The organism is Streptomyces sp. NPDC001492 (genome assembly GCF_053597275.1).
Window position 1 is genome coordinate 56,388 of sequence record NZ_JBSFHW010000036.1, and the last position, 55,455, is coordinate 111,842.

Genomic DNA, 55,455 nt, shown 5'->3' on the forward strand with positions numbered 1-55,455 from the left:
AGCTCGTCGTCGGACAGCTCGGGGTGCTGTATGTAGATCTTGTTCAGCGGGGCCGACCAGAGGTCGGACGCATCCGTGAACGGCGTCACGGGAAGCTCACCGGTGAGCGCGTACCCCGGCCCCACCAGCACGTCGCCGTCCAGGCCGTCGCGGCTCGCCGCCAGGTGCAGCGGGCCGACCTCCGCCTCGATCTTGGCCAGGGCCACACCCGCCAGCTGCCGGTCCAGGGTCACCGACGTCAGCAGGCGGTGCTCCCCGGCGTCGTACACCTGCGCGCCCTGGCCGCAGACCGCGAGGCCCTGGTAGCCGAGGTCGTCGAGGATGTGCCGGGTCCAGGGGACCGCGCGGCCGGTGACGACGATGTGAGCGGCGCCCGCCCCGGTGGCCGAGGCGAGCGCGTCACGGGTGCGCCGCGAGACCGAGTCGTCGGAGCGCAGGAGCGTTCCGTCGAGGTCGGTGGCGACGAGTCTGTACGGGAACCGCGGGGCTGCGGACGCGTCGGTCACTTGGCGACCGGCTCCAGGACCTCCCGGCCGCCCAGGAACGGGCGCAGCACCGGCGGCACATACACCGAGCCGTCGGCCTGCTGGTGGTTCTCCAGGATCGCCACGATCGTGCGGGGTACGGCGCACAGCGTGCCGTTGAGCGTCGCGAGCGGCTTGACCTGCTTGCCGTCACGGACGCGGATCGACAGGCGGCGGGACTGGAACTCGGTGCAGTCCGAGGTCGACGTCAGCTCGCGGTACTTGCCCTGCGTCGGGATCCACGCCTCGCAGTCGAACTTGCGGGCCGCCGAGGAGCCCAGATCGGCCGAGGCGACGTCGATGACGCGGAACGGCAGCTCCAGCGAGGTCAGCCACTGCTTCTCCCACTGCAGCAGACGCTGGTGCTCGGCCTCCGAGTCCTCCGGGGCGACGTACGAGAACATCTCGACCTTGTCGAACTGGTGGACGCGGAAGATGCCCCGGGTGTCCTTGCCGTGCGAGCCGGCCTCACGGCGGAAGCAGGGCGAGAAGCCCGCGTACCGCAGGGGCAGCCGGTCGGCGTCGATGATCTCGTCCATGTGGTACGCGGCGAGGGGAACCTCGGAGGTGCCGACCAGGTAGAGGTCGTCCTTGTCGAGGTGGTAGACGTCCTGGGCCGCCTGGCCGAGGAAGCCCGTGCCCGCCATCGACTGGGGACGGACCAGGGCGGGCGTCAGCATCGGCGTGAAGCCGGCCGCGGTGGCCTGGGCGATCGCCGCGTTGACGAGTGCGAGCTCGAGCAGGGCGCCGACACCCGTCAGGAAGTAGAAGCGCGAGCCGGAGACCTTCGCGCCGCGCTCCACGTCGATCGCGCCGAGGAGCGTGCCGAGCTCGAGGTGGTCCTTGGGCTCGAAGCCCTCGGCGCCGAAGTCGCGGATCGTGCCGTGCGTCTCGAGGGTGACGAAGTCCTCCTCGCCGCCGACGGGCACGTCGGGGTGGACGAGGTTGCCGAGCTGGAGGAGCAGCTCCTGCGTCTCGGTGTCGGCGGCGTCGCGCTCGGCGTCGGCGGCCTTGACGTCGGCGGCGAGCTGGCTCGCCTTCTTCAGCAGCTCCGCCTTCTCGTCCGCGGAGGCCTTGGGGATGAGCTTGCCGAGCTGCTTCTGCTCGGCACGGAGCTCGTCGAAGCGGACGCCGGACGACCTGCGCCGCTCGTCGGCAGACAGGAGAGCGTCGACGAGCGCGACGTCCTCTCCACGGGCGCGCTGGGACGCGCGCACACGGTCGGGGTCCTCACGGAGCAGGCGAAGGTCAATCACGCGGTCAAGGCTACCGGTGCCGGGATACGGCCCACGACTCACCATTCCCAACAGTCGCCAATTGCGGCTTACCTTCCGTTATGAGGGAATTGCCCACAGTGTCAACAAAAGGCGTCTCACTCCCTGGACGAGGCAGGCTGCAGGCGCCCGGTTGACCCGATTCCCTTGTGGGGAGCGGGACTTGGGGTTTGGTTGTCCACAGCGATCCACATCCCCCCGAGGAGTTATCCACAGGCTGTGTGAGGGGTCTGTGGATTTCGGAATTGATCACTCCGAAACCGGTGGGTCACGCCGAGGAATCATGCCCCAGACCCCGATTTACCACCACTTTCGAGTGGAAAGGGGTCGCTCCAAAGGATTACCTAAAGGAAACAGGTGGACGAACGGTGACATGCGATCCGATGGACACGAGAGGAGCCCGCAGGCAGATTTGTCGACAGAGTCATGCTTCGGTGTCGACTTGTCCCCAGGTCGAGAAGCCAGCCTGTGGATAACTTCTGTGGACAACGAAAATCTGCAGGTAGGACCGGCCCGACGGACCGGCTAGAAGCGGCCGTCCTGGCAGCGCGCCACCCAGTCCGACGCTGCGAGGAACTCCTCGTCCGACGTCCCCTGGCGCGGTGCGCGCACGTCCTCGACGCCGATGTCGGCGCGCGGGTACGAGCCGAGGAAGCGCACTTCCAGGCAGATCCGCTTGAGCCCCATCAGGGCCTCGGCGACCCGGCGGTCGGAGATGTGGCCCTCGGCGTCGATGCAGAAGCAGTAGTTGCCGATGCCGGCACCGGTGGGCCGGGACTGCAGCAGCATCAGGTTGATGCCGCGGGTGGCGAACTCGCCCAGCAGGTCGCGCAGGCCGCCGGGGTGGTCGTCGCGCTGCCACAGCACGACGGACGTCTTGTCCGCGCCGGTGGGTGCGGCGGGCCGGGCGGGCCGTCCGACCAGCACGAACCGGGTCTGCGCGTTCTCGGCGTCGTGGATCCCGGTCTCCAGGGCCTCCAGGCCGTACCGGGCGGCCGCGAACTCGCCCGCGAAGGCGGCGTCGTACTGGCCCTCCTGGACGAGGCGGGCGGCGTCCGCGTTCGAGGCGGCGGACTCCCAGTGGGCGTCCGGGAGGTTGCTCTTGAGCCAGTTGCGCACCTGCGGCTGGGCGGCCGGGTGGGCGGAGACCGTCTTGATGTCGGAGAGCTTCGTGCCCGGCCTGACCAGCAGCGCGAAGGTGATCGACAGCAGCACCTCGCGGTAGATCATCAGCGGGGCGCCCGCGACGAGTTCGTCGAGGGTGGTCGTGATGCCGCCCTCGACGGAGTTCTCGATCGGCACGAAGGCGGCCTCGGCCTCGCCGACGCGGACCGCGTCGAGCGCGGACTGGACGGACACATACGGGATCAGTTCCCGGGTGGCCGCCTCGGGGAGGGTGCGCAGGGCGACTTCGGTGAAGGTGCCCTCGGGGCCGAGATACGCGTAGCTCGCTGGCATGACCTCACCCTAATGGGCCCTACGCAGACACGGCTCATCCCTCCAGCAGCCGCTGCCCCACATACTCGCCCTGTGCCGCCCCGCCCGGCACGGCGAACAGGCCGCTCGCCTCGTGGCGGATGTACTTCGACAGGGCGTCGCCGCGGTCCAGCTTGCGCTGGATGGTGACGAAGCCGCGCAGGGGGTCGGCCTGCCAGCAGACGAAGAGGAGCCCGGCGTCGGGGACGCCGTTCGCGTCGAACCCGTCGTGGTACGAGAACGGACGGCGCAGGATGGCGGCACCGCCGTTCTGGTCGGGGCGGGAGATGCGGGCGTGGGCGTTGCCGGGGACGACGTAGTTGCCCTGCGCGTCGGTCTTCTCCAGGTCCATCGCGGTCGTCTCGGTGCCCCCGGACAGGGGGGCTCCGTCGGACTTGCGGCGCCCGATGACGTCCTCCTGGGCCTTGAGGGAGAGCTTCTCCCAGTCGTCGAGGAGCATGCGGATGCGGCGTACGACGGCGTAGGAGCCGTTCGCCATCCAGGCGGGGTCGTTGGACCCCGAGGACGGCACGAAGATCCTCTTGTCGAAGTCGGACTCGGTGGGCTTGGGATTGCGGGTGCCGTCCAGCTGGCCCATGAGGTTGCGGGCCGTCATGGGGTGGGCGGTGGCGCCCGGAGTGCGGTTGAAGCCGTTCATCTGCCAGCGGATGCGGGCCGCGCTGCCCGCGTCCTTCTGGATCGCCCGCAGGGCGTGGAAGGCCACCAGGGCGTCGTCGGCACCGATCTGCACCCACAGATCGCCGTCGCTGCGGGCCTTGTCGAGGTGGTCGGAGGAGAAGTCGGGCAGGGGGTCGAGGGAGACCGGGCGCTGCTTCTCCAGGCCGGTGCGGGAGAAGAAGCTGTGCCCGAAGCCGAAGGTGATCGTCAGGGAGGACGGGCCCGCGTCCCGCGCGACATCCGTGTCGTCGCTCGCTGCCGCCTCGCCCGCCATCAGCCGCTCGGCCGTCGCCGACCAGCGGCGCAGCAGCGCGGCAGCCTCCTTGCGGCCCGCGCCTGCCGTCAGGTCGAAGGCGACGAGGTGGCCGCGGGCCTGGAGGCCCTCGGTGATGCCGGGCTGGTGTTTCACGTGAAACATCACCCGATTGGAGCCGATTGAGCTGAGCGGGGTGGCCTCGGAGGGTACGGCGGCGTACCCCACGGCTGCGCCGGTCGCGCCGAGCACGAGCCCGGTGGCGCCGGCGGTGCCGAGCAGCTTCCGTCGCGAAATGCCGTCCCTGGAGCGCGCATTCCCGGAAACGTTCTTCTCCGGAGCCGCTTCGTGAGCTGCGTCGGGAGTGCGGGCCTCCCGGATGGACTTGTCAGCCATGGTGCGATTCAGCCGATCTGCGCGTTCTTGGAGACGGTCACCTGGTCGATGTCGGAGGTGCGCACGGTCACGGCGACCTTCCAGTCGCCGGCCATGGGGATCTGCACCCCGTTCGTCGCCCAGTGTCCGGTGGCGATGTGGTCGGGGCTGACGGGCAGCGGCCCGATCTTCTTGGTCTCCAGGGTGAAGGCGACCTTCACCTCGGGGATGTCGAAGGCGCGCCCGTTGGGCCGCTGTACGTAGACGTGCATGTCGTTGCCGCCCACGCGTGCGGGGTCGAGGTCCACGGACACGATGCCCTTGCCGTCCGTGCCGCCCGTGTCGAACGGCATGGTCAGGGTCAGCGCGCCGGACGACGAGTCCGCCGTCGACGAGGAGGAGGACGCCGAGGTGGCGGCCTTGGCCTCCAGTTCCGTGCGTCCGGGCTCGGTCTGGGTCAGCACGGTGGTGACGGCGAGCAGGACCACGGCGACGCCCGCCTCGGCGAGTACGGAACGCCGTAGGCCGAAGCGGTCGGGGTCGGCGTCGCGCTGCCGCTTCTGCCGTGCGGTGGCGATGGCGGCCTTCTGGCGGGCGAGTTGGGCGGCGCGCTCGGAGTGGGCGGGGGCTTCGGAGTCACCGGAGGTCCGGGCCTCGTCAGCTTCGGACGCGCCGGGCTCCTCGGACTCCTCGGATCCGGTGGCGGACGTGGCGCCGCCGTCGGCCGCGGAGCCGCGGGCGGCCCTCGGTCCTTCGCCGGCCGAGGAGTCGGCGGACGCCGTCGCCGTCCTGGCCGGGCCGGTACCCGACCGGGCGGCGGCCGGCTCCTTCACCTCCAGGACGTCGTTCTCCGAGGGGTCCTGCTCCACCGCTTCCTCGTGCGGCCGCACGACGGCGGTGTCCGCCAGCCGTGCCGTCCACCGTCGGGAGATCCATGCGATCCCGACGAGCAGCGCCACGAGCCCGATCTTGACGAGCAGCAGCCGGCCGTACGCCGTGTCGGTGAACGCCGACCAGGAGCCGAGCTGGCGCCAGGACTGGTAGATGCCGGTCGCGACGAGCGCGAGGACGCTGCCGAAGGCGACCCGGGAGAAGCGGTGCACCGCCGCGGCCTCGATCGGGGTGTCCGACCGGTACAGCGCCACGAGGAGCGCGCACAGGCCGCCGAGCCAGCCGGCCACGGCCAGCAGATGGACGACGTCGACGGGCATCGCGACGCCCGGCTGGAGCCCGGTGGAGGCGTGCTCCGCCATCGCCCAGCTCGCCGCGAGCCCGGCGGCCACCACGGTTCCGCCGATCGCGAGTCCGAACGTCAGGTCCCGCTTCTCCTCGTTGTCGCGCTTGTCATAGGCGCCGAAGAGCACCGCGATGAACAGGGCCGCCGCGGCGAGCAGCAGCAGCCGGGAGATCAGTGCCGCGCCCGACTTGGTCTGCAGCACCTGCCCGAGCAGGCTCAGGTCGAAGACGGCGCCGACCTTGCCGGAGCTGGTGTAGGAGCCGCGCAGGAGCAGCAGCAGGAGCGTGGCCGAGGTGAGGGCGAGCCACCCGGAGACCACGAGCCGCTGCAGTGCCCGGACGCCGGAGCCGCGCCGCCAGCAGGCGAGCACGAAGGCGGCGCCGCCGACCAGAACGATGAAACCGGCATACGACACATACCGTCCGAAGCCGTACAGCCAGCCGACGATCCCGCCGCCCACCGTCCGGTCGGTGACCGAGACGGTGGTCGTGGAGGGGGCGCCGATGGAGAAGGTGAAGGCGCCGGCGACGGGGTGGCTGTCCGCGGACACGACCTGCCAGGACACCGTGTAGGTGCCGTCCGGCAGCCCGCTGTGCAGCGGCACGGCGTACGACGTGCCGCTCACGTTGGACGGTCTGCCGGTGTCGACGCGCTTGCCCTTGGGGTCGAGGACGCGCAGCGAGTCGTCGGAGGTGGCGACCTTCTCGGAGAAGGTGAGCGTGACCTGGCTGGGTGCCTTGTCGACCACCACCCCCTGGGCGGGGTCGCTGCCGGTCAGCGCGGCGTGCGCGGAGGCCGTCCCGGCACCGGCGAGGAGCATGCCGAGGACGGCCAGGAACAGCAGCGCCAGAGTCCGCACGCGGCGGGGGGTGATGGTCCGGGTCACGGTGGTCCCTCCCTCAGTGGCCGGTCGCGGGGTTGTATGTGGCCGACTTGACCGGCATCTCAACCTTGATCGGGCCGGACTTGGCGAAGTGCAGTTCGAGGGTGACCTTCTCGCCCTGCTTCGGCTTGCGCTTCAGGTTCTCGAACATCAGGTGATTGCCGCCGCTCTTGAACACGAGTTGACCGTGTGCGGGGACATCCAGGGACTTAACCTCCTCCATGGACTGCCCGACCGTCTCGTGGACGGTCACGCTGCCCGCGGCGTCGCTGGTGACGGAGGTCAGTTCGTCCTTGGTGCCGCCCTTGTTGGCGATGGTGAGGAAGCCCGCGGCCATGTCGGAGACGGGCTGGGGCATGTAGGAGGAGCTGACGGACAGGTCGGCCTTCGTGTCGCCCGAGCCGCCGCAGCCCGCCAGAGCCAGTGCTCCCGCCAGTACCGCGGCGGGGGCGACGAGGTGCCTCACGGGTTCTCCCCCTTGATGATCTTGGGGAGGTCCTTGGCGTAGTCGTCGACCTGGGCGTCCTCGCCGTAGAGGACGTAGCCGCCGTCGGTCTTCGGCGAGAACGCGATGACCTGGGTGCCGTGCACCGAGACGGTCTTGCCGGTCTTCTTGTCCTTGTGGGTCGGCTCGATGGAGATGCCGAGGGTGCGGGCGCCGGCCTGGATCGTGGCGAAGTCGCCGGTCAGACCCACGAACTGGGGGTCGATGCCCTTGAGCCACTTGCCGAGTTCGGCCGGGGTGTCACGCCGGGGGTCGGTGGTGACGAACACGACCCGCAGCTTGTCCTGTTCGGCCTTGGGCAGCTGCTTCTTGGCGACGGCGATGTTGCTCATCGTCAGCGGGCAGATGTCGGGGCAGTGGGTGTAGCCGAAGTAGATCAGCGTCGGCCGGCCCGCGGTCTCCTTGCGGAGGTCGTACTTGTCGCCCTTGGTGTCGGTGAGGACGAGGTCCGGCTTCTCGAACGGCTTGTCGAGAACGGTCGCGGCCTTCTGCGAGGTGTCCTCGGAGACCACGGCGACGGGCGAGTTGCTGTCGTCGCCGCTGCCGCAGGCGGAGAGGGTCAGGGTGGCGGCGGCGAGCAGCGCGGCCGCGACGAACGTCTTCTTGCGCATAGAAAAATGTCCCAGATGTGAGAGCTCCGGTGTGCACCGGGGGGTTGATGACCCCCCGGTGCACAACACGGAAGAACGGGCCTCAGGCGTCGCTGCGACGACGTCCGGCGAGCACGCCGTACGCCACGCCCAGCGCGCCGACGACGATGCCCACGACAGCGAGCACGCGCGCGGTGGTGTCGGTGCCGTCGGAGGCGACGGAGGTGTCGGCGGCGGTGTTCTCGGCGGTCTTGGACTCGTCGGAGGCGTCTTTGGCGGTCGAGCCGTGCGCGTGGCCGTCCTCGGAGGCGGCGGTCAGGGCGAGTACGGGGGCCGGGTTCTCGGGCTCCTGCGCGCCGTCCTTCTGCACCTCGATCCAGCGCACGACCTCGTTGTCGGAGTACGTCTGGAGGGCCTTGAAGGTCAGTTCCTCGGCGTCCTCGGGCAGGGCGCCGACGGAGACCGGGAACTTCTCGAAGTAGCCGGGTCCGATGCCCTTGCCGTCGGCGGTCCAGGTGATCTTGGAGACGGCCTCGCTGATCTTCTTGCCGTGCACCTCGAGCGGCTTGGCCAGCTTGGACTTGGTGACCTTGATGGTCCAGCCGTCCATCGGCTCCGGCAGGGCGGAGGCGAGCGGGTGGTCGGTCGGGAAGGTCACCTCCAGCTTGGTGGTCGAGGCGTCGTCGCGCTCGTTGGGGACCTTGAAGTCGACGACCGCGTAACCACCCTTGGCGGCGGTGCCTTCGGGCTGCACGCTGACGTGCGCGAACGCGGGCGCGGACAGGACGACGACGGCACAGGCGGCGAGGGCGCCGGTGGCCGCGAGACGGGAAGCCTTCATGAACGGATGCACTCCACTTCGGGTTTCGAGTGAGTTCCGGTGGTCGGAGGAGCGCGTGCGCACGGATGTCGGAACGTGCGGGCACGCGCGTGTGCCGCACGACGGCGGCCCCGACCCCACGGCTGTGGAGTGGCGGTCGCGTCGCGTCAGGCGGCGAGGGCGAGGGCGGCGGCCGGCGGGCCGCGCCTGATCACCGTGTGCTGGAGTGCGGTGGTGCGGGGCTTCGGAGGCGCGAGCAGCGCGGTGCGCGGCGGTCGCGGGCCCGCCTCGGGCGCGGCCGGGAGCCCGGCGCGCAGGGCGCGCACCAGCGCGAGCGCCGCGCGCAGGGACCGTACGAACGCGCCCTCGGCCATGGAGTGGGCCGAGAGTTCCATGAGCCGCAGCAGGGCCAGGTCACCGCGGCGCAGCAGCCAGCCGGCGGCGATCGCGGCGAGGATATGGCCGAGCAGCATCGGCAGGGACGGCAGCAGCGAGGCCGGGGAACCGGCGGCGGACAGGGCGTCCGCCCGATGGTGCATGGAGCTCATGTCCATGCTCATGGCGGTGTCCGGGGAGATCCGGGCGTCGGCGAGGAGCCTGCGGGCGTGGGCGGGGCTGATCGCCGCGGCCGTGGTCCCGCACACGAGCCGCGCCGCCCGCTCCACCAGTGAGGCGTCGGACGTCGGCGTCATGGAGGACATCGACATCGCGCCCGAGGAGACCGTCTGCTGCCCGAGCCCGAACAGCGTGTGCAGCACGGTCTGTCCGGCCGCGAGCAGTGCCGTGATCCCGGTCAGCGAGCGCACCCGTCCGGCGAGTGGTGCCGCGACCAGGACGGCCCCCAGGAACCCGGCGCCCAGCGTCCACAGTGGAACCGTGGCGCAGGAGGCGAGGGTGTGACCGCCCGCGGCCAGCACGACGCAGACCGCGGCGAACACCGCGGCCCGCAGCATCCGGAGATCGTTTCCGGAGCGCACCGTGCGCTGGTGGGGGGCAGTCATGGCGGGCTCATCATCGCACTGGCCCCCTGAGCGCCCTACGGCAGGTCCGCAAGGTTCCGAACCGACCGGAAGGTCACTCTCTGGTACGACCGGCCCGCACATACACCGATTCCGTTGAGGACGCATCGCCCATATGGGCGGCATCACGTCAACTCAGTGCTTACGCACGGGTGCGCGCGGCAATAAGAAACGGTATGTCGAGCCGCGGCCTGGAGGCTGGAGCATGAGCATCTGGTGGTCTCTCCACTTGCGGCGTGAAGCTGCGAGCGTTCCGCTCGCCCGACGCCTGCTGCTCGGCACGATGGAGACGGCGGGCGTCGACCCCGACGTCTGCTACGACCTCTCCGTCGCGCTCACCGAGGCCTGTGCGAACGCCGTCGAGCACGGCGGGGACGCGGTGCACGGCGCCTCCTCGGAGGCGTACCGGGTCACCGCCTACCTCGACGGCGAGAAGTGCCGTATCGAAGTCACCGACTCCGGCCCGGGGTTCGCCTTCCCCGCGACTCCTCGTCCCGCGCGCCCCGACGCCGAGCACGGCCGGGGCCTCGGGCTGATCCGGGAACTGGCCGACCACGTCCACATCGGCCACAAGCCGGGGCGTGCGGGCACGGTGGTGAGCTTCGACAAGATCCTCAAGTGGCGGGACGACTCACCGCTGATGGCGGTGTGAGGGGCGGCCCTCGGCTTCCCCGGCATGCACAGCTGGTTCTCATCGCCGGCGATGGCGGTGGCCCCCCGCGGATCGGCGCCCCCACCGACACGGCAAGTCCCTCGGCCTCTTCCTGAGGTACGGCGATGAGCAGCCGCGAGGACGAGACGCCGGCGCAGGCCGCGGGGACCGAGCCGACCGGGCAGCTGGCCCTCACCCCCAAGCCGGGCCCGCCCGAGCGCGAGCTCGGCGCCCGTGCCCGGTGCCGGGATCACGGTTCCCCGCGCTGGTCGGCCGAGGCGCTGGCGCCCGGCCTCGCGGCGATGGCCGCCGCCCGCCGTATCGGCGAGCTCCCCACAGCCGGGCACGATCGGCCGCTGCACCTCGGTGGGCCTGGCCGGCGGTGGCCACAAGGGCGCCCCGTGGGCCCTCGGATTCCTCGTCGCGGCGGCCGCGCTCGGCCCGAGGTTCCCTCAGGCCCCCTCCAGCACCTTGCCCAGGATGTCCAGCGCCTCCGGATACGCACGCTCCCGAGGTGTCCCGTATCCGACGACGAGTCCCTGCGGCCGCCCCTCGCCGGGCGTGTGCCAGTGGTCTCCCAGGTGGCCGACGGCGAGACCCTCGGCTTCGGCCCGCTTCAGGGCCGCCTCCTCGTCGGCGACCTCCACGAGGGCGTGCAGTCCGGCGGCGATCCCGCGCACGTCGTGCTTTCCGCCGAGCCGGTCCAGGAGCTGGTCCCGGCGTCTGCGGTATCTGAGCCGGCACGCGCGCACGTGCCGGTCGTAGGCGTGGCTGTCGATGAGTTCGGCGAGCGCCAACTGGCCGATGGACTCGGTGTGGTGGTCGCTGTGCAGCTTGGCGTCGGCGACCGCGTCGACCAGGTGCGGCGGCAGCACCATCCAGCCGAGCCGCAGCGCGGGCCCGAGCGTCTTCGAGGCGGTGCCCAGGTAGACCACCCGGCCCGGCGCCATCCCCTGGAGCGCGCCCACGGGCTGCCGGTCGTAGCGGAACTCCCCGTCGTAGTCGTCCTCGACGATCAGCCCGCCACGCGCGCGTGCCCAGTCCGTGAGCGCCCGCCGGCGCTCGGGGTGCAGCGTCACACCGGTCGGGTACTGGTGCGCCGGCGTGACCACCACAGCCTTGAGGTCACCCAACTCCTTGGCGCACACGCCCCGTTCGTCCACCGGCACCGGCACCACCCGCCCCCCGTTGCGCCGCACCACCTCCCGGTGGAACGGCAGACCCGGGTCCTCCATGGCGATCTCGGCACCGTCCAGCACACGTGTGAGCAGCGCCAGCCCCTGCACATAGCCGGAGGTGATCACGATCCGCTCGGGCGGCGCGACGACCCCCCGGGCCCGCCCGAGATACCCCGACAGCGCGGTCCGCAGCTCGATACGGCCGCGCGGATCCCCGTAGTCGTACGCCAGCAGCGGCGCCGTCGCGATGGCCCGCCGCAGCGCCCGCAGCCAGGCCGCCGCCGGGAACGCCCCGACGTCCGGACTGCCGGGCCGCAGATCAAAACGCGGGGTACGCGCGCGTGCGGCCGCTTCCGGTGCATCCGCGTCCAGGGAGGGCAACGAGGCGACCTGCGTACCGGACCCCTGCCGGGCCGTCAGATACCCCTCGGCCACCAGCTGGTCGTAGGCGGCCTTGGCGGTCCCCCGCGAGACACCGAGCTCGGTGGCGAGCCGCCGGGTGGCGGGCAGCCGCGTCCCCGGCGCGAGCCGCCCGTCCCGCACGGCGTCCCGGAGCGCCCGCTCGAGCCCGACCCGCCGCCCGTCGCCGGAATCGGGCTCGAGATGCAGGTCGATTCCGACGCCGGACCAGAAGTCGTCCACGACGACGCTCCCCCCCAGGTTGGTGAATCCAGGCACGTCAATGGCCGGGCACCTCCCTGGTACCCGGCCATCCCTCTCGTATCAGCTCTTGAGCGCGGCCATCCAGGCCTCGACCTCGTCGGACCGGCGCGGCAGCCCGTCCGACAGGTTCCGGTTGCCGTCGGCCGTCACCAGGATGTCGTCCTCGATCCGGACGCCGATCCCCCGGTACTCCTCCGGCACGGTCAGGTCGTCGGCCTGGAAGTACAGACCGGGCTCGACCGTGAGCACCATCCCGGGCTCCAGCGTCCCGTCGACGTACGACTCCACACGCGCGGCAGCGCAGTCGTGCACGTCCATGCCGAGCATGTGCCCGGTGCCGTGCAGCGTCCACCGCCGCTGCAGCCCGAGCTCCAGCACCCGCTCCACGGGCCCCTCCACGAGCCCCCACTCGACGAGCCGCTCGGTGAGCACGCGCTGTGCGGCGTCGTGGAAGTCGCGGTACTTGCCGCCCGGCTGCACCGCCGCGATACCGGCCTCCTGGGCGTCGTACACGGCGTCGTAGATCTTCTTCTGGATCTCGGTGAACCGCCCGCTGATCGGCAGGGTGCGCGTGACGTCGGCCGTGTAGTACGTGTGCGTCTCGACGCCCGCGTCCAGCAGCAGCAGGTCGCCCGAGCGCACCGGCCCGTCGTTGCGCACCCAGTGCAGCGTGCAGGCGTGCGGCCCGGCGGCGGCGATCGTGCCGTAGCCGACGTCGTTGCCCTCGACGCGCGCGCGGAGGAAGAACGTGCCCTCGATGTACCGCTCGGAGGTCGCCTCGGCCTTGTCCAGAACGCGTACGACGTCCTCGAAGCCGCGGACCGTCGAGTCGACCGCCTTCTGCAGCTCGCCGATCTCGAACTCGTCCTTGACCAGCCGCGCCTCGGAGAGGAAGACCCGCAGCTCCTCGTCGCGCTCGGCGGTGACCTTGTCGGTCAGCGCGGCCTCGATCCCGGCGTCGTACCCGCGCACGACCCGCACCGGGCCGGTGGCCTCGCGCAGCGCGTCGGCCAGTTCACGCACGTCGGAGGCGGGGATGCCGTACAGCTTCGCCGCCTCGGTGAGGGAGTGCCGGCGGCCGACCCACAGCTCGCCCTGGCCGGAGAGCCAGAACTCGCCGTTCTCCCGGTCGGAGCGCGGCAGGAGGTAGATCGTCTCCTGGTGACCGTCCGCGGTCGGCTCCAGGACCAGCACGCCGTCCTCGGTCTGGTTGCCGGTGAGGTACGCGTACTCGACGGACGCCCGGAAGGCGTACTCCGTGTCGTTCGAGCGGGTCTTCAGGTTGCCCGCGGGGATCACCAGACGCTCGCCCGGGAAACGCGCCGACAGCGCGGCGCGCCGCGCGGCGGTCTCGGCGGCCTGGGCGATCGGCTCCAGGTCACGCAGCTCCGTGTCGGCCCAGCCGGACTTCATGTTCTCGGCCAGCTCGTCGGACACGCCCGGGTACAGGCCGTTCTTCCGCTGCTTGATCGGCTCTTCGGACTCAGCTTCCGGGGTCGCCGGCGTGAGCTCGTCTGCCACGGTCATCCTCCTCGATACGGCACTGGACCCCCTCCATCGTACGGTCGTACGGAAGGGGGCCCAGGCCCTGAAGACCCTTACCGGCCGCTACTCGAAGCGAGCCGCCAGCAGCACCACGTCCTCATCGCTCTGAGCCGCGTCCCGCCCGTCCGGCAGGACCGTCCGCAGCACGTGGTCGGCGATCGCGTCCGGGTCGTGCCGCAGCGCCCTGGGCACACCGGCCGCCGCCGCGTGCAGCCGGGCGAAGGCGCGGTCGGTGGGGTCGCCGGTGCGGTGCAGCAGACCGTCGGTGTAGAGCAGCACCGTCTCGCCGCGCTCCGCCTGGAACTCCATGCTCGGCGCCTCCCAGCAGGCGAGCATGCCGAGCGGCGCGGACACGGACGTCTCCACGAACTCCGTGCGCCGCTCGCCGACCAGCAGCGGCGGGCAGTGCCCGGCCCCGGCCAGTGTGATCTTGCGCAGGGAGGGCTCGCAGTAGGCGAACAGGGCGGTCGCGGAGCGGGCCGGCTCGGTGAGGCGGAGCAGCAGCTCCAGATCGGACAGGACCGCCACCGGGTCCTCGCCCTCCATCACGGCGTACGCCCGCAGGGACGCCCGCAGCCGCCCCATCGCGGCGACCGCGCTCGGCCCGGAACCGGTCACCGAGCCGACCGCGAGACCCAGCGCGGCATCCGGCAGCGGCAGCGCGTCGAACCAGTCGCCGCCGCCGCGCGGGCCGGTGCGGTGGCGGGCGGCGAGCTGGACGCCGGCCATCCGGGGGAGCCGGGACGGCAGCAGCTCCTCGGCCATCGTCGTCATGCACGCGCGCGTGCGTTCCACCTCCACCAGCCGGGCCAGATGCTCGCCTGCGTAGCGGGCGTAGAGCCCGACGAGATGGCGCTGGCGCTCCAGCGGTTCGGCGGGCTCGTCGTAGAGCCAGACGGTGGCACCGAGACGGCCCGACTTCTCGCCGGCCAGGGGGAGGGCGTAGCAGGCGGCATAGCCGAGGCGGGCGGCCACCTCGCGGTGCCGGGGATCGAGCCCGTCCTCGGCGAAGAGGTCCGGCTGGGCGATCTCGCCGTCCCCGCCCGGCAGTCCCTCGAGGATGCGGCCGTAGGACATGGAACTGCGCGGCACCGTCTCGATGTGCCCGAGGTCGGCGCGGGCGAGGCCGAGGCCGATGGTGGTGTCCGGTCCGAGGCCGTCGACCGGTTCCAGCACGACGAGACCGCGACGGGCGCCGACGAGGGCGGCTCCGGCGCGCAGCAGTTCCGTCAGGGCGTCCGCGAGCGAGTCCGTGCGGTTCAGGCGTTCGGTGAGTTCATGGAGGGTCGTGAGGTCCGAGACCCAGCCGGCCAACCGGTCGGTGAGCAGCGCCCCCGGGGGGTTGGGCGGAGGGACCGGAGAGGTACCCGAGGCTGCGGGCGCGGGCGCGACAGTGTGTGCGGGCGACGGAACCGTTGAATCGATTCCGGCCACTTTCGAAGGGTGAGGGGCGTTCATGTCGTCCGGCTTCCCGACCGGTGCGTATTGCTCAAAAGCATCGCAAACCCCCATGTCATTCTGCGCCGCTAGCAGTGTCTCCACATGTACACGCACTCGTAAGGGGATGTCCAGCATTGTCCTGCCGGGATTCCTGGTGTCCATGGGCACCGAGTGATCCCCTTGCCTAAAAGCAAATTTGGCTTAAAACTGACTCGGGTAACGGGGTATTGCGGTCGACTGGGCTTGCTCGACGGAGCGTCACAGCGGTCGTGATGGGTACGTACTCGGAGAAGGCCAGGGGTGGTGGAGCGCCACCCGGAACCTGGTGACCGACTCCGGGCGTCTTAGCCACCGACGACCGAGCCCCATCCTCCCGTGGCGGAGGCGAAGAGAAATACGCGGGACGGCAAACGCCAGACTTCGCCACCCCCACGCCACGCCCATGCTTCTGATGGACGCAGCATGGACGAGGCCGCCGCGGATGCAGTCAACGTTCGGCCCATAGGGGTTCCCCTTGCCCGGGGCAGGGGTGTGATGCGCCAACAGGTACGCACAGTGAAGTGATCGACACATGGTGTGATGTGGCCCCCACGGTGTTGCCAGCGGTGCAACGGAAAGGAACGAGCGCTCATGCGCGAGATCCTCGGAAGGCGACGCAGGCTCCTGTCCAAGCGCAGCGACGGAAGGCCTGAGTTGATCAGCGCGGCCCTGACCTTCGCGACGGAATGGCAGTGGCCCGTACTCCCGGGTGTGGCGGCGGACCCGCAGGCGCGTTCCCGCTGCGGCTGTCCCGACGCGGAGTGCACGGTGCCCGGCGCACATCCCTTCGACCCCGGCCTCCTCGCGGCCACCACCGACGCCCGCATGGTGCGCTGGTGGTGGAGCAACCGCCCGGCCGCGCCCGTCATCCTGGCCACCGGCGGCAAGGCGCCCTGCGCGGTGAGCATGCCGGCCCTCGCCGCCTCGCACGCCCTCACCGCGCTCGACCGCCTGGGCATGCGCCTCGGCCCGGTCGTCGCCTCGCCGAGCCGCTGGGCGATCCTCGTGAAGCCGTACACCATGGAGCAATTGGGCGAGCTTCTCTACGCCAAGGACTTCGTCCCCGGCTCCCTCCGCTTCCACGGCGAGGGCGGCTATGTGGCCCTGCCTCCGTCCGAGACCGGCGAGGGCGAGATCCGCTGGGAGCGCGCGCCCCTGCCCGGCTCCGCCTCCCCCTGGGTCCCCGATGTCGAGGCCGTGGTGGACGCGGCCGTCGAGGCCCTCACTCGTACGGGTGTGAGCGCCCCCGAGTTGTAGGGGTCTCCGGCGCGCGCGGGACGGCACGCGCGCGCGTGCTCGTTATCTTCCGCACATGCTGCATGATCCTGGGGGACACCCCCCAGACCCCCGAATCCGTCTGCTCGCCATGGCGGGCGTAGTGGTGTGCGCAGTCGTGCTGCCGCTGGCCGTGGCATCCGCGGGACCGGCGGGCGACGAGGGGCACACCGTGGTGCGTGCCCCCGCGCGCGCATCCGTACGTGCCTCCCCGCATCCCCAGGACGCCAAGGCGCCCTCCGGCACGCCCGCCCTCCCCCACGCCCGAACAGCCTCACGCGGGGGCACTCCCACCCCCGTGCTGCTCGATCTCGGCCTGGACACAGCCGTCCGCTGCGGCCCCGAACTCACCTCCCCCGAAGGCGTCGAGGCGCAGACCTGTGTGCTCACGCAGGGCGAGGACACCTGGGCGCGCACCTACTACCGCAATGTGACCGGCAAGGCCCTGGACTCCGCACTGAGTCTCATGGGGCCCGAGGGCCGCACCGTGCAGCTGAGCTGCGCCGTGGGCGCCGAGGACGAGCCGGGAATGTGCGAGACACCGCGGCAGCACACCCGGGGCGCTCTGGACGCCTACACGGCGGTCGCGGAGTTCGCGGGGCGGGCGGGGCGCGGTCCGCTGCTGCTGCGCTCGGGGAGCAACTCCGGGAAAAACACCGGTAGTTGACGGGTCAACCCGTTCCGTAAAGGAATCGCGCGCATGAAAAGACCCGGTTGCTGGCGACGGGGGATGCACCAGCAACCGGGCTACTGGAACGGTAACAAGAGATCCGCGGTTCGCAAATTCGATCCGGGCTTTCCAGTCACGTATTTGCTTGTTCCCAGCGGGACTTGTGAGCGGAGTCACCGATTCCGAAAGCCCGGGTTCGGCTGACCGGTCGGTCAGTCGAACCCGCGCTCTTCGCTCTTCGTCAACTGAGCGTGACCTGCCGGTTGGTGAGGCCGCCGCGCGCCCGGCGCTCGTCGGCCGTCAGCGGTGCGTCCGAGGCGAGGGCCGTCGCGAGGCGCTCGGCGAACTCGGCCGCCGGCTTCTCGACGTCGTCCGCGCCGACCGCGCTCGGCAGGTCCCAGACCGGGACGGTGAGCCCGTGAGCGCGGAAGGAACCCACGAGGCGTGTGCCTTCACCGAGGTTCGACCGGCCCGCCGCGTGCAGCCGCGCGAGGGCGTCCAGAAGCTGCTCCTCCGGGTGCGGCATGACCCAGCGCAGGTGGTTCTTGTCCGGCGTCTCGCACCAGTACGCGGCGTCCACGCCGGTGAGCTTCACGGTCGGAATGGCCGCGGCGTTCGCCCGCTCCAGGGAGGCGGCCACCTCCGGCGTGGCGTTCTCGGAGTCCGGGACCCAGAACTCGAAGCCGCTGTGCACAACTGGCTCGAACGCGCCTTCGGGATCGAGCAGATCCTGCAGCCGCGGACCGTCGGCCGGAGCGCGCCGGCCCTCGACCGGGGTGCCGGGCTCCGCGGTCAGCGCGCGCTGGAGGGTGTCGGCGAGGTCGCGGCTGATGTCGCCGGACGCCGTGTCGTTCTGCAGCCCCAGCAGCACCGAGCCGTCGTCGCGGCGCAGGGCCGGCCAGGCCATCGGCAGCACCGTCGCCAGCGTGAGGGACGGGACGCCCTCGGGCAGGCCGCCCTTCAGGGGCAGATCCACCGTGGCGGCCGGCACCAGCTCACGCAGTGCCACCCAGTCGCACTCGCCCGGGAGTCCCTCGAAGGGACGGTGCACCAGCTCGGTCACCGCGTGCGCGGCGGCCCGTCCGTGACAGGCCTTGTAGCGGCGGCCACTGCCGCACGGGCACGGCTCGCGCGCGCCGACGACCGGGACCTCCCCCTGAGTGATCTGCGGGCGCTTGGCCTTCGTCTGGGGTCGCTTCTTGGCCATCGTGGGTGTCTCCCGGTTACGGCTCGTCTGGTACGGCGGGAGCCTAGCCGTTCACGCCGCGCGCCACGGGGACCTGTGGACAGCCAGGTGTTCAGTCCAGGTCGTCGAACGCGTCCGCGAAGTCCAGGCCCGGCATGGCCGGGATCCTCGACACCGTCGGCGCGGTGACGCGCGTAGCGAAGTCGTCGCGCCGCAGCCGGGCGTCCGGGTCGTGGACGTCCTTGTGCACGACGACCCACACGGTGACCTCGCCGCGGGCGTCGTCCCGTACGCCCCAGTCGTCGGCCAGCGCGGTGATGATGTTCAGCCCGCGGCCGCCGTGCGCGGTGACCGAGGGCGTGGCCGGAGCCGGGCGGGTGGGCCCGCCGCCGTCCGTGACCTCCACCGTGAGCCGGCCGCTCGGGTCCACCCGCCATGCGGCCCGGACGTCTCCGTCCCCGGCCAGGGCATCGCCCAGTGGCCGGCCGTGCTTGCACGCGTTGCTCAAGAGTTCGGAAAGAATGAGTACGGCATCGTCGATCACGGCGTCCGACACGCCGCCCGAGCGCAACTGCTCGCGCATCCGGTGTCGCGCCTCCCCCACGCCCGCAGGGCCATGGGGTACGGCCATGCTCGACGACGTGGGCACCTCCTGTGCCACCACCAACGCCACCCCCGAGACCTCCTTTGCCCCACGCCACGGTGTGGATGCCCCATTGGCCTGTACCGGAAACCGGCCAATCCACGTTCAGTGACGCATTCGCAACGATCGAATACGGAGCGAATGCGCCGGGGCACTCCCTGTAGCCGTGTGGCTGGATTTCGACTGTGGCCGAGTTGGAGGATGGTGCCCCAGTGGCCGGTGGGTCAAGGGTTCTTCACAGGTCTTTACCGGTGACGAACGGTGACGAACCGTGGTGACGAACAGTGAGGAAACGCCTCTCAGCGGCCGAGCTGACGCAGAACCGCACGTGGGCGGTTGGTGATGATGGCGTCGATGCCCAGGTCGACGCAGAGGTCCACGTCCTCGGGCTCGTTCACCGTCCACACGTGCACCTGGTGGCCGGCCGCCTTCAGGCGCTCGATGTACGCGGGGTGGTTGCGCACGATCCGGATCGAGGGGCCCGCGATCCGGACACCCGCCGGCAGCCGTCCGTCGCGCAGTCGCGGCGAGACGAACTGGAGCAGATAGACCGTCGGCAGGGTCGGTGAGGCGGCACGCACGCGATGCAGCGAGCGCGCCGAGAAGCTCATCACGCGCACGGGCGACTCGGCGGCCGAGGCCGGGGCGTCCAGCCCGAACCGTTTCAGCAGCACCAGGAGCCGCTCCTCCACCTGCCCCGCCCACCGCGTCGGGTGCTTGGTCTCGATCGCCAGCTCCACCCGCCGCCCCGCGTCGGCGACCAGCTCCAGCAGCCGCTCCAGGGTCAGGACGGAGGTGTCCTCCCGGTCCTCGGGCCGGAACTCCCAGTCGGGCTCCTCGTCGCGCGTGCGCCACAGCTCCCGCGTCTTGCGCGAACCGAAGTCCAGGGCGGCGAGATCCGCGAGCTCCAGCGCGGAGACCGCGCCCCGGCCGTTGGACGTGCGGTTGACGCGGCGGTCGTGGACGCACACGAGATGGCCGTCCGCCGTCAGGCGTACATCGCATTCGAGGGCGTCCGCACCGTCCTCGATCGCCTTCTTGTATGCGGCCAGGGTGTGCTCCGGGGCCTCTTCGGAGGCTCCGCGGTGGGCGACGACTTGAATCCGGTGCCGGCGTGCGTGGGTCACCGCGTCATGGTGCCACCGCAGCGGGGTAGTCGTGCGATCGGAGGAGCATAGATTGCGCCCCTTTTGCCTGTCATGGCCTATATAAAGAATGGCCCCGGACCCACAGGCACCGCTTATGGTGCCCTGACGGCTCATGGGAAAAGCTGACGGCATACAAAAGAACATGCACAGCTGCATCGCGCCGGACCGTCGACCAACGTGAACGAGCGTGACCGAGTGCGACCGAGAACAACAGCCGTGGACCGAGGAGAGAAGCTGTGAGCACCGAGAACGAGGGCACCGCGGTACCCCCGGCCCCGTCCGCACCCCCCGTGCCGGTGGACGCTCCCACTCCCTCGGCACCCGCCGCCCCCGAGGGGAGCGACCACACGGCCCCGCTTCCGCCCGTACCTCCGAGCGCCCCCGGCGCGCAGGAGCACACGCAGGAGCAGCAGGCACCCGCGGGCCCGGCCCCGGACGCCTCCTGGCCGCCCCCGGTCATGCCCTCCTACTCCGACGGCGGCGCCGGCGGCGCGGGCTCCGGCTGGGGCTCCTCGTACCAGCAGCAGCCCGCACCGAAGTCCGGTCGCGGCGGTCTCGTGGCCGCGATCCTGGTGGCCGCGCTGGTCGCCGGCGGCCTGGGCGGCGGCCTCGGCTACACGCTGGCCAAGAACAACGACGACAACACCGCTTCCACGACGGTCTCCGCCTCCACCAGCGGCGGCGCCGTCAAGCGGGACGCGGGCACGGTCGCGGGCGTGGCCGCCAGGGCGCTGCCGAGCACCGTCACCATCGAGGCCGAGTCCACCAGCGGCGAAGGCGGCACCGGCACGGGCTTCGTCTTCGACACCCAGGGCCACATCGTCACCAACAACCACGTCGTCGCGGACGCGGTCGACGGCGGCAAGCTGACGGCGACCTTCCCGAACGGCAAGAAGTACGACGCCGAGGTCGTCGGCCACGCCCAGGGCTACGACGTGGCGGTCATCAAGCTCAAGAACGCCCCGTCGAACCTCAAGCCCCTGGCCCTGGGCGACTCCGACAAGGTGGCCGTGGGCGACTCGACGATCGCCATCGGCGCCCCCTTCGGCCTGTCCAACACGGTCACGACGGGCATCATCAGCGCGAAGAACCGCCCGGTGGCCTCCAGCGACGGCTCCGGCAGCAGCAGTGCGTCGTACATGAGCGCCCTGCAGACGGACGCCTCGATAAACCCGGGAAACTCCGGCGGCCCACTGCTCGATGCGTCGGGCAACGTCATAGGCATCAACTCCGCGATCCAGTCCACCGGCAGCGGCGGCCTCGGCGGCTCCAGCCAGTCCGGCTCGATCGGCCTGGGCTTCGCCATCCCGATCAACCAGGCCAAGTACGTGGCCCAGCAGCTGATCAAGACCGGCAAGCCGGTCTACGCGAAGATCGGCGCGTCCGTGTCCCTTGAGGACTCCTCGAGCGGCGCGAAGATCACCGAGCAGGGCGCCGGCGGCTCCGCGGCGGTCGAGTCCGGCGGCCCCGCCGACAAGGCCGGCCTCAAGCCCGGTGACGTGATCACCAAGCTGGACGACCACGTCATCGACTCCGGTCCCACCCTGATCGGCGAGATCTGGACGCACAAGCCCGGCGACCAGGTCACGATCACCTATGAACGCGACGGCAAGTCCCACACGGTCCAGCTCACCCTGGGCGCGCGGCAGGGCGACAGCTGACACAGGCGCTGACCGACCCGTTACTCTTGTCCCCGCGCCGCGATCAGTGGGCGGCGCGGGGAGGCGTGCCCGAGCGGCCTAAGGGAACGGTCTTGAAAACCGTCGTGGCAGCGATGTCACCGTGGGTTCAAATCCCACCGCCTCCGCGCAGGTCATAGACGTGCTGGTCAGAAGGGGTGTCTCGTGCTGAGGCACCCCTTTGGCGTGGGTCCTGTCTCACCTTGATCCGGCCCTGTCGCTTTGTTGATCAGCGCGTGTGGACCAGGCGTGGACCAGCCGGTCTGTGGTGCAGATGCTTGACGTCTGCCAGCTGGTCAGGGGATATGCGGCCGTGAACGACATCAGGCGCTTTCGCGCAGTCGATGATCGGCCGTTGGCGCACCATCGACGGATCCCAGGTGCTGGCATGTCAGTGACAACGGTAGGGAAGGTGTGTACGTACTTCCAGTTCTCGGCTTTGTGCCTACGCGGCCGGAACCCGGCGAAGGGGAGTCTTCGTCTCCTCTTCATGTCGATCTGAAGAGAGACGCGTCGGGTACGTCGGCCCATGCCAAACGGGGGAACGATGACGAGTGGTACGCAGCCGGGAACGCTGATCGGTGGCCGGTACAGGCTGGACCATCGGCTAGGCGTCGGCGGGTTCGGCCAGGTCTGGCGGGCTCACGACACAGCTCTGGGCGTGGACGTGGCGGTGAAACAGGTCCATCTGGGCAGCACGCTGCCGGACAAGGAGCGCGCGGAACTACTGGCCCGCGCGGGAAGAGAGGCGCGCAACGCGGCCCGGCTGCGGGATCACCCCCATATTGTCACCGTGCATGACGTGGTCGAGGTAGACGAAGTCCCCTGGATCGTCATGCAGTTGGTGGAGGGGCACTCGCTCGCGGAGGAGCTGAAGGAACGCGGCCCGCTGGGGATCGAGCGGGCCGCTGCGGTCGCCCGGGCACTGCTCGGCGCCCTGGAGGCGGCTCACAGGGCAGGTGTGGTTCACCGGGACGTGAAGCCGGCCAACGTGATGCTCGCCGACACCGGAGAGGTGCTCCTCGCGGACTTCGGGATCGCCGTCGGGCAGACCGATCCACGCCTGACGGCGACCGCTCTCGTCATCGGGTCGCCCGGCTTCATAGCCCCCGAGCGGCTTCACGGCGCGCAGAGCGACGGCCGGGCCGACCTGTTCTCACTGGGCGTGACGCTGTACGCGGCGGTGGAGGGCGCGATGCCGTTCCCAACGGGGAATCCCACCGCCGCCCTGACCGAGCCCCCTCGCCCACCGGTGAACGCCGGTCGGCTGGCCGTTCTCATCACCGGTCTGCTGGAGAAGGACCCCTCCCAACGCCCCACCGTCTCAGAGGCGTTGGGGATGCTCACTAAGCCTCCCGAGCCTCCAGAGCCCCCTGTCAAAGGGCCGTCCAAGGAGCCGGTACCACCCCAGCCCGCGACATTCACCAACAGCCGAGCCGAGCTGAAGAAGGCATATGACGAAGATCCCTTCGGCGGCTCCGCGACCTATGGCGTGGGGTGTACAGGAATCCTCCTCGGCGGCCCCGTCGTCAGTCTCGTCTGGGCCGAACACTCTCCCTCGAATTCGGCAGGGACCTTCGTCGGGCACATGTTCATCGGCTGGGTTGCACTGACAGTGGTGTTCGGTTGCGTCTCATGGCTGGTGGGTTGGTGGCGGGGATGGCGTGATCTTTCGGATGTGGTCACCATCCACGACGACAACATCACCTTCAGCCGCTGGGTGAGGGAGAACCGGAAGCTCAAGAACTTCACGGTCCGATGGGACACGTTGGAAGCCATCACCGTCGAAAGGAACGCGGCTGGCAAGCATGAGGTCGTCGCATGGTTCCACAAGACGAACGAGCCGACGTCCAAGTGGCTGGTCGCAAACGGGGTCAGCACCCGTCAGGGCGGTGGTTTCAAGCTCTACGGACTCGACTCCGCCAGCAGTGTCGATCCCAAGCGGTTCCAAAGCAGGCTGAAGAAGTCTGCCGGGCCGCGATATGGCACCCCACAGAGCTCCCAGCGTTCCTGAACAGGGAGCGATGTGACGCGTTCGGAGACCCGTCAACTTACGAAGATGCGTCGCCTCCACATGCTGATTGCCAGTGAGGGCGACGCGTAAGTAACTCACATCGTGGCGGCGTGATCTGGCCTGGCCGGACTACTCTTCGTCTGCTGCTTCCAGAGCCCGCTCGATCTGTTCGTTCGAGTGCCGCTGGTTGCGGTGAATCGTACGCCGCCATGGCGTCCCAGCTGGCCGCCGCCGAACACTCCTTGGCCGACGAGTACGAGCGGCTGGCCGTAGGACAGCCGTCGCAGGCCGACGAGTACCAGCGTCGCGCACAACAGGCTCGCCTTACCGCGACCAACCTCCGGCCCGCGAAGCCGACCGGTGACCAGGACACCGATTGACCCGGTCAGCCCGCAGTACGCCATATGGTGAACACCAAGCGGCAGAGAAGCCGAGGTCTTCGGCGTCGGCGCCGGTGAGTGTCTAAGTGCGTGACAACGCCGACGAACAGCGGCGGACGAGCGCGGACGTCTGCGGACTATCAGCGCAGGCAGGAGGCACGCTGCCCCCAAGGCACCGCCCCTACCCAAGTTGCTTCGGGACGATGAGGTCGTGAGCTAAAGGCCGTCGCGCTCGATCAGGGAGCCGTCAGGGCCCATGGTGAAGAAGCGCGGCGGACCCATGGTTTCCCTGATCTTTTGCAGCGCCGCTTCCCGTTCCGCGGGGTCATGGCCGAGCGGATCCCGGACCCGGAAGCCGTGCAGTCGGATGCTGTCCGTGTCGATGTCGCCGGGCTCTGGGTGGCCCTCCAGTACGAAGCCGCACAGTGCTCGCAGTGCGTCTTCGCCCAGTTCCAGAGGGTGGAACGGCAGTGGGTACGGCTCTTCGTCCTCGTCCGGCCAGGGCATGACGTCGGGCGGGCGGTTTCCAGCCCAGTAGGGCAGTTCGAAGGGGAGAGGTTCGCCGATGTTCTCGATGATGCCGCTGTTGGGGGACAGGCTCAGGGAGCGGACGAGTCGGCCGTCCTCCCACACGGCGAACGCGAGCCAGTCCACGACGCTGTGCATCGCGTGCAGCACGAGCCGTCGGCCGGCGCTTGCCGCCACGAGGTGTTCCGGGAGCTCGGAGGGAAAGTCGATCATCACCCTCTGGTCGCCGATGACCTCGACGCCGGGCCAGCTCGCCGCGTACGCCGTCCCCTCCGGGGGGTACACGCCGTCCCAGAGAGTCGAGCCCTCGCTCTCCTGTATCTCCCAGCCCGGGTAGAGCCGCCGCATCAAGTCGGCCGTGCGTGCGAGGTCCGCTGTGCCCGCTTCGCGCAGCAGCCCCGGCACGTCGCCGTCTGCGTAGACCAGAAAGCCCGTCTTCGCTCCCAAAGCCCCTCCCCAGGACGTTGCCCTTGTTGGCGAAACGCCACCGTAGCCGCGCCCACTGACAACGGGAGGCCGGGCCGTCTCTGGGCCGTCCGAGGGTCGCCGAGGCCGACCAATGGCGACCGACAGTGACAGCCGAGCCGCAGACGCCCACGTCGGAACCCCAGGTCACAGCCCCCCGACCGAACGGGTTTCCTTCAGGGGGTAGCCGTCAGGCAAGATGGGGCGCTTCTTTCCGCCCGACAGCCGCGCTGTCTGGCATGTCGGGGGGACTTCCGTGATCACCGCTGTTTCGGACGGGCACGAATCGGCCTACCAGCTCCAGACGAGTCTGCTCACGCTGATCTTTGGCATAGCGCTTATCGGTGTCGGGCGGATGCTGCGGCGGACCGGACGGCTACCTGCGTATCTCGACTTCAGACAGAAGGCATCGGGCTCGCTGGTGCCGCAAGAGGGCAGGAGTGCCGGCGTCGGGAGGCTCGGCGCAGCCATGATCGCCACAGGTGGGTTCTTCCTCTTCGGTACGGTCTGCCTCCTGCTCGGCGCGCTGGGAGTGCTCGGTCCCTGATTTCCGTGCCCGTGGGCCATGTGTGGGCCAGCAGCACCCTCACGGGAGTCGAAACCGCCCCTGACCAGGACGCACGTACCGCACGCTTGGCGGTCTTGAAAACCGTCGTGGCAGCGATGTCACCGTGGGTTCAAATCCCACCGCCTCCGCGCAGACCGTAGACGTGCTGGTCAGATGGGGTGTCTCTCGCCGAGGGGCACCCCATCCGCGTGGGCCCTCTCTCGCGACCGAGGGAGTACGCCTGAGGTTGCGCTTGAACACCTTCATGAACGTTCTCCTGATCGGGCGCCCGGCGTCGTGCGCCCGGCTCGTGCGCCCGGCGTCCGACCCGAGAATCAGTGCCGACGAGTTGTCCGGACAGTGGTGACATGGCCCCAGTCGATTACCTGACCTGCGGTCAACGGACGTGCCGTCAGCCGGAGTTCGGGCTTCGGCTGCGGCCCACCGTGGCGAATGGTGGCGAATAGCCGTATCCGCGAAATCCGCCAAGTCGTGCGCGGTAGCGTCCGCCGCAGCGACTCGGTTCCGCCCCTCTGCGTCTCTCCTGCTCAGCCGCGAGCAGGGGGAACCGGGAGAGGCGGGAGGTGAGTTGATGGACCAGTCGAAGGGGCCCGTGTGGTTCCGGCGGCATCAGTGGTGGATCCGGCTGGCGCTGGAAACCCTGGCTGTGACTGGGACGATCGTGGGCTGTGTGGTGCCACTCGTGCGCTGAGGCGTGAACGAGTGGCGGTCCGGTCGGAAGGGGCTCCTGTGTGGGCCCGGCCGATCCATACCCGACCGGGCCCACCGCCCGCGTGGCCGACCCGGCTCCGGAAGCCCCCGGGGCCGGGTCGTTGCCTACACGGGAGTCATCGGAGCCCCCGCGCGACGCCATGTGCAGGGGGCGCCCAGCGCTCATCCGCGCCACGCCAATGTAGCGAGCGGCTTGATCCAGAGGATCGTTCAGGCGAAGGAATCTCCATCCTGTTAGTCACCGTTAACAGGATGAAGTCGCAGGTCAGACGCGGTCAAGCTGGCGAATCCTGGCGAAGTTCGTGATCATGCACGGGTGGTCGGTGCGTCGTGTGAGCGGGATACCGGCCGGGACTACAGCTCGCAGTCCCGTGCCAGCCCCTCCCAGTCCACCCCCCGCAACGAGCCCTCCGCATCGCACTCGCACGGCACCCGGGCACTCGGCTGGAACCAGATGACCGTCAGGGCCGAGCGGTACAGGACCGGGTCGTGGGACGGGTCCAGAGCCGAGGAGCGGAAGGAGCCGACGCAGGCGACGGACGGGAGGACCTCGACGGGGCCGAAGGCGCCCGCGTACTGGTCCGGGTATTCGCGCGGGGGCGCCACGAGGTGGACCGGGTGGGCGGGAGACGTGCGTGCGGCGGCGCCGAGCAGGCCCTCGATCACCATGTCGTTGACCGGCTTGCAGGGGTAGCCCGGCCAGTCCTCGGGCATTCCTCCGTACGTCGACGACAGCCGCAGCTCGGCGAGGTCGACCGGGCGGCCGGAGGAGAGGACCACGCGGGCCAGCGACATGGTCCGCGCTCTGGGGCGGTGGTGCATGGACGTCCTCTGCTCATGTGCTCCATGGTTCGTCCGGCCTCACGGCCGGTGCCCGGTCATCCGGGCTGCCGACGCGATCGTCGCCCGTGCCTCGCGTTCCGACAGGCCGGTGTTGAGTGCCGCGTCCAGTAAGGGGGCGACCAGGGCCGGACCGATGCCGTTCTCGTAGGCGCGGCAGGCGGCCCAGAACAGGCGGGTGTTGCGCTGTCCCTCGTGCGCGGCGAGGACGAACTGGACGAGGCCCTGGCCGTGGTCGCCCGCCGACGGGTGCGTCGAGGGGTGGACCGGGCGCGGTGGTGGAAGCAGGAGCCGCAGGAGGGCCGGCGGGCAGCTGGCGGGCGCGAGCTGGGCCGTTCCGGGTGCCGCCGTGTAGACGCCGTGGTCGGTGCGGGAGCCGGGGCCGACGAGGTAGCCGCCGGCGCCGCGGATGTCGATGCCGGGGGCGAGGCGGCCGGCGGAGTTGGGGACGGCGGCGTCGGGCGGGCCGCTCAGCCAGAGATGGCGGCCGCCGCTGGGAGTGAGGACGACGACCGTCTCGGGGATGGTGAAGAGGTGGCGCAGGGCGAGTTCGCGCAGGGCCGCCGAGGAGTCCGTACCGGATTTGGTGTCGAGGTCGACGCCGATCAGGTGGTGGGGCGGAAGGCCGCAGGCGATGCCGTAGCCGGTCGCCCAGGGGGCCGCGGCGAACAGTTCGCGGATGCGTGCCGGGTCGGTCGAGGCGTCGTACACCCCGTGTCCGAGGCGGCCGCACTCGCCGTGGCAGGCCTGGGGGGCGGGGTCGTCGCGGTGGGGGGAGCGCAGGGCCGGGAGTTTCGTCCGGGACAGGGGGATGACGGCCAGTCCGCGCTCGGCGGCTGACAGGGCGTGTGCGAGGGCCAGCGTCGTGGCCTGCCGGTCGGTGGTGGCCATGCCTCTATGTTCGTACACACGTTCGAAAAAGGGAAGAGGGGCAGGGCTCGACGCGCCGGGGCGCGGAGGTTGGCCGGAATAGTGCCGGGCCGCCGCACCCCTTGCGGCGCTTGGGATGGAAGTGTCCTGACTGTCCCGACCTGGGTGTTGGAAGTCGCGATAGGGGTTTATCGATATGTCGTAGCACTTGAGGAGGAATCGTGCGTTCCGGTGTGGTTCGCCGGGGTTCGATGGGCAACTCTGATCTTGCGACGTCGTGCACAGCACCGAGGCGGTCGGCCAACTGCCTTGGTATCAGCCGTACTTCACGTTGGTGTTCTGGAGGAACAACATGGCAAGCATCCGTACCGCCCGCGTCATCGCCGCCGTCTCCGCCCTTCCGCTGGCAGCCGCACTCTTCGCCGGCGTCGCGGCGGCGGACAACGGCGCCATCGCGGACAACGGATCGAACGCGGGTGTCGTCAGTGCCGTCGGCAGCGGTGTGGGACTCGACAACAACGGCAACTCCTCGACCACACAGCAGAACGCGGTCGGCTCCGGTGCCTCGAACCAGAGCAACACCGCCCAGGTCAAGGGCTCCGCGTTCACGGCCGTCAACCAGGGGAACAAGAACGTGGCCATCAACTTCACCGAGCTGTGGTGAGCCGGTTCGCCTGACTCGCAAGGTCAGGTGTGCTCAGGGGTGCAAGGGCGTCTGCGCGGCGGTACTTCGGTGCCGCCGCGCAGGCGTTTTCGCGTCCGGGGCGCCGACCTTGACAGTGCACTGCATCTGACGGACAGTCAGAAACTCTGGCGGGGAACGACGGAACCCGCTCGGCGGCCACGGTGTACCAGAAGTGTCGGTGAGTTGGGCGAGGCAGGAGACGGCGAGGGGGCGACGTTGAGCGAGGACGAGCTCGGGGCACGGCTCAAGGCCTACGAGGGGCGGCCCGCCGCCGTGTCCGGCAGAGGCAGGGATCCCGTCAACGCGCCCATGATCCGGCACTGGTGCGAGGCGATGGGCGACACCAGTCCGGCCTATGCGGGCCCCGACGCCATAGCTCCTCCCACCATGCTCCAGGCATGGACCATGGGCGGTCTCTCCGGCCACGAGGGACGCACGGGGGACTACGACGAGCTGCTCGATCTGCTCGACGAGGCGGGCTGCACCTCGGTCGTCGCCACCGACTGCGAGCAGGAGTACCTGCGTCCCCTGCGCCCAGGGGACGAGATCACCTTCGACACGGTGATCGAGTCGGTGTCCGAGCGGAAGACGACGAAGCTGGGCACGGGGTACTTCGTCACCACGCGGACGGACGTCCGGGCGGGCCCCGCCCTCGTGGGCACGCACCGCTTCCGCATCCTCAAGTACGCCCCCGCACGCCGGAGGAAGCCCGAGCAGCCGGCCCGGCGCCCGCGCCCCGTCGTCAACCGTGACAACGCCGGCTTCTGGGAAGGAGTCGAGCGCCACCGGCTGCTCATCCAGCGCTGCACCGACTGCGCGACCCTCCGCTTCCCCTGGCTGCCGGGCTGCAACAAGTGCGGCGGACCGGACTGGGACACGGTCGAGGCGAGCGGCGAGGGCACGGTGTACTCGTACGTCGTCATGCACCACCCACCCTTCCCGGCCTTCTCCCCGCCCTACGCGGTCGCCCTCATAGAACTCGCCGAGGGCGTACGGATGATCAGCGACGTGGTGGGAGTGCCCTACGACAAGGTGCGCATCGGAATGCCGGTGCGGCTCGCATTCCAGGTGTACGACGAGGAGTTGGTGCTGCCGGTGTTCCGCGCCCGGGAGGAGAAGGCCGTATGAGGGCCGGTGAGAAGCTGCCGCCGCTGGAGATCCCGGTCACCCGCACCCTGATCGTGGCCGGCGCCATCGCCTCCCGCGACTACCAGGACGTGCACCACGACGCCGAGCTGGCCCGGCAGAAGGGCTCCCCGGACATCTTCATGAACATCCTGACGACGAACGGCCTGGTCGGCCGCTACATCACCGACCACTTCGGCCCGACGGCGGTCCTGCGCACCGTGGCCATACGGCTGGGAGCGCCCAACTATCCCGGGGACACGATGGTGTTGACGGGGACGGTGGAGAAGGTCGTCGAGCAGGCGGACGGCGACACGGCGACGGTCCGGGTGGTGGGGGCGAACGGCATCGGCAGCCATGTCACGGGCACGGTGACGGTCACCGTCCCCGCCGCGGGCCCGGGGGGTGCCGGATGAGCGTCCGCACCCGGGACGGCCTCGGCGGCCGGGCCGCGATCGCCGGTATCGGGGCCACGGAGTTCTCCAAGGACTCGGGGCGCAGCGAGCTGCGGCTGGCCGCGGAGGCGGTGCGGGCCGCGCTGGACGACGCGGGTCTGACCCCGGGGGACGTGGACGGACTGGTCACGTTCACGATGGACACCAGCCCGGAGATCACCGTGGCCCAAGCCTGCGGGATCGGTGAACTGTCCTTCTTCTCCCGTGTCCACTACGGCGGTGGCGCGGCCTGCGCGACCGTCCAGCAGGCGGCGCTCGCGGTGGCGACGGGCGTTGCGGAGGTCGTGGTCTGCTACCGCGCGTTCAACGAGAGGTCGGGCCGCCGCTTCGGCTCCGGGGTGCAGCACCGGGAGCCGTCGGCGGAGGGCGCGGCACTCGGCTGGTCGCTGCCGTTCGGGCTGCTGACCCCGGCCTCCTGGGTGGCGATGACCGCGCAGCGGTATCTGCACACCCACGGGCTGACCCCGGAGGCTTTCGGGCAGGTCGCGGTGGTCGACCGCAAGTACGCGGCGACGAACCCGGCGGCGTACTTCCACGGCCGTCCGATCACCCTCGCCGATCACGCGGCCTCGCGCTGGATCGTCGAGCCGCTCAGACTCCTGGACTGCTGCCAGGAGACCGACGGCGGCCAGGCGATCGTCGTCACCTCGCTGGAGCGGGCCCGCGATCTGCCCCGTCCGCCGGCCGTCATAGCGGCGGCCGCCCAGGGCGCCGGCCGCGCGCAGGAGCAGATGACGAGCTTCTACCGCGACGACCTGACGGGCCTGCCGGAGATGGGTGTGGTCGCCCGGCAGCTGTGGCGTACCTCCGGGCTGACACCGGCCGACATGGATGTGGCGATCCTGTACGACCACTTCACGCCGTTCGTGCTGATGCAGCTGGAGGAGTTCGGGTTCTGCGGGAAAGGGGAGGCGGCTGACTTCGTGGCCGGGGAGTCGTTGCCGATCAATACGCACGGAGGGCAGCTGGGGGAGGCCTACCTGCATGGGATGAACGGGGTGGCGGAGGGGGTGCGCCAGCTGCGCGGGACCGCCGTGAACCGCATACCGGGGGCGGGACGGGTCCTGGTCACCGCAGGAACCGGGGTGCCCACATCCGGCCTGGTCCTGACCGCGGACGGCTGAGCGGCCGGGTCCGGGAGCGCGGGAGGCGGGGCGACCCCCAGGGGTCATCCCGCAGTACCCCGGGGCCGCTCGTCCACCTACAGGAGGTGCAGCTGCCTCCACCCCTACAACCTGAGGCGGACTCGGCTTCGGGACCTGCGGCCGATGAGCCGGAGGCACCCTCGCTCATAGCGTGGAGCCATGACCACACCCGTCTGCACCAGCGCTTCGACCGCTGCCGAACCGGCGGCGCTGACCCTCCCGTATCCGTCGTTCGCGTCGTACGTGAGGGCCCGGCAGCCGGTGCTGCTGCGTACCGCCCGGTCGCTGACCGCGAACCCGAGCGACGCGGAGGACCTGCTGCAGACCGCGCTCACCAAGACGTATGTCGCCTGGGAGCGGATCGAGGACCACCGTGCGCTCGACGGCTATGTGCGCCGGGCGCTGGTCAACACGCGGACCTCGCAGTGGCGCAAGCGCAGGGTCGACGAGTTCGTGTGCGAGGAGCTGCCCGAGCCGGAGCCCCTGCCCGGCGGGGACGACCCGGCCGAGCAGCAGGCGCTGCACGACGCGATGTGGCGGGCGATCATGAAGCTGCCCGCCCGGCAGCGGGCGATGGTCGTCCTCAGGTATTACGAGGACCTGAGCGAGGTCCAGACGGCCGAGGTGCTCGGCGTGTCGGTGGGTACGGTGAAATCGGCGGTGTCGCGTGCGCTGGGCAAGCTGCGCGAGGATCCCGAGCTGGGGCTTGTGCGGTAGTGCGGCTCCCTGGTGCGCACGACTCCCTCGCGGGTCGGGAGCACTGTCAGCGCGGTCATGACCATGCCCCGGGAGCCGCGTCTGCGCAGCGCAACGTGCGCACTCAGGTCGTGGGGCGGGTCAGTCGGTCGAGGGTTGCCTGGTCAGTGGAGGCTCCGTCGGGCCCGGGGAGGGTGGGGTGAAGAGCACGGCTCGGGCCACCTTCGGGGCGTACAGCGACGTGAGCGGGGTGGTCAGGCAGAGGGCGGCGCGGAAGGCCTTCCCAATGGTCGGGTCGCTGGGGTAGCGGGCTGCCAGGCGGCGCATGTACCAGGCCGTCAGGCGTTCCTCCGGGCGGGGCTTGAGGGCGTTTCCGGTGGCACCCGGCATGGCCTTGTCCGCTCCGGCCGAGATGGCCCAGGCCTGGCGGGATGCCGCGAGGAGCGCCTGCTGCACGCGGCGCGTTGTGGAGGTTCGCCGGGCGGTCAGCGCGTCCCGCAGGGCTGTCGCGCTCATGGCCGCCACGGACATGCCCTGGCCGTAGATCGGGTTGAACGTGCAGAGCGCGTCGCCGATCGCCAGGAAGCCGGCCGGACGTCGGCCGGGAAGGTCGTAACGCCGTCGTACGTTCGCGGTCTGCCGGAAGCCGAAGACCGGTGACAGGGGTTCGGCGGCGCTCAGCCAGCGGATCAGGGGCGGGTGCGGCAGCCTCTTCGCGTACGCCTCGAACTCCTCCTCGTCCGTGGGCGGTTCGTCACCGCGCAGACCCGAGAAGGTGACCAGGTACGTGCCGTCCTCCAGCGGCAGTACGCCACCGCCGTACACCTGGGTGGGGTCGGGGACGACGTAGTAGCCGAGCGCGTGGGAGCCCAGGCTTTCGTCGGTGTCGCGGTAGACCCGCGTGGCGTAGGCGAGGCCCGTGTCGTTGGTTTCCTCCGGCGGGGCGTCCGCCCCGATCTCCTCCAGCCATCGGGGGGCCCTGGTGCCGCGGCCGGACGCGTCCACGACCAGGTCGGCCTCCAGCGGCCGCCCGCTGTCGCGGGCGCCTTCGCCGCGCTCGCGCAGCAGCACACCCCGCACCCGCCCGGCATCGCCCAGCAGGCCGACCACGTCCGTCCGCTCGACCGCGGTGATCCGGGGGTTGGCCAACACCCGCCGACGTACCAGCTGTTCGAGCTGGGCGCGGGAGCCGGTGTAGATGTACGTCTGAGCGGGCAGCCGCCGCAACCAGGATCCGCCCTGCCACTGGACCATGTCCTCCGGCAGGCCCATGGCAGGGGATCCCGCCGTCCGTAACTCGTCCATGAAGCCCGGCAGAAGTGCCTCCAGGGCTCGCTGTCCGCCTTCCAGCAGGACGTGGGGATGACGGCCCTGCGGAACGCCGGGCCGCGGTCCGGGGCCGGCCGGGAATCCGTCGCGTTCCACGACCGTCACCCGGTCGGCGTGTGCGGCGAGGACATGGGCGGCCAGCAGGCCGGCGAGGCTGCCTCCGACGACGACCGCGTGCCTGCGTCCGGGATCCCGTGGCTGCACCGGAACCCCCGTCCCGTCCCCACTCTTCGCGGCCTGCTGGTGGTTCATCGATGTCGCTCCTCGTCGTCAGCGATCCCGAGCCGGGGGTGAAGCCGAATGAAAACGATCAGTACCACAGTCCGCCGGAGCGGACGACGTGAATGTCCCATGCCTCACTCGAGGACGGCCCGAGCCCAGGTCCACCGGGACGCGCCAAGGTCGATCGATCCGATCAGCGGCGTCAAGCAGGAGGCAGGATGCACGCACAGGCTCCCCAGGGGACCGGACTCGTCTCTCGGTCGGCCGGGCTGGCCGAGCTGGCCCGTCGCAGAGCCCCGGACGCGCACGAACAGCGCCGACTGACCCCCGACGTGGTGGCGCGGATGCTGGAGACCGGGTTCGCCCGGCACTTCGTGCCGGCCGCGCAGGGCGGTACCGAGGGCACGTTCGAGGAGTTCAGCGACGCGATCATCACCGTGGCCGAGGGCTGCGCGGCCACCGCCTGGTGTGCCTCGGTCGCGTCGAGTCTGGCCCGGATGGCCGCCTTCCTCCCGCCGGAGGCGCATGCGGAGATCTGGGGCGACGGACCCGACGCCTTCGTGGTCGGCTCCCTGTCCCCGCTCGGTCGGGCCAGGCCCGTGCCGGGCGGCTGGCGGGTGACCGGCTCCTGGGCGTACATCAGCGGCGTCGACCACTCCGACTGGGCCGTGGTGTGCGCCGTCGTACCGAGGGACGGCGACACACAGGAAGGGCCCCCGCCGGCACGGCTGTTCGCGCTGCCGCGCTCCGAGTACGCGGTCAAGGACACCTGGACCGGATCCGGCATGCGCGGTACCGGCAGCAACACGCTGATCGTCGACGAGGTGTTCGTGCCCGAGGTGCGCAGCGTGGAACGGCAGCGGCTCTTCGACGGGCAGCCGCTCGCCTCGTCGGCCGACTGTCACACCGTGCCGATCCAGGCCGTCAACGGGCTGTCCTGCGCGCCGGCCGCCGTCGGCGCCGCCCGGGCCGCGCTCGGGCTGTGGACCGGCGCCACCGCTGAGCGGCTGGCGCGCGGCGGTGGCCGCCCAGGGGTACCCGGCCCTGCCCGGAGCACCTACGAGGCGGTCCTGACGCGCAGCGCCGGCGAGATCGACGCCGCCGTACTGCTGCTGAACAGGACCGCCCGGACCGCGGACCAGGGCGCGCGGGTCACCCCCGAGGAACTGGCCCGCAACATGCGCGACTACGCGATGTCGACCGAGTTGGTGCTGAACGCGGTCAACCGGATGTTCTCCACCGCCGGGACCTCCGCGCACAGCACCGACAGCCTGCTGCAGCAGGTCTGGTGCGACGTCAACTCCATGGCCACGCACATCGCCCTGGCCTTCGATCCGGCTGCGACGCTGTTCTCGTCGTATGCCTTCGCCCGCTGACCGGCGCCACTTCGGCCCCGTGTCGCCCGGACCGCGTCGGCCCGTACGCACGCGTACGGGCCGACGCCGTGCGTGGACTCCGAGAAGGGCCGGTCCAGGCCGAGCGGGAGGACGAGAACCGGCCATCCTCCCGGGCGGCATGGGGGGCGGATTCAGGGGCCGGGATCGCTTCCCAGCGTGCGGCAGGCGGCTTGCGCAGGGCTCGAGGATGGCTGGATGCAGTGGTTCGAGCTGCTCTCCAGGCCCTTTCGAGCCACGGGGCCAAGACTGCGGCGCAGCACGTGGGAAAGGCCCGTACCCGAGTCGAGGAGTGAACGGCATGCTGGACGCGGATACTTTCCGCAAGGTCTTCGGCACGTTTCCGACCCCTGTCGCGATCGTCACCGCGCTCGACGAGGACGGCGGTCCGCGCGGCTTCACCTGTAACGCGTTCTCCGCGGTGTCCGCGGCGCCGCCGCTGCTCCTCGTGTGTGTGGGCAAGGGGTCCAGGACGCTGCCCGCCATGCTGTCCACCGGGGTGTTCGCGGTGAACTTCGTCGCCCACCGGGGCCGGGACACGGCCCGGCTCTTCGCCGGGAAGGCCGCGCGCAAGTTCGACGAGGTCGCCTGGCGCGGCGGGCTGTCGGGGGTTCCGGTGCTCTCCGAGGCCGCGGTGGCCTACGCCGGCTGCACGCTCGTGCAGTCCGTGGAGGCGGGCGACCATCTGCTGATGATCGGGCGGGTCGAGGAGAGCGAGGTCTTTCCCCGCCCGGCGGTCCTCTACCAGCAGGGCGAGTTCGGGATGTGGGAGCCGGGCCCCCGCCTGGCCGTCCAGCGGCACTGAACGGTGCCCCCAAGCAGCCGTGCCCGCGCGGCAGCACACGCTCAAGGCGGACTCGAGCCGTCCGGGACATCGTGATCGCGTCAATACGGTGGACCCCACACGGAGGCCGATCATGAGCGCGGTTGTCAGCAGCGATCTCTACTTCCAAGTGCAGCACTTCTACGCCCGGCAGATGCAGGCGCTGGACAACGGGCGGCTGGAGGAGCACGCGAACACGTTCACCAAGGACGGCAGCTTCGCGCTCGTCCCGGGCAAGGAGGCAGCGGTCGGTCCGGACGCCATCCTCGAGGAACTGCGCTCGTTCGTAAAGCAGTTCGAGAACAACCCCACGCAACTGCGCCACCACTTCAACCAGATCCTGCTCGACCCGCAGGACGACGGCAGTGTCGTCTCCACCGTCTACGCCCTGATCGTGCAGGTACGGCCCGACCAGCAGCCGGAGATCATGGTGAGCGTCGTCCTCCACGACGTCATCGATGTGACGGGTGACCGGTTCCTGCTGCGCTCCCGCTCCGTCAGCTACGACCAGATGGCCTGATCCGGCTGTCCGCACGGCGTCCTGGGCCCGGGGCGACGCCTTGGCCCAGGACGCCCGCGCCACCGCTATGCGGCGTGCGCGTACGGAGTGGAGGAGGGGACTTCCAGGTCGTCCTCGTTGGCCAGGATGGCCTGGTGCAGGCGCTGCAACCGGGGTGACGGCTCGACGCCGAGTTCCTCGATGAGAGCCTGGCGCAGCGCCTGGAAGGCCTCGAGGGCGCGCCAGGGATGGCCGGCCCGGTAGAGGGCGGTCATCAGCTGGGCGGCCAGGGTCTCGTGCAGGGGCTGCCGGCTGACCAGCATGCGCAGCTCGCCGATGATCTCGGCGTGTCGGCCGAGCCTGAGGTCGGCGTCGAGGCGCATCTCCAGCGCCCAGGCGCGCTCCTCCTGCATGCCGATGACCTCGGTGGAGAGGACTTCCCCGACCGGGACGTCGGCGAGGGCCGGGCCGCGCCACAGATCCAGGGACCGGGCCAGCAGCCCGGTGGCCGTCGCCGGGTCGTTCTCGGCGAGGGCTCGGCCGCCCAGGCGGACCAGCCGCTGGAACTCCAGGAGATCGAAGGAGAACTCCGCCGGATCGAGGTCCAGCCGGTAGCCGCCATAACAAGTGGTCAGGACCTCCTTGGCGGTGCGGCCGGTTTCCTCCACTCCCGTTTCGGTCAGTTTCCGACGCAGTTGCAGGATGTAGGTCTGGAGCGTGGTGGAGGCGCTGCGCGGAATTGCGTCACCCCACACCTCGGCCATCAGTGTTTCCACTTGTACGACGCGTCCTGCCCGGATCGCGAGCAGAGACAGGATCTGTCGGGGTTTTCCAGCGGTCGGCACAATGGACATGTTGTGGATGCGTGCTTCGAGCGGTCCGAGAACTCCCAATTCCATTGGTCGAGCATCGCAGCATGATTGCGTGTGCAACCAGTGATGCCGGCATGAGTGGGCGTGAAGATCTCATACGCCCTGCGTCGGAGCATGCAGAGGTGCAGGCGGGGGCGTGCCCGGCCGCCTGATCCAGCCACATACCGACCGGGTTCCCCGTTTCCCTTCGGCGTCCGGCGACCAGCTGGTAACGTCCTTATCAGGTCCACGGCCGCACAAAGGGGTTCGGCGACGCGAGGGAAACGCGGTTACGAACAACCAGGGGGAAACCGTTGACTTTCATGGGGATGATCGGCCCGTTAACGGGCCGTTACGATTTCGTCAGAAATTCAACGGGTGGGGTGCCTCTCTCACCGGTCCGCATTGATCCGACGGTCCGGCTGGCTCTCGCGCGGCCCAGGTGGACCGGCGTTGTGATCACCGCCCTGCCGCAGACCGTGCTGACGGTACTCGCCGTCGCCCTGGGCCTGACGCCGGACGGCGACCGGCAAAGGGTGATGACCGCCGTGGCGATGGCATGGCTGTGCTGCGTGCCGGTGGTGGTCGTACGGCGGCTGGGCCACTGCCTGATGGTGATCGCCCTGATGACCGCCGCCCTCGGCTTCGTCCTGGACCCCGGTGGACTCGCCTATGTCGCCTTCTGCGCGGGTACCGCGGCCGTGGCCGCGCACTGCCTGCACCGGCTGAGGGCAACCCTCGACGCCTGCCGCTCCCATGTGCACGGCGAACGCCGGCGCGCCGCCCAGCAGCACCGCCGACTGCAGCGCGATCTGCACGACCTGCTCGGCTACAGCCTCTCCGCGATCGTCGTACAGGCCGAACTGGTCCGGCACCGTCTCGCCGGAGAGCACACCGAGGGACAGGCCGAGGCCGTGGAGCTGATCTCGCTCTCCCGCCGGGCCCTCGCCGAGGCGCGCTCCCTGGCGGCCGGCCCGCAGCAGCTCTCGCTCGCCCGTGAACTCGCCTCCGTCCAGCGGGTCCTGAGAACCGCGGGTCTGGACATCGATGTCGACGTCGACACTCCGGCGGCGTACGACCGGGATGTGGAGGCCGCGCTGGCCGCCGTGCTGCGTGAAGGGACCACCAACATCCTGCGCCACAGCCACGCCCGTGCGTGCCGGATCACCATGGGCGGGCGCGGGAACCGGACGGTCCTGGTGCTGTCCAACGACGGCTTCGAACCGTCCGGCGGTGAGGAGTCGGGCACCGGTCTCGAAAGCCTGTCCGAGCGGGTCGAGGCGGTCGGGGGCACGCTGACGTGGTCGCACGACAAGGGCTGGTTCAGGCTGCGCGCGGTGTGCCCGGCGGCATCCGGCAGGGTGGCTCTGCCGGCTACAGCCAGCCGGCCTGATCCGCAATCCGCACGGCGTCCAGCCGATTGCGCGCGTTCAGCCGCGTCACCGCGGAGGTGAGGTAGTTGCGCACGGTACCCACCGAGAGGTTCATGCGCTGAGCGATCTCGACGGGCTCGGCGCCACTCGCCGCATGTCTCAGGACGTCCGTCTCGCGCGCCGTCAGCGGGCTGACATCGCTTTCCCATGACGCCAGCGCCAGCTCCGAGGCGATCACCCGGCCGCCCTGGGCTATCTTCCGTATGGCGTTCGCCAGTTCACGCGGCGGCTGGTCCTTCAGCAGGAAGCCGCTGACCTGGGCGGCCAGGGCGCGTTGGAGTATGCCGGGGCGCCCGAGCGCGGTCAGCACCAGGGTGCGGCACTCGGGAAGCCGTCTGCGCAGTGCCGCCGCGGCGGACAGACCGTCGAGACCCGGCAGGTCGACGTCGATGACTGCCACATCGGGCCGGCACTCCAGCGCCTTGGGCACGATGGCGTCCCCGCGGTCGACCTCCGCGACGACCGTCAGGTCGGGCTCCGCCTCCAGCAGGACGACCAGAGCCCCCCGCACCATGTGCATGTCCTCGGCCAGCATGACTCGAATCACTGAGCCTTCCCCCGCTTCCCGTTCCCCGAATACGGTCGGCTATGAGGCGATCATACATAGTCAATTCAAGTTACACGTTTGGCTGAAATGCACTGTTCCGGCACTCGGTTGGCCGAATCTCCATTATCCGACGGAGCATTTTTGCTAAGTGATTGAATTTCGATCTAATGGAGGCGCTCAGGGAGCGGGGACCCAGCGAACGGGGAGCCGCCGCGGACCCCGGATGAGCAGGCCCGAGCGCCAGGCCAGGGTCTCGGGGGGTGCGTCCAGGGACAGGGTGGGGCATCGGGCCAGGAGTTCGGTGACGGCCGTGGCGGTCTGGAGCCGGGCCAGGGGGGCGCCCAGGCAGTAGTGGATGCCATGGCCGAAGGCGAGGTGACCGCCCGTCGCGCGGCGGATGTCGAAGCGGTCCGGCTCGGGGAAGCGCGCGGGGTCGCGATCGGCGTCGATCAGCGCGATCAGTACCAGTTCGCCCCCTCCGGGGATCGACACGCCGGCGATCTCGACGGGCTCGGTGGTGAAGCGGTACGTGGTGGTCTCGACCGGGCTGTCATAGCGGAGCATCTCCTCGACGGCGTTGTCGACGAGGGTGAAGTCGGCGCGGAGCGCGGCGAGTTGGTCCGGGTGCCGGAGCAGCGCGAGGACACCCGAGGCGATGAGGTTGATGGTGGTCTCGAAACCGGTGACCAGCAGCAGCCAGGCCATGCCGATGAGTTCGTCAGGGGAGAGACGGTCGCCGTCCTCCTCGGTGGTGCGGATCAGGGCGCTCATCAGATCGTCGTGGGGCCGAGCGCGTTTCTCGTCCACCATGCCGACCAGGTACTGCGTCATCGCGGCCGTGGCGGACGTCCTGATGCGCCGGTCCGGGCTGCTCAGCGCCTGTTCGGCCCACGCCCGGAAGGCTGCGCGGTCGAGGAAGGGCACACCGAGGAGTTCACAGATGATGCCCATGGCCAGGGGGAAGGACAGGGCTTCGACCAGGTCCGCCCGACCGTCGGGCCGGGCGAGCATGGTGTCGAGGAGCTCGCCGGTCAGGGCCCGCACCCTCGGGGCGAGGGACTCGATACGGCGCGGCGTGAACTCCCTGGCCACCAGCTTGCGCAGCCGGGTGTGGTCCGGCGGGTCGGAGCTGAGCAGGTTCTCGCCCGCGGAGAGCCGGGCCAGGGGCAGGTCGGGTGACGCGTGCTTCCAGGACTTGGACAGCGTGGGGTTGGTCAGGGCGGACCGGCACGCCTCGTGGCCGACCACCAGCCAGGCCTCGGCGCCCTCCGGCACCCGTACGCGGTGCACCGGCCCCCGGACGCGGAGTCCGGCGTACACCGGATGCGGGTCTCTGAAGAATTCCTCGCCGAGCGTCGCGAAGTCTGCCGCGATGTCCGTTTCCATGGTGGCCGGCTTCCTTTTGTCAATGGATGGTTGATGAAAGTGCTTACTGAGCCGGTGTGGCCGATTTCTCTCATACGTCCCGGCGCAGCTGGGGAGCGGTGTCGCCGAAGGCCGCGATTCCTGGAGCGACCCGACCACGGCTGACGCCGGTGGTCTTCCCTGATTCGTTCATGTATCGCTCCGAAGCAGTGGTCCTCAGGCCGTGCCGATCGCGATGACGTTGCCCTCGCTGATGTATCCGTCCGGCTCGCGCAACGGGTGGGCCGGGTGGTCGGGGTCCAGGAACGGGGCCCAGTCCCCGGGGATGTCCAGGCTCGTCGCCTGCCGGGCGAAGCGCGCGCACGCGTTGCCGTAGAAGCGCAGGGCGGCCGGGGACAGCGGCGCGTGGTGCTCCATGAGGATCGTGCGCTGCCGCACCGACGTCAGTCCGGCCGCGCGCATCCAGCGGTACAGGTCGCGTCCTCTCAGCAACTGCCGGGCGTACCCGTAGGACTCGGCGGAGGCACGGAAGAAGTCGGTGATCAGGAACGGTTCCGCCGGGCGCACGGTGCTCAGCGTGCCGTCCACGTCCTTGACGGCGACCAGGCCCCCGGGTCTGGTGACCCGGCGCAGTTCGGCGAGCGCCCGCGCCAGCTGCCCGTCGTCCAGGTACTGCGTGGTGTTCGCGCACCAGACGGCGTCGAACGTGCCGTCCGCGTAGGGCAGGTCGAGGACGCTGCCCTGCCGTACGTCAAGAGGTGTACGGGCGGGGTGCTCCCGCATCCGATCGGCGGCGCGCTCCGCGCTCTCCGCGGCCAGGTCGAGGGCCGAGATGCCGCCCTGCGGGCCGACCAGTTCCGCGATCCGGGGCAGGAAGGCCCCGCTGCCGCAGCCCGCGTCCAGCACCTGCCAGCCGGGCTGGATGCCCAGGTCGTCCAGCGCGTCCTCGTAGTACGCGGCACAGGCCTCGAAGTGCGGGTCCACGATCTCCTCGTGGGTGAAGGCGAGTCCGGTGGAGGTCGTGTATCCCCAGCCCGTGTGTGCCGTCCTCAGCATGCGGATGCCCCCTCCGCCGGTACCCCGGCATTCGCGGCCCTCTCCGCTCGCGTGAGCAGGTCCGTGAAGATCTCCACGGTCGCCTCCGGCGCCTCCAGCGGGGCGAGGTGGCCCACACCGGGAAGGGTGACGAGCCGGCCCCGGGGCAGTGCGGCCGATGTCTCGCGGGCCTCGGCGAGGGTGACGAGTTCGTCCTCCTCACCGATGACGACGACGGCGGGTACGTCGGTGGCGTGCAGCACGGCCGTGGCGTCCGCCCGTGCCGCGATGGCCCGTTGCGCCCAGGCGATGGAGTGCGGCCGGGCCGCCCGGGCCAGATCCGTGACCTCCGCCAGAAGCCGGCGTTGCCCGGTCCGCGTGGTGGCGCCCAGCAGGGACGGCGTGGTGTCGGCCACCACCCGGTCGCGCAGGGAGTCGTCCAGGATCAGGTCGGCGAACCGCAGACGCGCTCCGGCCGCCTGCGGCGTGTCCGCCGTGGCCCGGGCGGCCAGCAGGGCCAGGGCGCGGACCCGCCCCGGGTGGCGGCGCAGGAAGGAGAGCGCCACATAGCCGCCCATCGAGCAGCCGGCGAGGGCGACGGAGTCGATGCCCCGCCGGTCGAGTTCCCGGGCCAGGTCGTCGGCCACGAGATCGAGCGAGGGCGGCTCGTCGGGCAGCGGCATGGTGCCGAAGCCCCGCTGGTCCAGGGCGATGACTTGGTGGTCGCGGGCGCGCAGGCGCCGGGCCGTCTCGTCCCACATGGACGCGTCGAGGGGCAGGGCGTGCAGGAGGACGAGCGGGAGAGGGCCGGTGTCCGTACGTCCTGCGGCCTGCGCGCCGGGCCGGACGGCGCTCACCGCCGCGCCGCCTGTTCCGCGGCGGCGACGAACTCCCCGACGTGTTCCGGCAGTTCGCCGCCCCGCAGCCAGGCCAGGGCCACCGGGGAGGGCGGCAGGTCGGATACCGGGACGACCCTGATGTCGGACGGCAGGACCGCGTCCAGGGACTGGAACGACACATGCATCGCGTCGGTGGTCCGAAGCTGCTCCACCAGGGCGGTGAGAGTCGTCATCGAGTGCACACGGCGGATGGTGCGGCCCTGCGGGGTGCGTGGTGGCACCACCAGGTCCCAGACGTTGGCCGGGAAGTCGCCGGGGCACCGGAAGCCGTCGTAGTCGGCGACCTCCTCGACCGAGACCGTGTCACGGCCGGCCAGCGGGTGGCGGGCACCGACGAGAACGGCCCGCCCGTCGAAGGCGACGGGTTCGCTGACGACGATGTCCGGCTCGAACGGGTCGTACTTGACGATCATGATGTCGAGGTGTCCGGCGCGCAGCGGCGCGAACGGCTCGGTGACCTCGTAGGGGACGTACTCCACCGACGAGCGGGGGTGGCCGGCGGCGGCCACGACGCGGGACGCGAGGTGGGCCGAGCCATGGACGCCCAGACGGATGGTGCGCGGTGCGGTGTCGGTACGGGGGGTGGGCAACTCAGACCTCCGTGGTCAGGCCGGCGTACGCCTGGAGCTGGTCCGGGCGGTGGACATCGTTGTCGACGCGGAGCATGGCGAACTGCGCGCCCAGGCCCGTCAGCCGGGGCACGAACCGCAGCGTCAGGCGGTCCCCTGGGCGGATCAGCCCGTCCATGACGGCTTCGGCGAGCAGGTGGTTGATGTGCACGAGTGCGCCGGCGACGGTCACTTTGGCGGTGGCGATGTACAGGTCGCGGTGGGCCACGGGGCCGCAGCGCGCGGTGCCGGGCACCGTGACGGCGGCGGGGGGCCGCGCGGTCAGCTCGTCCGGAGCCTCGAAGGCCTTGAGCAGCCGGCGCAGGGGGGCCGTCGCCGCGCCGGGTGCCGGCCCGGCCCAGGCCGTCGATCCGTCGTCGGCGACGTGGTCGAAGGTGAACCGCTCCCGGAGGTTGGCCGGGCGGCCCGCCAGGTAGACGGTGCGGGTGAAGGAGCGCCGCCAGGCATCCCGTTCCGCGGGTGTCAGGGCGAGGGCGAAGGCGCAGGTCTCGCGCACCCACCGGGGCAGGTCGAGGCGGCCGACCACGACCACGGCCAGCGTCTCGCTCTCGGCGGCGCGCGCGGTGTGGAATCCGGCCCTGAGGGCCCCCAGGGCCTGGGCGCTGGACAGGTCGACACGGTCCGCGAGCTCCGGGCGGGCGGTCCGTATGCGGTCCACGGCCACCTTGAGCAGAGCGGCCGAGGACAGGGGATGGGGCGGGGGCGGCGCGAGGGCGGCGCCGGCCGTGGAGTCGAGGGAACTGGTCACAGGTACACCGCCGACAGGAGTCCGGGATCGGGAGCGGGGCGTCTGCTGCCCAGGAGGGAGCAGGTGAGCCGGTAGGGATCGACATAGGTGTGGCCCCGCCGGTGCCGTTCGAGCGTGTCGGGCAGATCGCCCGCACCGGTCGCGGCGGCTTTGGAGCGGTTCAGGAGCCGGGCGGCCACGGTCAGGCAGTTCCGCAGCAGATCGTGGCGGAACGACTCGTGCTGGCCGGGGCCGAGGGTCGCGATGAAGTAGAGGCGCATGCCGAGCCGTACGGCCTCCGCGTCCTCGCACGTCTCGGCCGCGGCTCGCAGCAGCACGGAGGCCGTGTGGCCACGCCAGCCGCCGTGCCGGGCGGAGGCGATCCTGCCGTCGATGGGCACCCGGCCGATCGGCACGCGGCGCACCGCCGGCCCGAACCTGGTCAGGACGCGGTGCAGCAACTGGTAGTCCGCGTCGAGTTCACGGTCGTAGAGCAGGACGACCTCGTCGTACCAGGGGGCGAGCGGCAGCAGCTCGCGCAGGGCGCAGGCGAGGTAGTTGGGGCGGCCGTCCGCCGTGACGATCCTGCGCAGGGGCATGCCGTAGCGGGTGAGGTCCAGATAGACCGGGCCGCCACCGTTCCGCTGGTCGAGGACGAGCCCCGCGGCGGAGAGCCGTTCGGTCATCTCCTCCAGGCCGAGGCCGGGCGGCTGGTGCTCCCTGAGGCCGGGATCGTGCATGCCCAGACGCTCGTAGTGCCCGGCCCACAGACCCAGCATCCGCTCGCTCGCGGGATGCACCCAGCCGCCGTGCTCGACCGCGTCCCGGTAGGGCCGCAGGGCCTCGGCGCTCTGGGGCTGCTCGGCCGACCGGTAGCGGACGTAGAGGTCGCCGATGTCCTCTTCGGAGAGCTGGGTGCAGTCGGTGTCGCCGTGGGTGCGGTCGAGGTACTCCCAGAAGCCGACCGTCTGCTCGGTGACGTGGTAGGTGGTGTGGCTGTAGCGGTAGGTGACCTCGGCGAGCGGCGCGGTGGCCCGGAACATCACGTCCGTCCACAGCAGGCCCTTGAGATGGCTGGGGGTCAGCGGCTTGGTCGGGGTGACCGTGACCGGGGCCAGCAGGACGTTCTTGCGCGGCGGCATCGTCATCCTCCTTCCTGGGCGGCGATGGCGTGCCGGAGTTCGGCGTGGGTCGGGGGCCGGGGGCCGGACGGCGCGGGCGGCGCGGGGGCCTCGGCCACGGCCCGTACGCGGGCCAGGAAATCCTCGTCGGCGAAGATCTCCGCGGGGGTGTTCAGGCTCGTCTGGACGCGGACGACACCCCGCCATACGACGGGATCGGTGGCGGCGGCCGTCAGCGCGGCCGCCCACAGGCGCCGGGGCACGGGCGGCGCCGGGTGGCCGGTCCTGGCGGGCGCGGGCGCGCCGGTCGCGGACCGCCAGCGTTCGATGCGCGACCAGGAGTCGTGCACGGCCTGGTCGTACCAGGGGCGCAGCAGCTCTTCGGCCAGGTCGGCGGCCGCCCGGCTCAACTCCCCCTCTGCCACCGGATGTTCGCTCATCACGTCGGCGAGCAGGAAGGCGTGGGCGAGCGCCAGGGACATGCCGCGGCCGAACATCGGGTCGGTGACGCACGCGGCGTCCCCCGTGTGCAGGAGCCCCGTGACCGGGCGCCGTCGGCCGGTCGCGGTGGACCGCAGGATGTTCGGGGGCATGCCGATGACCCGTACCGGGCCGAGCGGTTCCACGACGTCCTCGTCGACCCAGGCGGCCAGGTGGGGGGAGAGCCGGCAGGCGGCGGTGAAGGCGCCGGGTGTGCGCAGGGCCGTCGTCGCGTGGTCGCCGGGCAGGGTGCCCAGGGTGATGGCGAAGACCTCGTTGTCCGCCGGGTGCAGCACGGCGGAGTAGTGGTCCCAGATGCCGCCGGCCGCGTTGCCCCGGTTGAGTGGCCCCGGCCGGGGGCCGCCGGGGTCGCGCAGTCGGTAGAAGCGGCCGAAGGCGCGCAACTGGCTGGGCCCGGTCAGGTCGTCCGGCACCTCGACGCCCGCCGCGGTCAGCCAGGACCGGGACGCGGACCTGCGCCCGGACGCGTCCACGACCACGTCGGCGGGGATCCGCTCACCGTCGGCCGTCACGACCCCCCTCACCCGGTGTCCCGAAGGCCCGGACGCCTCCAGCAGCAGTCCGGCAACGGTGGTGCGGTGGCTGACGGTCACCTCGGGCAGCGCCTCGGCGGCCCGGTGCAGTACGAGGTCGAGGAGGGGACGGCGGCAGACCAGCGTGACCAGGTCGTCGTCGCCGGGGGCGGCCGGCCCCGCCGGGGCCGCGGTGGTGAGATCCAGCAGCCGGGCCCCTTCCGCCAGGAGCGTGTCGAGGACCTCCGGTGCGTGGTGACGGAGCATCCGCACACCGAGCGCGTTGAGGATGTGGTCGTGCAGTGCCTGCGGAACCGTGGGCCGCTGCCAGAATTCCGCGCTCTTCGCGGCCGGCCCGTCCGGCGGCGGTTCACCGCGTTCCAGCACCCGCACCCGGTGTCCGCGCCCGCCGAGTGCCAGGGCCAGGGCCAGGCCGGCGGGGCCGCCGCCCGCGATCACGGTGGTCGCCATGGTCAGCGACGCCTGCCGTGGACGAAGAACACCCGCCGTACGTTCCTCACCTCGCGCGGCGGCACCGGGTCGGGCCACCGTCCGTAGTCGGCGTCCGGCTCACCGGGCTGGACGGCGCGGACGTCGAACCCGTACCGCTCGAACAGGGCCTCCGGCTCGTCGGTGCCGAACACCCAGGGGCAGCCCCAGCCGGCGAACACGTCCAGCAGTCCGCGCATGTGGGGCAGGGTCAGCGCGGCCCGGTTGACGATGTCGGCGGCGATGCGGCTGCCGGGCGCGGAGATCGCGGCGACCCGCTCCAGCACGCGGTGCGCGTCGGCCTCGGGGATGTAGTACAGCAACCCTTCCAGCAGCCAGGTCGAGGGGACGGCCGGGTCGTAGCCGGCCGCGAGGAGACGGTTCTCCCAGTCGTCGTCGGTGAGGTCGACGGCGACCGTGCGGTGGTCCACCCGGGGCCGGGCGCCGCGCAGCCGCTCGGCCTTGAAGGCGAGCACCGCCTCCCGGTCGACCTCGAAGTAGCGGATGCGCTCGGGCCAGCCGAGGCGGTAGGCACGCGAGTCCATGCCGGCCGGGGCCAGCACGATCTGGGTCGTCTCCGGGTCCTGGGCGGCCTGTTGCAGCAGGTCGTCGAAGAACCGGGTGCGGATGGCGTTGTAGTCGGGGGTGCTGGGCAGGGACCGCGGCCGGTCGGGCGGGAAGGTCGCGGCCCGGATCTCGGCCAGCAGTCCCGGACCGGTGTCCGCGGCCAGCCGGTCGGCGTACGGGTCCTCGTACAGCCGGTCCTCGCGACGGGACTCGGCGGCGCGCAGGGCCGCGGTGAGCAGGGCGGTGCGTTCGACGGGATCGAGCACGGGCATGGGGGCTCCTCGTCGGGGGGAGGGGAGGGGGCGGACGTCCGGCGTGTGGGGGTACGTTCGGCAGGCCGGACAGAGGTCAGTTGCCCGGTGTGCCGGTCAGGCGCCGCCAGAGGGCGTCGTCCTGCCGGAAGAGGCGGTCCTTGACCTGGGTCGGGCGGATGCCGGTGCCGACCGTCTCGTGCCAGTCACGGGCGAACGCCTCACCGTTCAGCAGGCACAGCGTGGGCGCCCCGAGCCGGCCGGCCGCCCGGGCCCGGGCGTACCCGTCGGACTCCGCCGCCAGGGAACGGTCCAGCGCGAGGGCGCAACGGCCGGTCTCGTCCTCGGACCAGGCGGTGAGGGGAGCGAGGGCGAACACGTAGTGGCTGGTGCCGTCCGCGGCCGGTTCGACCCGGCACGCGGCGTTGCGCAGGGCGAGTCCGCCGGAGTCCACGGCGGCGCGCAGGGCCCGGACGACCTGGGCGTCGCGCAGCCGTTCCCCGGCCGCGTCGGACCTGCCGCCCCGGCCCGCGTACTCCACCCGCGGCACTCCTGACGCGTGGTCCACGACCCGGACGACGTCGCCGACGGCGTACCGGTACAGCCCGCCGACATGGCTGAAGACGACGTGGTAGTCACGGCCCGCCTCCAGTTCGTGCGGCAGCAGGGTGGCGGAGTCGGGCACGAGATCCTCGTCGGCCGGCACGAACTCGTACACGGAGGCCGAGGCGACGAGACTGCCCGCCGTGGCGTGCCGGTCCAGCGCCACGCCCACCGGCCCCTCCGAGGCGGCCACCGGCGCGGGCAGCGCGGTGACGTTGACGCCGAACTCCTCGCGCAGCGCGGGCAGATACAGCGAGGCCACACCGGTCGTCCAGCAGAACAGGGCACGGATGCGCGGCCACACATGAGCGGGGCGCACGGTCCCGAAGTACTCGGCCAGCCGCTCCAGTTCGGCTGCGCGGCCGGGGTCCGGCGCTCCGTGGGGCAGACCGCCGAGCGTGCCGTCGCGCACCTCCTTCACGATCCGCGGCCACCACAGGTTCAGCTGGTGGGGGACGGCGGCGATCATGGCGGGGTTGATGCCGATCAGGCAGCGCACATCGCTCTGCACGGCCAGCCGGAGCCGCAGATACATCCGCTCCAGGTGGTCGCCGGGCTCGGTGGGTACGGGAAGCGTCGCCCAGGGTGCGCCCGTGCCGGGTTCGGCGGAGAGGGGTTCGCCGAAGCGGGCTCCGAAGTCGACCTGGCTGGCGCCCACGTGCGGGCGGCCGTCGGCGGTGGTGGGCGGGGCGGACACCGGGTCGTGCTTGAGGTTGAGGACCGCGTCGGGCCGCTCCAGCAGTTCGGGGAAGTGCTCGGTCAGCGGGGCCCAGGCCGCGAAGTAGAACGGCATGAAGGTGGTGCTCATGAAGCGCCGGGTGACGGGCACCTTCTTGTGCGTTCCGGTGCTGCCGCTGCTGGTGAAGTAGACCTCGGGGGCGTCGGCCGACAGCAGGTTGCGCTCTCCGGCGGCCGTCCGCTCGATCAGGGGGGCGTGAGCGGCGTAGTCCTGGACGGGGACGGCCCGGCGGAACTCGTCGATGGTACGGATGCGGCCGAAGCCGTGCCGCCGGCCGAACTCGGTGCCGGCGTTGAAGTCCAGCAGGTCGGCCAGCACGCGCTGCTGGGTGCCCCGCAGGTCGGCGTGCTCGGCGGCCAGCCGCTCGCGCGCGGCGAGAACGCGCGCCCGGTAGCGGCCGGGATGGCCCGCGGTGTGCCAGACGGAGGGAACGGAAAGGGCGGGGGCGGTCATGCGGTGAGCACCTTCCGTACGGCGTCGGCGGCGCGGTCGGCGTCGGGCTGCTCCGGCAGCACGGTCATCGGGAGGTCCCGGACCTCCTCCAGCAGCAGCTTCCGCAGGTTCTTCTGGTAGGTCTCGAAGCCCGCCCAATCGGCGCTGTCGCCGTCGTACTCCAGGGCGTTGAGCTGCGTCCCGTCTCCGCGGCGGCGCCAGGCGGACGCGGGCGAGACATCGAGGAAGAGCACCCGCTCCGGCTGCGGGAAGGAGCGCCACCAGGAGTAGATCCGGCTGTCCCGGACGCCGGCCAGCCGGCACTTCGCCAGGATCTTGTAGTAGTACGAGTCCACGAGAACCGGCACCCCGGGCTCCCCCGCGTGCAGCTGGTCCCTGAGGTGGATCACCGCCGTCTGCAGCACGCCGGCAAGGAAGTCGACCGAGTAGGCGGCGCCGAGGCCCGGCAGCAGATGGTCCTCGAGGTCGCGTCGCAGCCGGGTGATCAGTTCGTGCTCGGGGGCGACGAACGCGCTGTCGACCGACACCAGCCGCCACTCGGGCAGCAGGTGGGAAAGGCGGCCCATGACCGAGGACTTGCCGGCTCCGTCGGCTCCCAGCAGCACGGAGAACGGACGCTCGCCCGTCATGTCCGTACGCTCTTCGCGTGCTGGGCCAGCCGCGCCCGCAGCTCGGCGTCGTCCCCGACCGCCACCGGATGCCCCACGAGGTGCAGCATCGGCAGGTCGGACAGGTGGTCGCCGTAGGCGTAGCAGTCCTGCGGGTCGACCTCGGGCCGCGAGGCCAGGAACCCCTGGACCGCGGCGCGTTTGCCCTCGCCGATGACGGGGGTCTCGACCTCGCCGGTGTAGCGGCCTTCGGCGATCAGCGGGCGGGTGCACAGGATCGCGTCGGCCCCCACCTCGCGCGCCAGGGGTTCCAGCACCGGTGGGAACGAACCGGAGACCAGGACGAGGCTCGCGCCGGCTGTCCGGTGGCCGGCCAGGGCCTGCCGGGTGGAGTCGATGTAGAAACCCCGGGTGGACACGCTGCGTTCGGCGAACCAGTCGTCCGCCAGATCGCTGATCGTCTTCACGGACTCGTCCGTGTAGTGGCTGTAGTAGAAGCGGTTGATGTCCTCGCGGGGTACTCCGTCGGCGGCCTTGCGGCGGGTCACGGCCATGATCCGCTCGTACTTCTCCTCGCCGGCCGTGCCGTGCCGGCGCACCAGCTGGTAGTGGAGGAAGTCGAACATGCTCTTGACGGTGATCAGTGTCTCGTCCACATCGCTGAAGACCAGGTAGGGACGATCCGTTGCTGGCATGTACTGGGCTCCTTGTCATGACGGTCGGCGGCCCGCCGCACGGACGGGCCGCCGCTTCAGGCGCGCCTCTCCACCCCGGCCATCAGGTACGGACCGCCGGCCTCACCGGGTCCGCGTCCGCCGCCAGGGCCAAGGTGTCCTGGAGGGACCGCTGGGCCGCCCGGGTCTCCTTGGTGTGGGAGACCTGGGTGTCGAAGGCGGTGAACCGGACCTCCATGCCCGCCGTCTCCGACCCGCCCTGGACCACGGAGAGTTCACAGTGGAACGTGGTGCGGGTGCGGTGCGGGGAGCGGTGGGAGAGGACGGCGCACCGGACCACCGCGGGCAGCGGGAAGAGGAAGTTGCGGTAGCGGGTGGCGAAGGTGTCGATGACGAAGTAGCTGGCGCCGACCGCTTCGGTCGGCAGGTAGTACTGCTCGGCCACCGCGATGAACATCTGCCGCCCGGCCTCCATGGCCAGCATGCCCTGCATGTGCTGTCCCGTGACGTGGTCGGACATCACCTCGTTGTGGGCGTCCACCAGCAGGACCGACTCGAACCGGTCGGCGCCGGTCCGACTCGGCTCGGAGATCAGCACGTTCTCCGGCCGGTGCTTGTGCGCGATCTCCCGCCCGGCCCGGGTGTGCAGCGCCAGGTCGTCGATGACGACCCGGTCCGCGAGCCCGCGCCGGGCCAGGGTGTCGCGGACGAACCGGACGTCGAACAGGGAGACGCCCTGTCCGAGCGTCACCCGGGTCTCGCCGACGCCTTCCTGGAACATCCCGTCCTTGATCCGCCGCGCGAACTGGGAGACCGTCAGCACGCTCTCGTGGCGGGCGAATTCGGCGAAGACGTCACCGACCAGGAACAGTGTGTCCGGCGGGGCGTCGGTGATCGGGGGCATCTCGTGCACTTCAGCGGACATGGCTGTGGCCTCTCACTCGGCCAGACGCCGGCTGAGTTCGGGAAACTTCGGGTCGCTGCCCAGGGCTCCGCCCTCCGCCCAGCGGTTGCGCGGCACCTCCTGGACATAGACGGTGATCTTGTCCAGGGGGGCTCCCGTGACGCGCCGGACGGTCCGGGTCAGCTCCTCCATGAGTTCCTGGGCCTGGGCGTCGTCCTGACCGTCCCAGGTGGTGACGGAGATGATGGGCATGAGGCCTCTCTTGTGCTCTCGGGTGTGCCGTGTCGGTCGGGAGGTCAGGGGTGCGGGGCCGCGGTGGTCCGCAGGTTCTGGAAGGACGGGCCGCGCAGCTTGAGATGGGCGTGGATGTCGCCGCCGAGCCCGAACTCCCCGATGGCGCCGCCGTAGCTGCGCTGGTAGCTCATCCACAGCACGACCACGTTGACGATCCGGTTGGCGCCGGGCAGGTCCGGGTCCGGGAAGGGGTTCGGCATCGTGGCGTGATAGCGGCCGGAGCCGTCCGCGTCCGTGACGAACACGTTCGGCACACCGAGCGGGCCCGGCCGGGTCGGCCCTTCCGGATCCAGGTCGCGGGCGCGCAGCGACATCACGGTGTACACGCTGTCGGGCACCAGACGGGAGAACTCGAAGTCGAAGGTGCCGCGATGGCCGTCCGGGGTGACCGAGACCCGAAGGGTCCCGCTCGCCCGCATCCACGCGCCGAAGGTCACCGGCTCGGTGACCTTGGGGCCGTCCTCCGGGCGCAGGTCCGGGATGGGCACCTCGTGGAAGGCGTGGCTGGGCCGCTTGACCTGATCCGCGTCGGGCAACTGCTCCGGCGCGAACACCATGGGGTAGTTGTTGCACGGCAGCGGCAGCGGCAACGTGTACAGCACGATGTCCCGGTCCGCCCCGTCCGGGTCGGTGTCCAGCTCACGCAGCACCGTGTAGGGGGCGAGGCGGCCGAACGGGGGAACCGGGCTGTCCGGGGAGACCACGGCCGCGCCCCACTCGGGCACGGTCCCGCCCTCCGGTGCGGTCCGGTTGATCATGCCCACCACCACGAAGTTGCCGTCACCGTCCATGACCTCGCTCGGCGGGTACAGCGGGCCCTGGGTGGTGAGGCTGAGCCGGTGGGTCTCCGGGCCGGACTCAGACATCGGCACGCCGGTAGACGCGGGTGTACAGACCGCTCTCGCCGCCCACGATGTAGCGGTCGCCGGCCTGCTGGACGATGTCCTGGTACTCCGGCGAGGTGAAGACCTTCTGGTACTCCTCCGGCTCGACCTCGAAGCCGGACACGAACATCACGCCCGGCTCGGTGCTCAGCAGCGAGTGGTACGCCAGGAACGTCGTGACCTGGTCCGCGCGCCGGACGACGTCGAAGATGGTGTTCTCCCGCCACTCCCGGTAGGCCGTGTACTCCCGGGGCTTGACCTCGATGTGACGCAGCTGCACGTACGGGGTCCGCGGCAGCGGGTCCGTGGTGTCCTTGGGTGCCTCGACGAACTCCAGCAGCTGGCGGCGGAAGTCCGTGACGAGATCCTGCGACACGCTCTCCGCCAGCTTCTGCCAGACGGCGTTCAGGGCACCGAGCTGCGCGAGGTCCTCAAGGGGCGTGATCTCGAGGACGTTGTCGCCTTCCGCGCTGCGGTACAGCGCGCGGCCGGACACCGGCTCCTTGCTGTTGAGTTCGCTCCATTCGGCCAGAACCTTGTCCACCTTGCCGGGGGCCACGGCGACTTCGTTGAGAACAAGCAGGTTGGCAGACATGGGAATTCCTCTCGATGAAAGGCGTATGAAAGGCGTGTGAGACGTGGAGCGCGTCAGGCTACGGCGACACCCTTGGACACGAGCACCGCGGCCGCCTCGGCGACGGTCTGCTCGGGAACGAGTTCGCCCATCTCGATCTCGATGCCGAAAGACTTCTGCAGGCGCAGGGCCAGCTCTTCCAGCAGCAGCGAGTCGATCTCCATTGCCTCGAAAGTGGTGTCCGGCGTGATATCTGCCGTCGGCACGGCGAGTTCGCCCAGAACGGTGACGATGCGACTGACGATCGAATTACCCATTTCTTCCTCCGCGAAATCTCTGGGAACGCCCGGTGCATCGCACTTCACTGTGCGGATGGGCAGTTCTGCCAGGAGTGGGGAATTCAGTGTCGGAATTCCCTCGCGTCCCACGGCATCCATACTGGGAGTGCGGCGTGGGCGGAGGAAGTGTCTCCTCATGATGGTGGTACGAACACCACCTGTGCGAGCGCCGGCGTCCCGAGCCGGCGTTCGGTGTCAGACCAGCTCAGTCTCGGGCCGCGGCCGGGCCATGTACAGAGTCAGGAGAGATTCGGGGCACTCCGGCACCCGCATCACCACTCGGTCGAAGACCATCACCCCGGCCTCGGGGTGCACGATCTTCCGCACGACCTGCCGGGCGTCGTCGACCTCGTGGGAGTCCCACAGGCCGGCGAACTCCGGGCTGCTCTCGCAGAGCCGCTCGGCGATCCGGCCGAACTCCGGGTCCTCCGGGAAACGCGCGGACTGTGCCCGGAAGTGCGCGACGAGACAGCGGCCCACCTCATCGGTGTCCGGATACTTCGCGCGGGTGGCCGAATCGGTGAAGAACTTCTCCAGGCAGTTGTCACCGCTCGCACTGACCCGGAACAGGGAACGGGCCGACCTGCTGGCCAGTTCGATGCGCCCGTACCGGTCGGTGATGTAGGCCGGATTGAACGACCACCCCTCGACGAGCGCGCGCATCCTTTCGTGTACGTCGTCCCAGCGGTGGCCCGCCCTGCGCTGCGGCGGATTGTGGCCGGCCAGTCGGTAGAAGTACCGGCGCTCGCACTCCTCGAGGCGCAGGGCGTTGCTGACGGCGCTCACGATTCCTTCGGAAACGTTGATGTCCCGTCCCTGCTCGAGCCAGGTGTACCAGGACACCCCGACCCCGGCGAGGGCCGCCACCTCCTCGCGGCGTAATCCGGGGGTGCGCCGTCGCTCCACGTTAACGAGCCCGACTTCTTCTGGTGATATTCGCTCCCGGCAGGCCCGCAGAAAATGGCGGAGTTTCGACCTTCGGGTAAGTCCGGATACTGGGGGAAGTGCAGTTGCCTGCATGTGGGGGCCTCTTTCCCTTTGGTTCCGATCGAGCTTCGGCGGCAGTTTATTGAGTGGCCGAAATGGCCGGGCAACTAAAACCTTCAATTAACATGAAATTCACCACCCCTCATCCGGACCACTGGTGGTGGCACCACCCGGTTCGACACACACTGCCTGCCACGGGACTTCGGCGGCAGACTTGCGTCATGGTCCACACAACGGGGAACCTCCCGGCGGTCACGACCGCCGGTACGACCACGGCGCGGCTGCGCCTGTTCTGCTTCCACCACGCGGGCGGCAGCGCCTGGTCGTTCGCGGGCTGGGGGCAGTGGCTCGGCCGCGGTGTGGAGGTGGTGCCGGTGTCCATGCCGCCGCGCTCCACGGCCCCGTCCGGCGCCCCCGGCGCCGTCAGCACGATGGACGCGCTGATCGATGAGGTGACACGGCAGCTCACTCCCTCTCTCGACGAGCCCTACGCCTTCTACGGCCACAGCATGGGCTCACTGGTCGCCTACGGTGTGGCCCAGCGGCAGGTCGCCGCGGGACGGCGTCCGCCCGTCTGCTTCGTGGCCGGGGCCCACCGCGCGCCGCATCTCCCGGCGCCGGCGAACGTACGGCTCCCGGATAGTGCGGCCCTCGAGCTGTTGTTGGGCCTGGGTGGAGCCGGACGCCTGCTGCGGGAGAACCCCGGGCGGATGCGGGTCGTCATGGACCGGCTCCGGGAGGACCTCCAGGTGAACGGCACCTACCGCTATCCGGCGGCGGGGCACCCCCCGCTGCCCTGCCCGGTCCGGGTCCTGCACGGCAGCCGTGACCCGCTGGTTTCCGCGGCGGATGCCGCGGCCTGGCGCAGGCACACCGGCGCGCACTTCTCGCTGCGCACGCTGCCCGGGGGGCACTTCTTCAACCGGGAGCACAAGGAGTTGTTCTTCGAGGAGTTGGAGAGCGCGCTCG

55 protein-coding genes and 1 tRNA gene (2 of these 56 running past the window's edge) are annotated in these 55,455 nt (G+C 70.7%); 18 read left to right on the forward strand and 38 right to left on the reverse strand.

Annotated elements, in window-relative coordinates:
- The 9 genes from ACWC1K_RS35730 to ACWC1K_RS35770 all read right to left on the reverse strand — a co-directional run.
- Positions 1-506: the 5' portion of an HAD family hydrolase gene (locus tag ACWC1K_RS35730; protein WP_450837079.1), read on the reverse strand. The gene continues 313 nt to the left of window position 1, outside the view; only the first 506 of its 819 coding nucleotides appear in the window; it begins with the start codon at positions 504-506; its stop codon lies off the left edge, out of view.
- Positions 503-1,780: a serine--tRNA ligase gene (gene serS / locus ACWC1K_RS35735; protein ID WP_450837080.1), complete on the reverse strand. Its 1,278-nt coding sequence runs from the start codon at positions 1,778-1,780 to the stop codon at positions 503-505. Before serS ends, ACWC1K_RS35730 begins: the two co-directional genes overlap by 4 nt.
- Before the next feature lie 543 nt (positions 1,781-2,323).
- The gene (gene pheA / locus ACWC1K_RS35740) at positions 2,324-3,256 is read right to left on the reverse strand and encodes a prephenate dehydratase (RefSeq protein ID WP_450837081.1); all 933 of its coding nucleotides are present in this window, start codon (positions 3,254-3,256) and stop codon (positions 2,324-2,326) included.
- Positions 3,257-3,290: 34 nt separating this feature from the next.
- Positions 3,291-4,601, reverse strand: a complete 1,311-nt coding sequence (gene efeB, locus ACWC1K_RS35745; protein ID WP_450837082.1) for an iron uptake transporter deferrochelatase/peroxidase subunit — start codon at positions 4,599-4,601, stop codon at positions 3,291-3,293.
- 8 nt (positions 4,602-4,609) lie between these two features.
- Positions 4,610-6,703 carry a copper resistance protein CopC gene (locus ACWC1K_RS35750; RefSeq protein ID WP_450837083.1) on the reverse strand — a complete coding sequence of 698 codons (2,094 nt, stop codon included), beginning with the start codon at positions 6,701-6,703 and terminating at the stop codon, positions 4,610-4,612.
- 13 nt (positions 6,704-6,716) lie between these two features.
- Positions 6,717-7,166 carry a copper chaperone PCu(A)C gene (locus ACWC1K_RS35755; RefSeq protein ID WP_351472906.1) on the reverse strand — a complete coding sequence of 150 codons (450 nt, stop codon included), beginning with the start codon at positions 7,164-7,166 and terminating at the stop codon, positions 6,717-6,719.
- Positions 7,163-7,816 (reverse strand): SCO family protein, encoded by a 654-nt coding sequence (locus ACWC1K_RS35760; protein ID WP_450837084.1) that lies wholly within the window; start codon positions 7,814-7,816, stop codon positions 7,163-7,165. Before ACWC1K_RS35760 ends, ACWC1K_RS35755 begins: the two co-directional genes overlap by 4 nt.
- 82 nt (positions 7,817-7,898) lie before the next feature.
- A complete protein-coding gene (locus ACWC1K_RS35765) occupies positions 7,899-8,636 on the reverse strand; it encodes a YcnI family copper-binding membrane protein (RefSeq protein WP_450837085.1) in 738 nt (245 codons plus the stop codon).
- A 146-nt stretch (positions 8,637-8,782) separates the two neighbouring features.
- Positions 8,783-9,616, reverse strand: a complete 834-nt coding sequence (locus ACWC1K_RS35770) for a hypothetical protein (protein ID WP_450837086.1) — start codon at positions 9,614-9,616, stop codon at positions 8,783-8,785.
- A 223-nt stretch (positions 9,617-9,839) separates the two neighbouring features.
- Between ACWC1K_RS35770 and ACWC1K_RS35775 the strand changes: the two genes are divergently transcribed.
- Entirely contained in the window at positions 9,840-10,286 is a 447-nt protein-coding gene (locus tag ACWC1K_RS35775) for an ATP-binding protein (protein ID WP_450837087.1), read from the forward strand.
- Between the two features lie 452 nt (positions 10,287-10,738).
- Here the strand turns inward: ACWC1K_RS35775 and pdxR are convergent, their stop codons facing one another.
- From pdxR to ACWC1K_RS35790, 3 genes are all read right to left on the reverse strand, one after another.
- Complete coding sequence (gene pdxR / locus ACWC1K_RS35780) at positions 10,739-12,106, reverse strand: MocR-like pyridoxine biosynthesis transcription factor PdxR (protein ID WP_450837130.1); 1,368 nt, start codon at positions 12,104-12,106, stop codon at positions 10,739-10,741.
- Between the two features lie 81 nt (positions 12,107-12,187).
- A complete protein-coding gene (locus ACWC1K_RS35785) occupies positions 12,188-13,654 on the reverse strand; it encodes an aminopeptidase P family protein (protein WP_450837088.1) in 1,467 nt (488 codons plus the stop codon).
- Positions 13,655-13,735: 81 nt separating this feature from the next.
- Entirely contained in the window at positions 13,736-15,247 is a 1,512-nt protein-coding gene (locus tag ACWC1K_RS35790) for a PP2C family protein-serine/threonine phosphatase (RefSeq protein ID WP_450837131.1), read from the reverse strand.
- A 495-nt stretch (positions 15,248-15,742) separates the two neighbouring features.
- On the opposite strand from ACWC1K_RS35790, the gene ACWC1K_RS35795 reads away from it, so the two are divergent.
- Positions 15,743-16,408: a bifunctional DNA primase/polymerase gene (locus ACWC1K_RS35795; RefSeq protein WP_351477720.1), complete on the forward strand. Its 666-nt coding sequence runs from the start codon at positions 15,743-15,745 to the stop codon at positions 16,406-16,408.
- A 55-nt stretch (positions 16,409-16,463) separates the two neighbouring features.
- Positions 16,464-17,093, forward strand: coding sequence for a hypothetical protein (locus ACWC1K_RS35800; protein WP_450837089.1), 630 nt, complete (start codon positions 16,464-16,466; stop codon positions 17,091-17,093).
- Positions 17,094-17,337: 244 nt separating this feature from the next.
- Here the strand turns inward: ACWC1K_RS35800 and ACWC1K_RS35805 are convergent, their stop codons facing one another.
- The 3 genes from ACWC1K_RS35805 to ACWC1K_RS35815 form a co-directional block, all read right to left on the reverse strand.
- On the reverse strand, positions 17,338-18,303 hold the full coding sequence (locus ACWC1K_RS35805) for a DUF5926 family protein (protein ID WP_450837090.1): 966 nt from the start codon (positions 18,301-18,303) through the stop codon (positions 17,338-17,340).
- Positions 18,304-18,394: 91 nt separating this feature from the next.
- The gene (locus ACWC1K_RS35810; protein WP_450837091.1) at positions 18,395-18,955 is read right to left on the reverse strand and encodes an ATP-binding protein; all 561 of its coding nucleotides are present in this window, start codon (positions 18,953-18,955) and stop codon (positions 18,395-18,397) included.
- Between the two features lie 269 nt (positions 18,956-19,224).
- Entirely contained in the window at positions 19,225-20,052 is an 828-nt protein-coding gene (locus tag ACWC1K_RS35815) for a glycerophosphodiester phosphodiesterase (protein WP_030938712.1), read from the reverse strand.
- A 257-nt stretch (positions 20,053-20,309) separates the two neighbouring features.
- On the opposite strand from ACWC1K_RS35815, the gene ACWC1K_RS35820 reads away from it, so the two are divergent.
- From ACWC1K_RS35820 to ACWC1K_RS35835, 4 genes are all read left to right on the forward strand, one after another.
- Positions 20,310-21,734 carry a S1C family serine protease gene (locus ACWC1K_RS35820; RefSeq protein WP_450837092.1) on the forward strand — a complete coding sequence of 475 codons (1,425 nt, stop codon included), beginning with the start codon at positions 20,310-20,312 and terminating at the stop codon, positions 21,732-21,734.
- A 59-nt stretch (positions 21,735-21,793) separates the two neighbouring features.
- Positions 21,794-21,880 (forward strand) — tRNA-Ser (locus ACWC1K_RS35825).
- Positions 21,881-22,299: 419 nt separating this feature from the next.
- Positions 22,300-23,766: a serine/threonine-protein kinase gene (locus ACWC1K_RS35830; RefSeq protein WP_450837093.1), complete on the forward strand. Its 1,467-nt coding sequence runs from the start codon at positions 22,300-22,302 to the stop codon at positions 23,764-23,766.
- 209 nt (positions 23,767-23,975) lie between these two features.
- Complete coding sequence (locus ACWC1K_RS35835; protein ID WP_450837094.1) at positions 23,976-24,146, forward strand: hypothetical protein; 171 nt, start codon at positions 23,976-23,978, stop codon at positions 24,144-24,146.
- Between the two features lie 216 nt (positions 24,147-24,362).
- On the opposite strand, the gene ACWC1K_RS35840 is transcribed toward ACWC1K_RS35835, so the two are convergent.
- Positions 24,363-25,121 carry a DUF6928 family protein gene (locus ACWC1K_RS35840; RefSeq protein ID WP_450837095.1) on the reverse strand — a complete coding sequence of 253 codons (759 nt, stop codon included), beginning with the start codon at positions 25,119-25,121 and terminating at the stop codon, positions 24,363-24,365.
- 274 nt (positions 25,122-25,395) lie between these two features.
- Between ACWC1K_RS35840 and ACWC1K_RS35845 the strand changes: the two genes are divergently transcribed.
- Positions 25,396-25,686, forward strand: coding sequence for a hypothetical protein (locus ACWC1K_RS35845; protein WP_450837096.1), 291 nt, complete (start codon positions 25,396-25,398; stop codon positions 25,684-25,686).
- A gap of 1,086 nt (positions 25,687-26,772) precedes the next feature.
- On the opposite strand, the gene ACWC1K_RS35850 is transcribed toward ACWC1K_RS35845, so the two are convergent.
- On the reverse strand, positions 26,773-27,240 hold the full coding sequence (locus tag ACWC1K_RS35850; protein WP_450837097.1) for a hypothetical protein: 468 nt from the start codon (positions 27,238-27,240) through the stop codon (positions 26,773-26,775).
- A 39-nt stretch (positions 27,241-27,279) separates the two neighbouring features.
- Entirely contained in the window at positions 27,280-28,149 is an 870-nt protein-coding gene (locus ACWC1K_RS35855) for a bifunctional DNA primase/polymerase (RefSeq protein WP_450837098.1), read from the reverse strand.
- A 331-nt stretch (positions 28,150-28,480) separates the two neighbouring features.
- On the opposite strand from ACWC1K_RS35855, the gene ACWC1K_RS35860 reads away from it, so the two are divergent.
- The 5 genes from ACWC1K_RS35860 to ACWC1K_RS35880 all read left to right on the forward strand — a co-directional run bounded on the left by ACWC1K_RS35860 (position 28,481) and on the right by ACWC1K_RS35880 (position 32,255).
- Complete coding sequence (locus ACWC1K_RS35860; RefSeq protein ID WP_450837099.1) at positions 28,481-28,792, forward strand: hypothetical protein; 312 nt, start codon at positions 28,481-28,483, stop codon at positions 28,790-28,792.
- Between the two features lie 237 nt (positions 28,793-29,029).
- Positions 29,030-29,941: a bifunctional MaoC family dehydratase N-terminal/OB-fold nucleic acid binding domain-containing protein gene (locus tag ACWC1K_RS35865; RefSeq protein WP_450837100.1), complete on the forward strand. Its 912-nt coding sequence runs from the start codon at positions 29,030-29,032 to the stop codon at positions 29,939-29,941.
- On the forward strand, positions 29,938-30,354 hold the full coding sequence (locus ACWC1K_RS35870) for a MaoC family dehydratase (RefSeq protein ID WP_450837101.1): 417 nt from the start codon (positions 29,938-29,940) through the stop codon (positions 30,352-30,354). Before ACWC1K_RS35865 ends, ACWC1K_RS35870 begins: the two co-directional genes overlap by 4 nt.
- Complete coding sequence (locus tag ACWC1K_RS35875) at positions 30,351-31,517, forward strand: lipid-transfer protein (RefSeq protein ID WP_450837102.1); 1,167 nt, start codon at positions 30,351-30,353, stop codon at positions 31,515-31,517. The genes ACWC1K_RS35870 and ACWC1K_RS35875 overlap by 4 nt, the downstream gene beginning before the upstream one ends.
- Before the next feature lie 180 nt (positions 31,518-31,697).
- Positions 31,698-32,255: a SigE family RNA polymerase sigma factor gene (locus tag ACWC1K_RS35880; protein ID WP_450837103.1), complete on the forward strand. Its 558-nt coding sequence runs from the start codon at positions 31,698-31,700 to the stop codon at positions 32,253-32,255.
- Positions 32,256-32,375: 120 nt separating this feature from the next.
- Here the strand turns inward: ACWC1K_RS35880 and ACWC1K_RS35885 are convergent, their stop codons facing one another.
- On the reverse strand, positions 32,376-33,815 hold the full coding sequence (locus tag ACWC1K_RS35885) for an NAD(P)/FAD-dependent oxidoreductase (RefSeq protein WP_450837104.1): 1,440 nt from the start codon (positions 33,813-33,815) through the stop codon (positions 32,376-32,378).
- 188 nt (positions 33,816-34,003) lie between these two features.
- On the opposite strand from ACWC1K_RS35885, the gene ACWC1K_RS35890 reads away from it, so the two are divergent.
- The 3 genes from ACWC1K_RS35890 (at position 34,004) to ACWC1K_RS35900 (ending at position 36,522) form a co-directional block, all read left to right on the forward strand.
- Positions 34,004-35,161 carry a hydrolase gene (locus ACWC1K_RS35890; protein ID WP_450837105.1) on the forward strand — a complete coding sequence of 386 codons (1,158 nt, stop codon included), beginning with the start codon at positions 34,004-34,006 and terminating at the stop codon, positions 35,159-35,161.
- A 319-nt stretch (positions 35,162-35,480) separates the two neighbouring features.
- Positions 35,481-35,984 carry a flavin reductase family protein gene (locus tag ACWC1K_RS35895; protein ID WP_450837106.1) on the forward strand — a complete coding sequence of 168 codons (504 nt, stop codon included), beginning with the start codon at positions 35,481-35,483 and terminating at the stop codon, positions 35,982-35,984.
- A 112-nt stretch (positions 35,985-36,096) separates the two neighbouring features.
- Positions 36,097-36,522: a nuclear transport factor 2 family protein gene (locus tag ACWC1K_RS35900; protein ID WP_450837107.1), complete on the forward strand. Its 426-nt coding sequence runs from the start codon at positions 36,097-36,099 to the stop codon at positions 36,520-36,522.
- 65 nt (positions 36,523-36,587) lie between these two features.
- Here the strand turns inward: ACWC1K_RS35900 and ACWC1K_RS35905 are convergent, their stop codons facing one another.
- A complete protein-coding gene (locus ACWC1K_RS35905) occupies positions 36,588-37,400 on the reverse strand; it encodes an AfsR/SARP family transcriptional regulator (RefSeq protein ID WP_450837108.1) in 813 nt (270 codons plus the stop codon).
- 407 nt (positions 37,401-37,807) lie between these two features.
- On the opposite strand from ACWC1K_RS35905, the gene ACWC1K_RS35910 reads away from it, so the two are divergent.
- Entirely contained in the window at positions 37,808-38,806 is a 999-nt protein-coding gene (locus ACWC1K_RS35910; protein ID WP_450837109.1) for a sensor histidine kinase, read from the forward strand.
- Here ACWC1K_RS35910 and ACWC1K_RS35915 read toward each other — a convergent pair.
- The 18 genes from ACWC1K_RS35915 to ACWC1K_RS36000 all read right to left on the reverse strand — a co-directional run bounded on the left by ACWC1K_RS35915 (position 38,727) and on the right by ACWC1K_RS36000 (position 54,519).
- The gene (locus ACWC1K_RS35915) at positions 38,727-39,332 is read right to left on the reverse strand and encodes a response regulator transcription factor (RefSeq protein ID WP_450837110.1); all 606 of its coding nucleotides are present in this window, start codon (positions 39,330-39,332) and stop codon (positions 38,727-38,729) included. The two genes, ACWC1K_RS35910 and ACWC1K_RS35915, sit on opposite strands and share 80 nt — an antisense overlap.
- 177 nt (positions 39,333-39,509) lie before the next feature.
- Positions 39,510-40,718 (reverse strand): cytochrome P450 family protein, encoded by a 1,209-nt coding sequence (locus ACWC1K_RS35920; protein ID WP_450837111.1) that lies wholly within the window; start codon positions 40,716-40,718, stop codon positions 39,510-39,512.
- Between the two features lie 195 nt (positions 40,719-40,913).
- A complete protein-coding gene (locus ACWC1K_RS35925) occupies positions 40,914-41,753 on the reverse strand; it encodes a class I SAM-dependent methyltransferase (protein ID WP_450837112.1) in 840 nt (279 codons plus the stop codon).
- On the reverse strand, positions 41,747-42,589 hold the full coding sequence (locus ACWC1K_RS35930) for an alpha/beta fold hydrolase (protein ID WP_450837113.1): 843 nt from the start codon (positions 42,587-42,589) through the stop codon (positions 41,747-41,749). Before ACWC1K_RS35930 ends, ACWC1K_RS35925 begins: the two co-directional genes overlap by 7 nt.
- The gene (locus ACWC1K_RS35935) at positions 42,586-43,221 is read right to left on the reverse strand and encodes a substrate-binding domain-containing protein (RefSeq protein ID WP_450837114.1); all 636 of its coding nucleotides are present in this window, start codon (positions 43,219-43,221) and stop codon (positions 42,586-42,588) included. Before ACWC1K_RS35935 ends, ACWC1K_RS35930 begins: the two co-directional genes overlap by 4 nt.
- Before the next feature lies 1 nt (position 43,222).
- Positions 43,223-44,008 (reverse strand): DUF6182 family protein, encoded by a 786-nt coding sequence (locus ACWC1K_RS35940; protein WP_450837115.1) that lies wholly within the window; start codon positions 44,006-44,008, stop codon positions 43,223-43,225.
- Positions 44,005-45,135 carry a hypothetical protein gene (locus ACWC1K_RS35945; RefSeq protein ID WP_450837116.1) on the reverse strand — a complete coding sequence of 377 codons (1,131 nt, stop codon included), beginning with the start codon at positions 45,133-45,135 and terminating at the stop codon, positions 44,005-44,007. The genes ACWC1K_RS35940 and ACWC1K_RS35945 overlap by 4 nt, the downstream gene beginning before the upstream one ends.
- Positions 45,132-46,592 carry an FAD-dependent monooxygenase gene (locus ACWC1K_RS35950; protein WP_450837117.1) on the reverse strand — a complete coding sequence of 487 codons (1,461 nt, stop codon included), beginning with the start codon at positions 46,590-46,592 and terminating at the stop codon, positions 45,132-45,134. The genes ACWC1K_RS35945 and ACWC1K_RS35950 overlap by 4 nt, the downstream gene beginning before the upstream one ends.
- 2 nt (positions 46,593-46,594) lie before the next feature.
- Positions 46,595-47,449: a class I SAM-dependent methyltransferase gene (locus tag ACWC1K_RS35955; RefSeq protein ID WP_450837118.1), complete on the reverse strand. Its 855-nt coding sequence runs from the start codon at positions 47,447-47,449 to the stop codon at positions 46,595-46,597.
- Between the two features lie 76 nt (positions 47,450-47,525).
- A complete protein-coding gene (locus ACWC1K_RS35960) occupies positions 47,526-49,223 on the reverse strand; it encodes a GH3 auxin-responsive promoter family protein (protein WP_450837119.1) in 1,698 nt (565 codons plus the stop codon).
- The gene (locus ACWC1K_RS35965) at positions 49,220-49,852 is read right to left on the reverse strand and encodes a hypothetical protein (RefSeq protein ID WP_450837120.1); all 633 of its coding nucleotides are present in this window, start codon (positions 49,850-49,852) and stop codon (positions 49,220-49,222) included. The genes ACWC1K_RS35960 and ACWC1K_RS35965 overlap by 4 nt, the downstream gene beginning before the upstream one ends.
- Positions 49,849-50,526, reverse strand: coding sequence for an HAD family hydrolase (locus ACWC1K_RS35970; protein WP_450837121.1), 678 nt, complete (start codon positions 50,524-50,526; stop codon positions 49,849-49,851). The genes ACWC1K_RS35965 and ACWC1K_RS35970 overlap by 4 nt, the downstream gene beginning before the upstream one ends.
- An 82-nt stretch (positions 50,527-50,608) precedes the next feature.
- Positions 50,609-51,430, reverse strand: a complete 822-nt coding sequence (locus ACWC1K_RS35975) for an AfsA-related hotdog domain-containing protein (protein WP_450837122.1) — start codon at positions 51,428-51,430, stop codon at positions 50,609-50,611.
- A 12-nt stretch (positions 51,431-51,442) separates the two neighbouring features.
- Positions 51,443-51,661 (reverse strand): tautomerase family protein, encoded by a 219-nt coding sequence (locus ACWC1K_RS35980; RefSeq protein ID WP_351477632.1) that lies wholly within the window; start codon positions 51,659-51,661, stop codon positions 51,443-51,445.
- A 44-nt stretch (positions 51,662-51,705) separates the two neighbouring features.
- The gene (locus ACWC1K_RS35985; protein WP_450837123.1) at positions 51,706-52,569 is read right to left on the reverse strand and encodes a hypothetical protein; all 864 of its coding nucleotides are present in this window, start codon (positions 52,567-52,569) and stop codon (positions 51,706-51,708) included.
- Entirely contained in the window at positions 52,562-53,182 is a 621-nt protein-coding gene (locus tag ACWC1K_RS35990; RefSeq protein WP_351477626.1) for a hypothetical protein, read from the reverse strand. The genes ACWC1K_RS35985 and ACWC1K_RS35990 overlap by 8 nt, the downstream gene beginning before the upstream one ends.
- Before the next feature lie 53 nt (positions 53,183-53,235).
- Positions 53,236-53,589 carry an acyl carrier protein gene (locus ACWC1K_RS35995; protein WP_450837124.1) on the reverse strand — a complete coding sequence of 118 codons (354 nt, stop codon included), beginning with the start codon at positions 53,587-53,589 and terminating at the stop codon, positions 53,236-53,238.
- Between the two features lie 105 nt (positions 53,590-53,694).
- Positions 53,695-54,519 carry a helix-turn-helix transcriptional regulator gene (locus ACWC1K_RS36000; RefSeq protein ID WP_450837125.1) on the reverse strand — a complete coding sequence of 275 codons (825 nt, stop codon included), beginning with the start codon at positions 54,517-54,519 and terminating at the stop codon, positions 53,695-53,697.
- Positions 54,520-54,707: 188 nt separating this feature from the next.
- On the opposite strand from ACWC1K_RS36000, the gene ACWC1K_RS36005 reads away from it, so the two are divergent.
- Positions 54,708-55,455, forward strand: the 5' portion of a protein-coding gene (locus ACWC1K_RS36005) for a thioesterase II family protein (RefSeq protein ID WP_450837126.1). 17 nt of this gene lie beyond the right edge of the window; 748 of the gene's 765 nt are visible here — the first part of the coding sequence; it begins with the start codon at positions 54,708-54,710; its stop codon lies beyond the right edge, outside the window.

Bases quoted from the DNA above. Each gene is read 5' to 3' on its own strand.
- pheA (WP_450837081.1), bottom strand. From the start codon at position 3,256: ATGCCAGCGAGCTACGCGTATCTCGGCCCCGAGGGCACCTTCACCGAA.
- efeB (WP_450837082.1), bottom strand. From the start codon at position 4,601: ATGGCTGACAAGTCCATCCGGGAGGCCCGCACTCCCGACGCAGCTCAC.
- ACWC1K_RS35760 (WP_450837084.1), bottom strand. From the start codon at position 7,816: ATGCGCAAGAAGACGTTCGTCGCGGCCGCGCTGCTCGCCGCCGCCACC.
- ACWC1K_RS35765 (WP_450837085.1), bottom strand. From the start codon at position 8,636: ATGAAGGCTTCCCGTCTCGCGGCCACCGGCGCCCTCGCCGCCTGTGCC.
- ACWC1K_RS35770 (WP_450837086.1), bottom strand. From the start codon at position 9,616: ATGACTGCCCCCCACCAGCGCACGGTGCGCTCCGGAAACGATCTCCGG.
- ACWC1K_RS35775 (WP_450837087.1), top strand. From the start codon at position 9,840: ATGAGCATCTGGTGGTCTCTCCACTTGCGGCGTGAAGCTGCGAGCGTT.
- ACWC1K_RS35785 (WP_450837088.1), bottom strand. From the start codon at position 13,654: ATGACCGTGGCAGACGAGCTCACGCCGGCGACCCCGGAAGCTGAGTCC.
- ACWC1K_RS35790 (WP_450837131.1), bottom strand. From the start codon at position 15,247: ATGCTGGACATCCCCTTACGAGTGCGTGTACATGTGGAGACACTGCTA.
- ACWC1K_RS35795 (WP_351477720.1), top strand. From the start codon at position 15,743: ATGCGCGAGATCCTCGGAAGGCGACGCAGGCTCCTGTCCAAGCGCAGC.
- ACWC1K_RS35800 (WP_450837089.1), top strand. From the start codon at position 16,464: ATGCTGCATGATCCTGGGGGACACCCCCCAGACCCCCGAATCCGTCTG.
- ACWC1K_RS35805 (WP_450837090.1), bottom strand. From the start codon at position 18,303: ATGGCCAAGAAGCGACCCCAGACGAAGGCCAAGCGCCCGCAGATCACT.
- ACWC1K_RS35830 (WP_450837093.1), top strand. From the start codon at position 22,300: ATGACGAGTGGTACGCAGCCGGGAACGCTGATCGGTGGCCGGTACAGG.
- ACWC1K_RS35835 (WP_450837094.1), top strand. From the start codon at position 23,976: ATGGCGTCCCAGCTGGCCGCCGCCGAACACTCCTTGGCCGACGAGTAC.
- ACWC1K_RS35850 (WP_450837097.1), bottom strand. From the start codon at position 27,240: ATGCACCACCGCCCCAGAGCGCGGACCATGTCGCTGGCCCGCGTGGTC.
- ACWC1K_RS35855 (WP_450837098.1), bottom strand. From the start codon at position 28,149: ATGGCCACCACCGACCGGCAGGCCACGACGCTGGCCCTCGCACACGCC.
- ACWC1K_RS35860 (WP_450837099.1), top strand. From the start codon at position 28,481: ATGGCAAGCATCCGTACCGCCCGCGTCATCGCCGCCGTCTCCGCCCTT.
- ACWC1K_RS35870 (WP_450837101.1), top strand. From the start codon at position 29,938: ATGAGGGCCGGTGAGAAGCTGCCGCCGCTGGAGATCCCGGTCACCCGC.
- ACWC1K_RS35875 (WP_450837102.1), top strand. From the start codon at position 30,351: ATGAGCGTCCGCACCCGGGACGGCCTCGGCGGCCGGGCCGCGATCGCC.
- ACWC1K_RS35880 (WP_450837103.1), top strand. From the start codon at position 31,698: ATGACCACACCCGTCTGCACCAGCGCTTCGACCGCTGCCGAACCGGCG.
- ACWC1K_RS35885 (WP_450837104.1), bottom strand. From the start codon at position 33,815: ATGAACCACCAGCAGGCCGCGAAGAGTGGGGACGGGACGGGGGTTCCG.
- ACWC1K_RS35890 (WP_450837105.1), top strand. From the start codon at position 34,004: ATGCACGCACAGGCTCCCCAGGGGACCGGACTCGTCTCTCGGTCGGCC.
- ACWC1K_RS35895 (WP_450837106.1), top strand. From the start codon at position 35,481: ATGCTGGACGCGGATACTTTCCGCAAGGTCTTCGGCACGTTTCCGACC.
- ACWC1K_RS35900 (WP_450837107.1), top strand. From the start codon at position 36,097: ATGAGCGCGGTTGTCAGCAGCGATCTCTACTTCCAAGTGCAGCACTTC.
- ACWC1K_RS35905 (WP_450837108.1), bottom strand. From the start codon at position 37,400: ATGGAATTGGGAGTTCTCGGACCGCTCGAAGCACGCATCCACAACATG.
- ACWC1K_RS35920 (WP_450837111.1), bottom strand. From the start codon at position 40,718: ATGGAAACGGACATCGCGGCAGACTTCGCGACGCTCGGCGAGGAATTC.
- ACWC1K_RS35925 (WP_450837112.1), bottom strand. From the start codon at position 41,753: ATGCTGAGGACGGCACACACGGGCTGGGGATACACGACCTCCACCGGA.
- ACWC1K_RS35945 (WP_450837116.1), bottom strand. From the start codon at position 45,135: ATGACGATGCCGCCGCGCAAGAACGTCCTGCTGGCCCCGGTCACGGTC.
- ACWC1K_RS35950 (WP_450837117.1), bottom strand. From the start codon at position 46,592: ATGGCGACCACCGTGATCGCGGGCGGCGGCCCCGCCGGCCTGGCCCTG.
- ACWC1K_RS35955 (WP_450837118.1), bottom strand. From the start codon at position 47,449: ATGCCCGTGCTCGATCCCGTCGAACGCACCGCCCTGCTCACCGCGGCC.
- ACWC1K_RS35960 (WP_450837119.1), bottom strand. From the start codon at position 49,223: ATGACCGCCCCCGCCCTTTCCGTTCCCTCCGTCTGGCACACCGCGGGC.
- ACWC1K_RS35965 (WP_450837120.1), bottom strand. From the start codon at position 49,852: ATGACGGGCGAGCGTCCGTTCTCCGTGCTGCTGGGAGCCGACGGAGCC.
- ACWC1K_RS35970 (WP_450837121.1), bottom strand. From the start codon at position 50,526: ATGCCAGCAACGGATCGTCCCTACCTGGTCTTCAGCGATGTGGACGAG.
- ACWC1K_RS35975 (WP_450837122.1), bottom strand. From the start codon at position 51,430: ATGTCCGCTGAAGTGCACGAGATGCCCCCGATCACCGACGCCCCGCCG.
- ACWC1K_RS35980 (WP_351477632.1), bottom strand. From the start codon at position 51,661: ATGCCCATCATCTCCGTCACCACCTGGGACGGTCAGGACGACGCCCAG.
- ACWC1K_RS35985 (WP_450837123.1), bottom strand. From the start codon at position 52,569: ATGTCTGAGTCCGGCCCGGAGACCCACCGGCTCAGCCTCACCACCCAG.
- ACWC1K_RS35990 (WP_351477626.1), bottom strand. From the start codon at position 53,182: ATGTCTGCCAACCTGCTTGTTCTCAACGAAGTCGCCGTGGCCCCCGGC.
- ACWC1K_RS36000 (WP_450837125.1), bottom strand. From the start codon at position 54,519: ATGCAGGCAACTGCACTTCCCCCAGTATCCGGACTTACCCGAAGGTCG.